This is a genomic window from Streptomyces sp. 7-21 (assembly GCF_016741785.1).
Taxonomy (GTDB): Bacteria; Actinomycetota; Actinomycetes; order Streptomycetales; family Streptomycetaceae; genus Streptomyces.
Genome location: NZ_JAERRL010000003.1, coordinates 57,402 through 115,072, shown reverse-complemented (window position 1 = coordinate 115,072; position 57,671 = coordinate 57,402). Strand labels below are relative to the sequence as shown.

The 57,671-nt window shown below is 74.3% G+C and carries 16 protein-coding genes (2 of these 16 cut by a window edge); 11 read left to right on the top strand and 5 right to left on the bottom strand.

Features of this window, described 5'->3' with window-relative positions:
- From JK356_RS04415 to fabG, 10 genes are all read left to right on the top strand, one after another.
- A protein-coding gene (locus JK356_RS04415) for a beta-ketoacyl synthase N-terminal-like domain-containing protein (protein WP_201866196.1) crosses the window boundary here: on the top strand, positions 1-5 show its 3' portion. 4,957 nt of this gene lie to the left of the window's left edge; 5 of the gene's 4,962 nt are visible here — the last part of the coding sequence; its start codon lies beyond the left edge, outside the window; it ends in the stop codon at positions 3-5.
- A gap of 46 nt (positions 6-51) precedes the next feature.
- Entirely contained in the window at positions 52-7,326 is a 7,275-nt protein-coding gene (locus tag JK356_RS04410; RefSeq protein WP_201866195.1) for an SDR family NAD(P)-dependent oxidoreductase, read from the top strand.
- Between the two features lie 15 nt (positions 7,327-7,341).
- Complete coding sequence (locus JK356_RS04405) at positions 7,342-22,638, top strand: SDR family NAD(P)-dependent oxidoreductase (RefSeq protein ID WP_201866194.1); 15,297 nt, start codon at positions 7,342-7,344, stop codon at positions 22,636-22,638.
- Positions 22,635-35,072, top strand: coding sequence for an SDR family NAD(P)-dependent oxidoreductase (locus tag JK356_RS04400; RefSeq protein ID WP_201866193.1), 12,438 nt, complete (start codon positions 22,635-22,637; stop codon positions 35,070-35,072). Before JK356_RS04405 ends, JK356_RS04400 begins: the two co-directional genes overlap by 4 nt.
- Before the next feature lie 24 nt (positions 35,073-35,096).
- Complete coding sequence (locus tag JK356_RS04395; protein ID WP_201866192.1) at positions 35,097-44,126, top strand: SDR family NAD(P)-dependent oxidoreductase; 9,030 nt, start codon at positions 35,097-35,099, stop codon at positions 44,124-44,126.
- Positions 44,123-49,069 carry a type I polyketide synthase gene (locus JK356_RS04390; protein WP_201866191.1) on the top strand — a complete coding sequence of 1,649 codons (4,947 nt, stop codon included), beginning with the start codon at positions 44,123-44,125 and terminating at the stop codon, positions 49,067-49,069. Before JK356_RS04395 ends, JK356_RS04390 begins: the two co-directional genes overlap by 4 nt.
- A 115-nt stretch (positions 49,070-49,184) precedes the next feature.
- Positions 49,185-50,450: a hydroxymethylglutaryl-CoA synthase family protein gene (locus tag JK356_RS04385; protein WP_201866190.1), complete on the top strand. Its 1,266-nt coding sequence runs from the start codon at positions 49,185-49,187 to the stop codon at positions 50,448-50,450.
- On the top strand, positions 50,441-51,247 hold the full coding sequence (locus tag JK356_RS04380; protein ID WP_201866189.1) for a polyketide synthase: 807 nt from the start codon (positions 50,441-50,443) through the stop codon (positions 51,245-51,247). Before JK356_RS04385 ends, JK356_RS04380 begins: the two co-directional genes overlap by 10 nt.
- 81 nt (positions 51,248-51,328) lie before the next feature.
- The gene (locus JK356_RS04375) at positions 51,329-51,574 is read left to right on the top strand and encodes an acyl carrier protein (RefSeq protein WP_201866188.1); all 246 of its coding nucleotides are present in this window, start codon (positions 51,329-51,331) and stop codon (positions 51,572-51,574) included.
- Positions 51,571-52,308 (top strand): 3-oxoacyl-[acyl-carrier-protein] reductase, encoded by a 738-nt coding sequence (fabG, locus tag JK356_RS04370; RefSeq protein WP_201866187.1) that lies wholly within the window; start codon positions 51,571-51,573, stop codon positions 52,306-52,308. Before JK356_RS04375 ends, fabG begins: the two co-directional genes overlap by 4 nt.
- Positions 52,309-52,407: 99 nt before the next feature.
- Here fabG and JK356_RS04365 read toward each other — a convergent pair whose 3' ends face one another.
- The 4 genes from JK356_RS04365 to JK356_RS04350 all read right to left on the bottom strand — a co-directional run bounded on the left by JK356_RS04365 (position 52,408) and on the right by JK356_RS04350 (position 55,421).
- Positions 52,408-53,340, bottom strand: coding sequence for a sulfotransferase domain-containing protein (locus JK356_RS04365; RefSeq protein WP_201866186.1), 933 nt, complete (start codon positions 53,338-53,340; stop codon positions 52,408-52,410).
- 97 nt (positions 53,341-53,437) lie between these two features.
- Positions 53,438-54,181 carry an ABC transporter permease gene (locus JK356_RS04360; RefSeq protein WP_201866185.1) on the bottom strand — a complete coding sequence of 248 codons (744 nt, stop codon included), beginning with the start codon at positions 54,179-54,181 and terminating at the stop codon, positions 53,438-53,440.
- The gene (locus tag JK356_RS04355; RefSeq protein WP_201866184.1) at positions 54,178-55,176 is read right to left on the bottom strand and encodes an ABC transporter ATP-binding protein; all 999 of its coding nucleotides are present in this window, start codon (positions 55,174-55,176) and stop codon (positions 54,178-54,180) included. Before JK356_RS04355 ends, JK356_RS04360 begins: the two co-directional genes overlap by 4 nt.
- Positions 55,173-55,421 (bottom strand): AbrB/MazE/SpoVT family DNA-binding domain-containing protein, encoded by a 249-nt coding sequence (locus tag JK356_RS04350; RefSeq protein ID WP_307815399.1) that lies wholly within the window; start codon positions 55,419-55,421, stop codon positions 55,173-55,175. Before JK356_RS04350 ends, JK356_RS04355 begins: the two co-directional genes overlap by 4 nt.
- 353 nt (positions 55,422-55,774) lie before the next feature.
- On the opposite strand from JK356_RS04350, the gene JK356_RS04345 reads away from it, so the two are divergent.
- Entirely contained in the window at positions 55,775-56,278 is a 504-nt protein-coding gene (locus JK356_RS04345; RefSeq protein ID WP_201866182.1) for an RICIN domain-containing protein, read from the top strand.
- A 111-nt stretch (positions 56,279-56,389) separates the two neighbouring features.
- Here JK356_RS04345 and JK356_RS04340 read toward each other — a convergent pair whose 3' ends face one another.
- Positions 56,390-57,671: the 3' portion of a tetratricopeptide repeat protein gene (locus JK356_RS04340; protein ID WP_201866181.1), read on the bottom strand. Its footprint extends 761 nt past the window's final position; only the last 1,282 of its 2,043 coding nucleotides appear in the window; its start codon lies off the right edge, out of view; it ends in the stop codon at positions 56,390-56,392.

Genomic DNA, 57,671 nt, shown 5'->3' with positions numbered 1-57,671 from the left:
CGTGAGCGGCACCGACCGGATTCCGTGACGAGAAGCCAGGAGTGAGGGGTCATGCTGACCAACCCGGACGTGACGACGCCGGACGACCTGCACGTCTTCACCGAGGACTGGGAAGAGCGGTCGGCGCCGCCGCTCTCGCCGCCTGACCCGGCGGATGGCTGCGCGGTGGTGTTCCTCAGCGAGCGGCGCCGTCAGGAGGAGGTCAGGCGGCAGCTCGCGCGGGCACTGCCCGGCCTCGCCGTGGTGACCGTCGCGCGGGGCGCGGGGTTCCGCCGCGTCGACGCCGGCCAGTACGAGATCGGTGACGGCGAGGCGGACGGCGCGCTGGAGGACTACGACACGCTGCTGGCCGCCGTGGCGGCGGACCACGGCCGGATCGGGGCCGTCCTCCACCTGTGGGCGACCGAGGAGAGCGGCCTGCTGTGGCGGCCGGGCGCCCTCGTGCCGCTGCTGCGCGGCCTCGTCGTCCGCGAGCTGGCCCCCGAACGGCTGCTGCTGGCGGCGGCGTTCCACGACGGGCTGGAGCGCTGCGCCGCCGAGTCGTGGCTCGGCTTCGCGCGTTCCCTGGGCATCGTGATGCCGGCGACGCGGGTGGGCGTGGTGTGCCTGGATGCCGACGCCGCCTCGCTGCCCGAGCTGCCCGGACGCGTCGCCGCGGAGGCCGCCGCGGCCGAGCCCGGCGGCGTGCTGTATCACGCCGGGCGGCGGTTCGTGCCTCAGGTGCGGCCCGCCGCGCTGCCCGCCGCGGAGCGGGACGCGCTGCGCCACGGCGGCACGTACCTCATCACCGGCGGCATGGGCGGGCTCGGCCGGATTTTTGCTCAGTGGCTGGCGCGCGGCTACGCGGCCCGGCTGGTGCTGACCGGCCGCCGCCCGGCGGACGAGGAGGTCGAGCGGCACCTCGCCGCGCTGCGGGAGGCGGGCGCCGAGGCGGCGGAGTACCGCCAGGCGGACGTGACCGATGCCGACGCGATGGCCGAGGCGGTCGCGGCCGCGGCCGCCGCCACCGGGCGCGTGGACGGCGTGCTGCACGCGGCCGGCCTGGAACGCGGCGGCAACATCGGCGGCCGGGACGCCGGCACGTTCGCCGGTATCCTCGCGCCGAAGGTCACCGGCACGCTCAGCCTGGAGCAGGCGCTCACCGGCCACGAGGTGGGCTTCGTCGTCTACTTCTCCTCCAGCGCCGCCGTCCTGGGCGACTTCGGCGGCTGCGACTACGCCTGCGCCAACCGCTTCCAGATGAGCTACGCCCGCCACATGGCGCGCGCCGGGGGGCGCGGGCCGCGGCGGCTCGCGGTCAACTGGCCGCTGTGGCACAGCCGGGGGATGGACTTCGGCGACGCCGCGTCCAGCGAGCTGTACCTGCGGTCGAGCGGGCAGCGCTACCTGGAGCCGGAGGAGGGCACGGCCCTGCTCGGCCACCTGCTCGCGGCGGGGGAGGAGCCCCAGTACCTCGCGCTCGTCGGCCAGGCCGACCGCCTGTACCGGACGCTGGGCCTGCCCGTTCCGGAGCCGCAGACCGCCGAGACCCCGGAGCCGGCGCAGGCCCCGGACAGCGCTGCGGCCCCTCAGCGCGCTGAGGTCCCGGAGCCGGCCCCGGCTCCACAGAGCGCTGAGGCCCTTGGGAGCGCCCCGGAGACCGCCGCATCCCCGCAGCCCCCCGGGAGCGCGGCGGCCGCCGCGGCGCCGCAGGACCCGGGCGCGGCCGCCGCGGCCCAGCCCGCCGGTGACGGCGACGCGGCGCGCCAGCTGATCGCCGTGCTGCGGGAGAGCGCGAGCCAGATCCTGCGCATCCCGCCGGACAAGCTCGCCGCCGACGAGAGCCTGCGGGACTACGGCTTCGACTCCATCAGCCTGGTCGAGTTCGCGGGCGTCATCTCCGAGCGCTTCGGCATTGAGTTCACGCCCGACATCTTCTTCAACTACCCCTCGCTGCACGGCGTGCAGGAGTTCCTGCGGGAGCGGCACGCGGACAAGGTCGCCGCGCTCTTCCCCGCCGCCGGCACCGCTGCCGACGCCTCCGCCGACGCCGCCGCCGACGCCGCCGGCACCGCCGGGACCACCGCTGACGGCGCCGCACCCCAGCCGCCCGCCCCGGCCCAGGAGCCGGCTCCGGCCGCCGCGCCCGCCCCGCAGCGGCCCCAGTCCGGCCAGCCCGGCCAGCAGCCCGCGCAGCCGCCCGCCGTGCCGTCCCGCCGTCCGCGCGGCAGCGGCCGGCGGCGGACGCACCGCACCGCCGGCGCCCGGTTCGCGGCCACCGCGGGCACCGGCCGCCCCGGCGCCGAGGAGCCCGTCGCCATCATCGGCATGAGCGGCCGGTTCCCGGACGCCCGCACCGTCGGCGAGCTGTGGGACATCCTGGCCGAGGGCCGCAGCGTCATCCGCCCCGCGCCCGCCGAGCGCCGCGAGTGGCGCGCCGACGGCAAGGAACGGCGCATGGGCTGGGTGCCCGGCATCGCCGAGTTCGACCCGATGTTCTTCGAGATCGCGCCCAGCGAGGCCGAGACCATGGACCCCCGGCAGCGGCTGCTGCTGGAGGAGATGTGGAAGGCCCTGGAGGACGCGGGCCTCGGCCGTGACCAGCTGGGCTCCGAGCGGGTCGGCGTGTTCGTCGGCGTCGAGGAGGGCGACTACCGCTCGATCGCCGCCGCCGAGGAGGGCATCACCTCCAACCACAACGCCGTGCTCGCCGCCCGGCTGTCGTACTTCCTCAACCTCACCGGCCCCGGCGTCGCCATCAACACCGCCTGCTCCTCGGCGCTGCTCGCCGTCCACGAGGCGTGCCTGAGCCTGCGGAACGGCGACTGCGACACCGCCGTCGTCGCCGGCGTCAACCTCATGGCCACGCCCCGCGAGTACGACGCGCTCGACGGCGCCGGCATGCTCTCCCCGCAGGGCGTCTGCCGCGCCTTCGACCGCCGCGCCGACGGCATGGTGCCCGGCGAGGCCGTCGCCGCCATCGTGCTGAAGAAACGGGACCAGGCGCGCCGCGACCGCCACCCGGTGTACGCGTCGATCATCGGCAGCGGCATCAACAACGACGGCAAGACCAACGGGATCACCGCCCCCAGCGGCCACGCCCAGACCCGGCTGCTGCGCGAGGTCTACGAGCGGGCCGGCATCTCCCCGGCGACCGTCAGCTACCTGGTCACCCACGGCACCGGCACCCGGCTGGGCGACCCGGTCGAGATCAACGCCCTGGCCGAGGCGTTCCGCGGCGCCACCGACCGCACCGGCTACTGCGCGCTGACGTCGACCAAGCCCAACGTCGGCCACACGCTGGCCGCCTCCGGCCTGGTCAGCCTCATCGCACTCACCCTGGCGATGCGGCACGAGACGATCCCGCCGAGCATCAACTGCGAGAAGATCAGCGACTTCGTCCCGTGGGCATCGAACCCGTTCTACGTCAACACGCAGCGCCGCGCCTGGCCCGAGACACCCGGCACGCCGCGCCGCGGCGGCGTGAGCGCGTTCGGGTTCAGCGGCACCAACGCGCACGTGGTGCTCCAGAGCGAGGGCACCAAGCGCGGCGACCTGGAGCGGATCGCCGCCCAGCCCGCCCGCCCCTGGCACCTGCTGGTCTGCTCCGCCAAGACCGACGAGGCGCTGTCGCGGGAGCTGACCGCGCTCGCCGACCACCTGGCCGGGCTGCCGGTTTGGGGCAACGGGGTTCTGGAGTCGGCCAGTTACACCCTCATCGCCGGGCGGCACCACTTCGCGCGCCGCTGCGCCGTCGTGGCACGCGACCGTGAGGAGGCGGTCGCCGCGCTGCGGCGGGCGGCGGCGGGCGAGCCGGGCGCCGGGGTGTTCCTGGGCGCCGTGCCGCGGGACTTCGAGCCGCCCGCCGACGAGGCCGCGACACTGGCCGCGCTGGCCGGCGAGGGCCACCCCGGCGAGCCGGACGAGCGGCTGCGGGAGCGGCTGGCGAAGCTGGCAGAGCTGTACTGCCGGGGCCACGAGCCGGCGTTCACCGGCCTGTGGGGCGCCACCCCGCCGGAGCGGATGAGCCTGCCGGCCTACGCCTTCGACCACGACGAGTACTGGGTCGCGCCGCACGTGGAGACGGCCGGCGGCGGCGCGCGGCTGCACCCGCTGGTGCACGAGAACACCTCCGACCTGTCCGGCCAACGCTTCGCCTCCGCGTTCGGCGCCGACGAGGACTGGTTCGCCCCCGCGCCCGGCGGCGTCCGCGCGCTGAGCGCCGGGACGCGGCTGGAACTGGCCCGCGCCGCCGTGGCGCTGGCGCACGGCGACGGCGACTGGGCCGTGACGCTGCGGGAGGTCAGCTGCCACGAGCAGGTCACCGCCCCGGCGGAGGGGATGCGGGCGCTGCGCACCGACCTGCGCGCCACCGACGGCGGCGTGGACTGGGCGCTGTACTTCCGCGACGACGACGGCGAGTTCTACCTGGCCGTGGACGGCGGCGCCACCGGAACGGCCGCCGGCGCGGCGGCGGGGGACGCCGCCGGGGACGAGACGGCCGGGCCGGAGCCGGTGGACCTGGCCGAGACCCGGGCGCGCTGCGCCGTGGCGCTCGACCCGGCCGCGCTCGGCGCCGACGCGGCCGGGCTGGTCCGGGTGCTGGCGGACGCCGACGCCCCGCGCGACGGGGAGGGCCTGCTGCTGCTCGAACTCCCCGACGAGCCGCAGCGGGACGCCGCCGGCCGCGCCCCGCTGGTGCTGGTGCCCGCGCAGTTCGACGCCTGCCTGGCCGCCGCCCGCGGCTACGTCGGCTGGCGCAGCGGCGACGCGGCGGTCACGGCCGTCGCCGAGGCCCGCTTCACCGCCGCGCCGGTGGCGGCGCGCTGGGCCCGGATCACGCTCACCTCCGACGGCGGGCCCGCGCCCGTCTCCTGGACGCTGGGGCTCGGCCTGCTGGCCGACGACGGCACCCCCGTGGCACACGTCGCCGGGCTGACGCTGTCGCGGGAGCGCCGTCCCGCCGCGGCCCCGGCCGCCGCTGCCGCCGCCTCGCCGGCGCGGGGCGCCGGCGAGGGCCGCCGCCCGCACATGCGGGGCTGGACCATCGAGCAGTGCGTGGCGTGGGAGCTGCGCGACGCGGCCAGCGTCGTGCTGAAGATCCCGGCCGAGAAGCTGGACGCGGACGAGAACCTCGCCAGCTACGGCTTCGACTCCATCAACCTGTCGAAGTACGCCACCGAGCTGAGCAAGCGGCTGGCGTTCACCCTCACGCCCGACCTGTTCTTCTCGCACCCCACGCTCAACCGCCTGACGTCCTACCTGCTGACCAGCCACGCGGCGCGCATGAACGAGCGCTACCGCGAGGCCGCTGACGACGCCTCGGCCGTTCTGCGCCCGGACGCCGGCCACGCCGCCGCGGCCGAACGCAAGCGCCGCTCCGACCGGTTCACCGCCAGCGCCGGCACCCGGGCCGCGCTGGCCCAGGACCCGATCGCGCTGATCGGCATGAGCGGCCGGTTCCCCGGCGCCCGCACCGTGGCCGGGCTGTGGTCGATCGTCTCGGAGGGCCGCAGCGCCGTCACCGAGGTGCCCGAGGAACGCCGCCCGTGGTGGCGCTCGCCCGGCCCCGGGGGCCAGCCGCGGAAGTTCGGCGCGGTGCCCGGCATCGACGAGTTCGACCCGCTGTTCTTCGAGATCTCGCCGCGCGAGGCCGAGCTGATGGACCCGCGGCAGCGGCTGCTGCTGATGGAGATGTGGCGGGCGCTGGAGGACGCCGGATACGGCGAACGGTCGGTCACGAAGGACCGGATCGGCGTGTTCGTCGGCGTCGAGGAGGGCGACTACCGCTACCTCGTGGACGGCGAGGCGACCGTGACGTCCAACAGCAACTCGGTGCTCGCCGCCCGCCTGGCGTACTTCCTCGACCTCAAGGGCCCCAGCATGGCCATCAACACGTCGTGCTCCTCGGGCCTGGTGGCGCTGCACGAGGCGTGCCTGGCGCTGCGCAACGGCGACTGCGACACGGCGATCGTGGCCGGCGCCAGCATCATGGCGTCCGAACACGACTACCTGGCCATGGAGAAGGCGACCATGCTGTCGCCCGACGGCACCTGCTACGCCTTCGACCAGCGGGCCAACGGCATGGTGCCGGGCGAGGCCGTCGCCGTGCTTGTGCTGAAGCGGCAGCACGCCGCCGAGCGCGACGGGCAGCGCATCCACGCCACCATCCTGGGCAGCGGCATCAACTACGACGGCCGGACCAACGGCATCACCGCCCCCAGCGGCGAGGCCCAGGCCCGCCTGCTGCGCTCGGTCTACGAGCGGCACCAGATCGCCCCCGCCACGCTCGACTACGTCGTCACGCACGGCACCGGCACCCGGCTGGGCGACCCGATCGAGATCAACGCGCTGGTCGAGGCGTTCGGCGACGCGGCCGACCGCACCGGCTACTGCGCGCTGACCTCCGTCAAGCCCAACCTGGGCCACAGCATGGCCGCTTCCGGCCTCGTCAGTCTGCTCACGCTCGTGATGGCGATGAAGAAGGAGTACATCCCGCCGTCCATCAACTGCGAGGAGCTGAGCGACTACATCCGCTGGGAGGACAGCCCGTTCTACGTCAACCGGGAGGGCCGGCCCTGGCCGGCCGAGCCGGGACGGCAGCGGCGCGGCGCCGTCAGCTCGTTCGGCGTCAGCGGCACCAACGCCCACGTCGTGCTCCAGGCGTACGGCACCGAGCGCGAGGAGGCCGAGCTGGTGGCCGCGCAGCCCGCCGCCTCCCACCACCTGCTGGTGGTGTCGGCCAAGACGGAGGACGCGCTGCGGCGGCGCCTGGAGTCGCTCGCCGGCCACCTGGAGCAGCGGCCCGACGGCGGCCCGGGGTACATGGCCTCGCTCAGCTTCACTCTGATGACCGGCCGTCACCACTTCGCGCACCGCTGCGCGGTGGTGGCGCAGGACGCGGCGGACGCGGCACGGCTGCTGCGGGAGGCCGCGGCGGGCGCGAAGATCCCCAACGTCGTGCGCGCGACGGTCAGCCGCGACTTCCGCCCCAACGCCACGATCGAGAAGGTCATCGCGGGCCTGGTGCGCTCCAGCCACCAGACCCGCAGCGTCGGCCACGCCTACCAGGACCTGCTGGCGGGCCTGGCGGAGTTCTACTGCCAGGGCTACCCCCCGGCGTTCGAGGGCCTGTGGACCAGCCGCCCCCGCCTCGTCGGCCTGCCCGGCTACCCGTTCGCCGAGGAGCGGTACTGGGCGCCCGCGGTGCCCGGCGCGGGCGAAGAGGGCGCCGCGCTGGTGCGGCAGAGCACCTCCGACCGGACCATCCAGCGTTTCAGCTCGCAGTTCACGGGCCGGGAGTCGTTCCTGAGCGACCTGCTCGTCCCCAACGAGTCAGCACAGTAAGCAGGAGGAATCGACATGTCTGACGGAATGAACGCCTCCCCGGACGCGGCGCTCGGAACCGTCAAGGTGCTGCCGGAGGCGGCCCAGCTGGAGATGGTCCGCGCTGCTGCGATGCTGGCCGCCGAGGACACCGCGCAGGTCGTGCGGGTCGCCAACGTGACGTGGCACGAGCCGGTGATCGTCGGCAAGGGCGAGCAGGTCCACGTCGACCTGTACCCGAGCGACAACGGCGAGAGCGACTGGACCGTCTACGCCGACCACGGCACGGACGACGCGGGCACGGTCTCCACCGTCACCACCGGCAGCACCGGCACCGTGTCGGTGGCCGCCACCGGCGAGCCCGAGGACGCCGACGTCGCGGCGTGGCAGCGGCAGTGCGCCCACGAACTCGCCCTGCCCGCGGGCGGCGTGGCGGCCGTGGCGCGGGCCTGGGCGGCCGCGCCGCGCCCGGCGCGCGGCACCGGCTCGCTGCTGCTGCGGCTGGCCGAGCCGCCGGCGCGCGGCCAGGACGGGGCGGGCGCCGTGCCGGTCCCCGGGCAGCTCGCCGGGTGCGTGGCGGTGCTGCGCGCCTACGCGGGGTGGGACGACGCCGAGATCAGCATGCTGGGCGTGGACGAGGCGCTGTTCGTGGCCTCGGGCAGCGAGGCGGCCTGGGCGCTGGTGTCGTTCGAGGGCGACCTGGCGGCGCGGTCGGCGACGCTGGCCGTGGACCTGGTGGACGAGCGCGGCGGCAGCCTGGTGCGGCTGCGCGGGCTGGACGTCGGCGCGGTCGAGCTGGTCCCGGAGGACGCCGGCGCGGACGACACCGCCGTGCCCGCCGGCGACCACGCGGCCGGCGCCGGGCAGCCGGCGGCCCAGGCGGTGCCGCCCGGCCCCGGGCGGCGCCCGGAGATGGCGGGCTGGCCGGTGGCGCAGTGCCTGGCGTGGGAGCTGCGGGACGCGGTCAGCCAGCTGCTGAAGCTGCCGGTGGACAAGCTGGACGACGACGCCAGCCTGACGGACTACGGCTTTGACTCCATCAGCCTGGTGGAGTTCGCGGGCGTGCTGGGGGAGCGGACCGGCATCGAGGTCACGCCGGACGTGTTCTACAGCTACCCGACCCTGGGCGCGCTCGGCGCCCACCTGCTGGAGCAGTACGCCGAGGAGCTGAACGCCCACTACCGCGAGGGCTGCGAGGCCGCCCCCGCCCCGGCCGCCGCCCCCGCCGCCCCCGCCGCTCCGGCCGCTCCGGCCAACGGGCAGCGGCGCCGCCGCGTGACGGCCCGCCCCGCCGCGCGGGAGCGGCGCCGCCGCCCCGTGACCGGCACCGTGACGCCCGGCGGGCCCACCGCCGTCGAGTCCGGCCCGGAGCCCGTCGCCATCATCGGCATGAGCGGCCGGTTCCCCGGCGCCCGTACCGTCGACGAGCTGTGGTCCGTGCTGGCCGAAGGCCGCTGCACGGTCGGTGAGATGCCGCGCGAGCGCGCCGAGTGGCACGCGCCGCACCTGCCGGCCGCCGAGCGGCGGATCGGCGCCCTGGCGGGCGTGGCCGAGTTCGACCCGATGTTCTTCGAGATGGTGCCGCGCGAGGCCGCCGCCACCGACCCGCGGCAGCGGCTGCTGCTGACGGAGATGTGGAAGGCGCTGGAGGACGCCGGCTGCGGCCCCGACCGGCTCGCCAGCGAGCGGGTCGGCGTGTTTGTCGGCGTCGAGGAGGGCGACTTCCGCGGCCTGCTGTCCGACGACGACTCCCTGACGTCCAACAGCAACGCCATCCTGGCCGCCCGGCTCGCCTACTTCCTGAACCTGACCGGGCCCAGCATGGCCATCAACACCTCGTGCTCCTCCGGCCTGGTGGCGCTGCACGAGGCCTGTCTGGCGCTGCGGTACGGCGACTGCGACACCGCCATCGTCGCGGGCGCCAACATCCTTGCTGACCCCCGCAGTTACGACGGCATGGCCCGCGCCGGCATGCTGTCGCCGGACGGCACCTGCTACGCCTTCGACCAGCGCGCCAACGGCATGGTGCCGGGCGAGGCCGTCGCCGTGCTGGTGCTGAAGAAGCGCCGGGACGCCGAGCGCGACGGGCAGCCCATCCACGCCACCATCCTGGGCAGCGGCGTCAACTACGACGGCCGGACCAACGGCATCACCGCCCCCAGCGGCCAGGCCCAGACCCGGCTGCTGCGCGACGTGTACACCCGGTCCGGCGTCGCGCCCGAGTCGGTGGACTACCTCGTCACGCACGGCACCGGCACCCGGCTGGGCGACCCGATCGAGATCAACGCCCTGGCAGAGGCGTTCCGCGGCGCCACCGACCGCACCGGCTACTGCGCGCTGACCTCTGTCAAGCCCAACATCGGCCACACCCAGGCCGCCTCGGGCCTGGTCAGCCTCATCGCCCTGGTGCGGGCGATGCGCGAGGAGACCATCCCGCCGTCGATCAACTGCGAGCAGCTCAGCGACTACATCCGCTGGGACGACAGCCCGTTCTTCGTCAACCGCGAGCCGCGCCCCTGGCCCGACACCGGCGACCGGCCCCGGCGCGGCGGCGTGTCGTCGTTCGGCTTCAGCGGCACCAACGCCCACGTCATCGTCGAGGCCCACACCACGGCCCGCGCCGACCGCGCGGCCGTCGAAGCGCAGCCGGGCCGCCCGTCGTACCTGCTGCCCGTCTCCGCCAAGACGCCCGGCGCGCTCACCGAGGCGCTGACCGCGCTCGCCGACCACCTCGACGCCCACACCGGCGCCGGCCCCGGCTACCTGGCCTCCGTCAGCCACACCCTCGCCGGGCGGCACCACTTCGCGCACCGCTGCGCCGTCGTCGCCCGCGACCTGCCGGACGCCGTCCGGCTGCTGCGCGCCGCCGCCGCGGGCGAGAAGACCCCGAAGGTCTACCAGGGCACCGTCACCCGCGACTTCACGCCCAACTCGGCGATGACCGCCGTCATGCGGGACCTGGTGGAGCAGGCCGTCGCCAGCCAGGACGACCCGGCCCCCTACCAGGAACACCTCCAGGCGCTGGCGGACCTGTACCGGCAGGGCTACGACCCGCGCTTCGCCGACCTGTGGCAGCGGCCGCCCGCCCTGGTGCCGCTGCCCGCCTACCCGTTCGCCCGCGACACCTACTGGCCGGCCGTCAACGCCGTGACCCGGCCCGCCACCGCCGCGGCCGCACCGGACCACCCGCTGGTCCACGAGAACACCTCGACCCTCAGCGAGCAGCGCTACCGGTCCGTCTTCACCGGCGCCGAGCCGTTCCTCGCCGACCACCTCATCAACGGCGTGCGGACCATGCCCGCCGCCGCGTACGTGGAGATGGCCCGCGAGGCCGCGCGCCGCGCCACCCTCGACAGCGGCGGCCAGACCGGGGTGCGGCTGAAGAACATCCGCTGGGTGCGGCCGATCACCGCCGGCGGCGACGAGCCGGTCGAGGTCACCATCGCGCTGTTCCCCGAGCGGAACGGCGAGGTCGGCTTCGAGATCTTCTCCGGTGGCGACGACGGCCCGGTCATCCACTGCCAGGGCGACGCCGTCCCCGCCGAGGAGGCCGAGAGCCCGGTCGTCGACCTGGACGCGCTGCGTGCCGCCTGCCCGCGGACCATCGACGGCGACGACTGCTATGACTTCCTCGCCTCCGGCGGCATGCGGTACGGGCCGGCGCACCGGGTCATCACCGGCCTGCACGTCGGCGACGGCCTGGTGCTGGCGCGCCTGGCCACGCCGCCGGCCCGGGACGGCGAGGACGGCTACGTGCTCCACCCGGCCCTGGTGGACGGCGCGTTCCAGGCGTCGTCCGGCTTCGGCGAGGCCGGCATCATGGAGCGCAAGCTGCCGATGGCGCTGGACGAGGCGGAGATCTTCACCGGCGCCGCCACCCCGGCCTGGGCCGTGGTGCGGTCGGTCCGCTCCTCCGCGTCCTGGGTCAACCGCTTCGACATCGAGCTGTGCGACGACGCCGGGCGCGTCCTGGCCCGCTTCAAGGGCTTCTCGACCTGCCTGAGCAGCGCCGACACCGCCGGGGCCACCGACCGCGGGCCGGTGACGGGGCTGCTGGAGCAGGTGTGGACCGACGCCCCGCTGCCGGAGGGCGGCCAGGGCAGCGGCCCGGACTGGGCGCACCGCCACGTCCTGTTCTGCGGCACGGGCGGCGCGCCCGCCCCCGACGCGCTGGCGCCGCTGCCCGGCGGCGGCGCCCCGCGCGTGGCCGCCCTCACCGGCAGCGACGGTGGTGACGGCGGTGACGGCGGTGACGGCGGCGATGACGCTGAGCGGTATACCGCCCTCGCCGAGCAGCTGTTCGCCGAGGTGCGCGACGTTCTCGCGGCACGGCCCAGCCACGACACGCTGCTCCAGGTCGTGGTGCCCGGCGGCCCCGACGACTACCTGTACGCCGGCCTCGCCGCGCTGCTGCGGACCGCCCGCCTGGAGAACCCGGGCCTGGCCGCCCAGCTCATCTGCCTGGACCAGCCGCTGACGTCGGCCGAGTCGCTGGCGCGCGTGGACGCCGAGGCACGCGCCGGCGAGCCCGTCGCGCCCGAGGTCCGCTACACCGGCGGGCGGCGCCAGGTGCCGTCCTGGCAGCCGCTGCCCGGCACCGACGGCGGCTCCCCGGACAGCTCCCAGGACGGCGAGCCGGCGCCGCTGCCGTGGCGCGCGGACGCCACCTACCTGATCACCGGCGGCGCGGGGGGCCTCGGGCGGCTGTTCGCCGAGGAGATCGCCCAGCGGCAGCCGGGCGCCACGATCGTCCTCACCGGCCGTTCCGCGCCCAGCGAGCGGACCGAGGACGTCTGCCGTGCCCTCGCCGCCACCGGCGCCCGCGTCACCTACCGCCAGCTCGACGTCACCGACCGGGCGGCCGTCGCCGCCGTCGTCGCCGGCATCGACGCTCCGGACGCGCCGCTGCGCGGTGTGCTGCACTGCGCCGGCGTCCTGCGGGACGACTACATCATCCGCAAGGACCCGGCCGACATCCGCCGCGTGCTGGCCCCGAAGGTCGCCGGCCTGGTCGCCCTGGACGAGGCGACGGCCGGCACGGACCTGGACTTCCTGGTCTGCTTCGCCTCCACCTCCGGCGCGCTCGGCAACGCCGGGCAGGCCGACTACGCCCTCGGCAACGCCTTCATGGACGGCTTCGCCGCCTACCGCGAGGACCTGGTCAAGGCCGGGCTGCGGCGCGGCAGGACGCTGTCCATCGACTGGTCGCTGTGGCGCGACGGCGGCATGGGCATGGACGACCGGCAGCTGGAGCTGCTGGAGAAGCGGACCGGCCTGGTGCCGATCCCGCGCGAGGCCGGCGTCCGGGCGTTCTACCGCGCCCTGGCGTCGGGGCGGGCCCGCACCCTGTGCCTGACCGTGCGCGGCGCGCACCAGCTGCGCACCGCCACCGACCGGCTTGCCGCCGCGCCGCGCCCGGAGAAGCGGAACGCCGCCGGCGGCGACGCCGGGCCGGGCCGGGCCAGCGTCGTGACGTACCTGACCAACGTCACGGCTGCCGTGATGGAGATGCCGGCCGACATGATCGACCCCGAGACGCCGCTGGGGCAGTACGGCATCGACTCCATCAGCGTCATCCAGCTCACCGAGGAGCTGGAGAAGGACTTCGGCTCGCTGCCCAAGACGCTGTTCTTCGAGTACCAGACGCTGGCGGAGCTGAGCGACTACTTCCTGACCGCGCACGCCGCCGAGCTGTCCCGGCTGCTGGCCTCCGGCACCGCCACCGGCAAGCCGGCCGACGGGCCCGCGCCGCAGCAGCCGGACCAGCCGGTCCCGCCGGCCGACGCCGCCGCACCGGCGACGGGCCAGGTCGTCAGCCGCCGCGGCCGGTCCCGCTACGCCGGCGCGGCCGGCGAGGGCGGCGAGCACGACTCCGCGCCGTCCCGCGACATCGCCATCATCGGCCTGGCCGGCCGGTACCCGCAGGCCCCCGACCTCGACACGTTCTGGGACAACCTGCGCAACGGCCGCGACAGCGTCACCGAGGTCCCCGCGGACCGCTGGGACTACCGCGCCTACCACTACTCCGGCGACAAGACCAAGACCGGCGTGTACGCGCGCTGGGGCGGCTTCCTGGAGGGCGTCGACAAGTTCGACCCGCTGTTCTTCAACATCTCGCCGCGCGAGGCGGAGCTGATCGACCCGCAGGAGCGGCTGTTCCTCCAGTGCGCCTACGCCACCGTGCAGGACGCCGGGTACACGCCGCAGGACCTGGACGCGGCGAGCGGCGCCACCGGCAGGGCGGGCGTGTTCGTCGGCGTGATGACCACCGAGTACCAGCTGTTCGGGCTGGAGCGGCAGCTCGCCGGCACGCCCGTGGCGACCTCGGGGAACATCGCGTCCATCGCCAACCGCGTGTCGTACCAGCTGAACTTCAGCGGCCCGTCGATGTCGGTGGACACCATGTGCTCGTCGTCGCTGACGGCGATCAGCCTGGCGTGCGAGTCGCTGCGGCTCGGCGCCTGCGACGTGGCGCTGGCGGGCGGCGTGAACCTCTCGCTCCACCCGAACAAGTACCTGCTGCTGTCGCAGGGCAAGTTCGCCTCCAGCAAGGGACGCTGCGAGTCGTTCGGCGCCGACGGCGACGGCTACGTGCCGAGCGAGGGCGTCGGCGCGGTGCTGCTCAAGCCGCTCCAGGCGGCGCTGCGCGACGGCGACCACATCTACGGCGTCATCAGGGGCACGGCCGTCAACCACGGCGGCAAGACCAACGGGTTCACGGTGCCCAGCCCCAACGCCCAGGGCAGCGTCATCAGCCGGGCGCTCCACCAGGCCGGGGTGGACCCGCGCACCGTCAGCTACGTCGAGGCGCACGGCACCGGCACCAAGCTCGGCGACCCGATAGAGATCCGGGGCCTGTGCCAGGCGTTCGAAAGCACCGGGGACCGGCAGTTCTGCGCCATCGGCTCGGTGAAGTCCAACATCGGCCACGCCGAGGGCGCGGCGGGCATCGCCGGGCTGACCAAGGTGCTGCTCCAGATGCGGCACCGCACCCTGGTGCCCTCGCTCCACTCCGAGGTCCTCAACCCGCTCATCGACTTCGAGGACACGCCGTTCACCGTGCAGCGGCAGGTCGCCGAGTGGGCCAGGCCGGTCATCGAGGCCGACGGGCGCGCCCGTGAGTACCCGCGCATCGCGGCGCTGTCGTCGTTCGGCGCGGGCGGCTCCAACGCGCACGCCATCATCGAGGAGTTCACCGCCCCCGAGCCGGCGCCCGCGCGCCCCGGGCCGGTGGCCGTCGTGCTGTCCGCCAAGGGCGCCGACCGGCTGCGCGCCTCCGCCGAACGGCTGCTGGCGGCCGTGAACAGCGGGCGGTACACCGAGCCGGACCTGCGCTCCATCGCGTTCACCCTTCAGGCCGGGCGCGAGGCCATGACGCACCGCCTGGGCTTCGTCGCCACCGACCTGGGGCAGATCGCCGCGAAGCTGACGGCGTACCTCGACGGCGACGCGGCGGCCCAAGGCGTGCGCACCGGCGCGCCGTTCGCCGACGGCGCCGAGCCGGAACGCGCCCGCGAGACCGTGACCGTGACGCCCGCGGCGGCGGACAGCGCCGAGGACCTCGACGCCCTCATCCGCGCCTGGGTCAGCGGCGCCACCGTCAACTGGCGCGGCCTGTACGAGGGCACCCGCCCGCCGCGCCGGATCAGCCTGCCCACCTACCCGTTCGCCGAGGAGTCGTACTGGCTGCCCGGCGGCGGCGAGCAGCGGGTGCGGCTGGCTCCGGCCGCCGGCGCCCAGCCGCACCCGCTGCTGCACGAGAACACCTCCGACCTCGGCAGCCAGCGCTTCACCACCCGCCTGGCCGACGGGGATGAGGCGCCGGACCCGCTGGCGCGGCTGGAGATGGCCAGGGCGGCGGCCCTGCTCGCCACGCCCGGCGCCGAACCGGCGCGCCACGCCGTGCGGCTGACCGATGTGGCCTGGTACGACTGGCCCGCGGCGCCGGTGCCGGCCGTGCACGTCGCGCTGCTGCCCGCGCGCGGCGCCGGCGTGGAGTGGTCCGTGTACGCCGGTGACGGCGACGGCGAGGAGGAGCTGGTCGCCGCCGAGGGCACCGCGGCGCTGCTGGAGCACGCCGGCGACCCGGTGGACCTGGCCGCCGCGCGGCAGCGGTGCGACCAGCCGGCCGAGTGGGACGGGCCCGCGCGGCTGTGGACCGACGCCGGCGGCACCCGGCTGTACCTCGAACTCGACCCGGCGCCGGACGGCGGCCAGCACTCCGGCATGGCGCTGCTGGCGGCGGCGCGGACCGCGCTGGACGCCGTGCTGTCCCGCCTCGGCGAGCCGGGCACGGCCGTGCCGCTCGCCGCGCAGGACGTCACCTACGCGCCCGGCGGCGCGGCGCCCGCCCGCGCCGTGGCGCAGGTGCGGCCCGCGCCGGGCGGCGGCTCCTGGCTGCTCGACGCGGACGTGTGCGGCGAGGACGGCACCGCGCTGCTGACCGTGCGAGGGCTGACGGCCGGACCCGCCGCGACGGACGACGACGCTGCCCAGCCGGCCCAGCCGGCCGGGGAGGCGGCCGGGCCGGCGGCGGCGGGCGAGGCCGCCGCGACGGCGGAGCCCGGCCCCGGGCGGCGCCCGGAGATGGCCGGGTACTCGGTCGCCGAGTGCCTGGACTGGGAGGTCCGCGACGTCATCAGCCAGGTGCTCAAGCTGCCCGTGGACAAGCTCCAGTCGGGCGCCAACCTCCAGGACTACGGCTTCGACTCCATCAGCCTGGTGGAGTTCGCCGGCGTGCTCGGCGAGCGGATCGGCGTGGAGATCACGCCGGACGTGTTCTTCAGCTACCCGACGCTGACCGCGCTCTGCGGCCACCTGCTGGAGCAGCACGCCGAGCTGCTGGCCGCGTTCTACCGGCCGGGCGGCGAGGCGCCCGCGCCCGCCACGACGGCGCCCGCCACGGCGGGCACCGCGGGCACGGTGGCCCCGGCGGCCGGGCGCGAACGCCGCCGTCGCCGCCCCGCCGCCGCACGGGTGGCGCGCGGCGCCGCCGCCGTCGGCGCAGCCGAGGGCGCGCCGGAGCCGGTCGCGATCGTCGGCATGAGCGGCCGCTTCCCCGGCGCCCGCACTGTCGAGGAGCTGTGGTCGCTGCTGGCCGAAGGCCGCTCCGCCATCGGCGAGATGCCGCGCGAGCGCGCCGAGTGGTACTCGCCGCACCTCCCGGCCGCCGACCGCCGCATCGCCGCGATCCCCGGCGTGGCCGAGTTCGACCCGCTGTTCTTCGAGATCGCGCCGCGCGAGGCCGAGCTGATGGACCCGCGGCAGCGGCTGCTGCTGATGGAGATGTGGCGCGCCCTGGAGGACGCCGGCTGCGGCCCCGACCAGCTCGCCAGCGAAAAGGTCGGCGTGTTCGTCGGCGTCGAGGAGGGCGACTACCGCCACCTGGTGGACGGCGCCTCCAGCGTCACGTCCAACCACAACTCGATCCTGGCCTCCCGGCTGGCGTACTTCCTCAACCTGTCCGGCCCGAGCATCGCGCTCAACACCTCGTGCTCCTCCGGCCTGGTGGCGCTGCACGAGGCGTGCCTGAGCCTGCGGTACGGCGACTGCGACACCGCCATCGTCGCCGGCGCCAACATCCTCACCGACCCGCGCAGTTACGACTCGATGGCGCAGGCCGGGATGCTGTCCCCGGACGGCACCTGCTACGCCTTCGACCGCCGCGCCAACGGCATGGTGCCCGGCGAGGCCGTCGCCGTGCTCGTGCTGCGCCGGCAGCGCGCCGCCGAACGGGACGGGCACCGCGTGTACGCCACGATCCTCGGCAGCGGCGTCAACTACGACGGCAAGACCAACGGCATCACCGCCCCCAGCGGCCAGGCCCAGACCCGGCTGCTGCGCGAGGTCTACACCCGCTCGCGCGTCGCGCCCGAGTCGGTGGACTACCTCGTCACGCACGGCACCGGCACCCGGCTGGGCGACCCGGTCGAGATCAACGCCCTGGTCGACGCGTTCCGTCAGACCACGGACGCGACCGGCTTCTGCGCGCTGACCTCCACCAAGCCCAACGTCGGCCACACCCAGGCCGCCTCCGGCCTGGTCAGCGTCATCAGCCTGGCCCTGGCCATGCGCGAGGAGGCCATCCCGCCGTCGATCAACTGCGAGCAGCTCAGCGACTACATCCGCTGGGAGGACAGCCCGTTCTTCGTCAACCGCGAGCTGCGCCCGTGGCCCGCGAGCGAGGACCGGCCCCGCCGCGGCGGCGTGTCGTCGTTCGGCTTCAGCGGCACCAACGCCCACGTCATCCTGGAGGCCCACGAAACGGCCCGCGCCCACCAGCGGCGGCTCGACGAGCAGCCGGCCGCGCCGGCGTACCTGCTGCCGGTCTCCGGCCGCACCGAGGAGGCGATGCGGCAGTCCGTCACCGCGCTGGCGGACTTCCTTGAGGCGCGCGCGGATACCGGCCCCGGCTACCTGGCCTCCGTCAGCCACACCCTGATGTCCGGGCGGCACCACTTCGCGCACCGCTGCGCGGTCGTGGCACAGGACGCGGCGGACGCCGTGCGGCTGCTGCGCGCCGCCGCCGCGGGCGAACGGCAGCGCAAGGTGTATCTCGGCACCGTCACCCGGGACTTCACGCCTAACAGCCTGCTGCAGGACCTCGTGGACGAGGCGCCACGCAGCCGCGGCGACGGCGCCCGCTACCAGGAGCTGCTGCTGGCGCTGGCCGACCTGTACTGCCAGGGCTACCAGCCCAGGTCGCAGGACCTGTTCGACCGGCCGCCGCTGCGCGTGTCGCTGCCGGCCTACCCGTTCGCGCCCGAGACCTACTGGCCCGCGGAGACGACGCTGACGGGCGCCGCGGCCGCGCCGGGCACCGCGCGGCTGCACCCGCTGGTGCACGAGAACACCTCGGACATGACGGGCCAGCGGTTCACCTCGCGGCTCGGCGCGGACACGCCGCCCGGCATCGCCACGCCGGACGGCGACCTGTCGCCCGGCGCGCTGCTGGAGATGGCGCGGGCCGCCGTCTGGCTGAGCACCGGCCGCGGTGACGCCGCCGTCGAACTGTCCGACGTGCTCTGGCACGAGCCGCTTGCGCTCGGCGAGACGCCCCGGCCCGTGCACACCGCGCTGTTCCCCGCCGAGCGGGACACCGTCACCTGGCTCGTCGAGACCAACGACTCCGACGGCGGTGACGGTGACGCCGGCGACGCCGGCCCGGAGACGGCCGCCAGCGGCCGGGCCCGCCGCCTCACCGCCGCGGCGGAGCCCGGCGACGTGGCGGCGCTGGCCGCCGGCGCCGACGCTCCGGTGCCCGTCGCCGGCGAGGCGGTCGCGGGCGCCAAGCGCACCCCCGACGGCCGCCTGGCGATGCGGCTGGCGGACGGGCCCGCGCTCGCGCCGCGCCAGCTCGACGCCTGCCTCGACGCGCTGCGGCACGAGCAGGGCCTGCCGCCGGACGACGCGGTGCTCACCGCCGTCGCCACCGCCGTCTTCCACGGCGCGGACGCCGCCGCCTGGGCGCTCATCGACGCCCCGGCCGGCGCCGTGCTCCTGTACGACGGCGACGGCGCGCCCGTGGCTGAGCTGCGCGGCGTGGTCTTCGAGACGCTCGGCGAGCCGGAGCCGGCGGACGCCGCGGACGCCGGCGCCGGCGAGGCGGCCGAGGCGGCCGAGGTGGTGCCGCCCGGCCCCGGGCGGCGCCCGGAGATGGCCGGCTACACCGTCGCGCAGTGCCTGGCGTGGGAGCTGCGGGACGCGGTCAGCCAGCTGCTGAAGCTGCCGGTGGACAAGCTGGACGACGAGGCGAACCTCACGGACTACGGCTTTGACTCCATCAGCCTGGTGGAGTTCGCGGGCGTGCTGGGGGAGCGGACCGGCATCGAGGTCACGCCGGACGTGTTCTTCAGCTACCCCACGCTCGGCGGCCTGGCCGGCTACCTGATGGACAACCACGCCGAGCTGCTGGCGGAGTTCTACCGCGAGGGCTCCGATGGCTCCGGGAGCGCTGCCGCCCCGGCGCCGCGCGCCAGGCGGCGCCGCGCGGACCGGCCCGCGGTTCCCGCCCCGGCCCGGCGCCGCGCCGTGACCGGCCCGGTCACGGGCACAGGCGGCGGCGCAGCCGAGGGCGCGCCGGAGCCGGTCGCGATCGTCGGCATGAGCGGCCGGTTCCCCGGCGCCCGCACCGTCGGCGAGCTGTGGTCCGTGCTGGCCGAGGGCCGCTGCGAGATCGGGGAGATGCCGCGGGAGCGCGCCGAGTGGTGGGCCCCGGAGCTGTTCCGCGAGAACCGGCGGCTCGGTGCCGTGCCGGGCGTGGCCGAGTTCGACCCGAAGTTCTTCGAGATCTCGCCGCGCGAGGCCCTGGTGATGGACCCGCGGCAGCGGCTGCTGCTGATGGAGATGTGGCGGGCGCTGGAGGACGCCGGCTGCGGCCCCGACCAGCTTGGCCGCGAGAAGGTCGGCGTGTTCGTCGGTGTCGAGGAGGGCGACTACCGCTACCTCGTCGGCCAGGAGGCCACCGTCACCTCCAACACCAACTCCATCCTGGCGTCCCGGCTGGCGTACTTCCTGAACCTGTCCGGGCCCAGCATGGCCATCAACACCTCGTGCTCCTCCGGCCTGGTGGCGCTGCACGAGGCGTGCCTGAGCCTGCGGTACGGCGACTGCGACACCGCCATCGTCGCGGGCGTCAACGTTCTGGCCGACCCCCGCAGTTATGACGCCATGGCCGACGCGGGCATGCTGTCGCCGGACGGCACCTGCTACGCCTTCGACCGCCGCGCCAACGGCATGGTGCCCGGCGAGGCCGTCGCCGTGCTGGTGCTGAAGAAGCGCCGGGACGCCGAGCGCGACGGGCACCGCGTGTACGCCACGGTGCTCGGCAGCGGCGTCAACTACGACGGCAAGACCAACGGCATCACCGCCCCCAGCGGCCAGGCGCAGGCGCGGCTGCTGCGTGACGTGTACGCGCGGGCCGAGGTGGCGCCGGAGACGGTCGAACACCTCGTCACACACGGCACCGGCACCCGGCTGGGCGACCCGGTCGAGATCAACGCGCTGGCCGAGGCGTTCCGCGGCGCCACCGACCGCACCGGCTTCTGCGCGCTGACCTCCACCAAGCCCAACATCGGCCACACCCAGGCCGCTTCGGGGCTGGTCAGCGTCGTGGCGCTGGTGCTGGCGATGCGGAACGAGACGATCCCGCCGTCGATCAACTGCGAGGAGCTCAGCGACTACATCCGCTGGGACGAGAGCCCGTTCTTCGTCAACCGCGAGCCGCGCCCGTGGCCCGCGAGCGAGGACCGGCCCCGCCGCGGCGGCGTGTCGTCGTTCGGCTACAGCGGCACCAACGCGCACGTCATCGTCGAGGCGTGCGGCACGGAGCGGGAGGAGCGAGAGGCGCTGGAGAAGCAGCCCACGGCCCCCTCGTACGTGCTGCCGCTGTCGGCGAAGTCGGAGGAGTCGCTGACGCGGGCACTCGGCGCGCTGGCGGACTTCCTCGACGAGCGCACGGACGCCGGGCCCGGCTTCCTGGCCTCGGTCAGCCACACGCTGCGGGCCGGGCGGCACCACTTCGCGCACCGCTGCGCGGTCGTGGCCCGCGACCGGGACGACGCGGTGCGGCTGCTGCGGAAGGCGGCGGCGGGCGAGCGGCCGCTGAAGGTATGCCGGGGCACGGTCGCCCGCGACTTCGCGCCGAACGCGGCGATGGCCGCCGTGATGCGCGACCTGGTGGAGCAGGCCGTCGCCAGCCGGGACGACGCGGTGCGCTACCAGGAGCTGCTCCAGGCGCTGGCGGACATGTACTGCCAGGGCTACGACCCGGAGTTCGGCGGCCTGTGGGAGGAGACGCCGGCGCTGGTCTCGCTGCCGGCGTACGCCTTCGAGCACAAGCGGTTCTGGTTCGGTGAGCACGGCGCGCCGGCGGCCGTGGCGCGCCCGGTGCCGGTGGCCGAGGCGGCCCCCGCGCCGGCGCCCGCGCCCGTGGCCGAGCCGGTGGCCGAGCCGGTGCCCGCGCCCGTTCCGGCGCCGGTGAGCGCACCGGCGGGCGCACCGGCGGACGGGGGAGACGGCCGGGTCCGGCTGCGGCCAGTCGCCGAGGTGGCCGCCGACATGCACCGGCCCGCCGCGCCGGTGACCGCCCCGCGGGTGACGCTCCGGCCGCTGTCCGGCGCCACCGCCGCGCCCGTCACGGCGCCGGTCACTGCGCCGGTCAGCGAGCCGGTCGCTGCGCCTGTCACTGAGCCGGTCAGCGAGCCGGTCAGCGAGCCGGTCAGCGAGCCGGTCAGCGAGCCGGTCGCCCAGGCGGTTCCCGAGCCGGCCAGCGATGACCTGCTCGCCGAGCTGCGGGCGTCGCTGGCGCGGGAGCTGTTCGTGGAGGAGTCGGAGATCGATGTCGAGCTGAGTTTCACGGAGCTGGGGCTGGACTCGATCGTCGGCGTCGAGTGGATCCGCGCGGTCAACAAGCGCTACGGCACGTCGGTGAGCACCACGAAGATCTACCAGTACCCGAACCTGGTGGCCTTCGCCGAGTTCCTCGCCGGCGAGCTGCCGCAGGGCAGCGGCCCGGCGGCCGCCCCGGCCGCCCCGGCCGCCCCGGCCGCGCCCGCCGTCACCGCGGCCGCACCCGCCGCCGGGCCGGCCACTGCCCCGGTCGCTGCGCCCGCCACTGCGCCCGCCACCGGGACCGCGCTGTCCGCCGAGGAGCTGCTCGCCGAGCTGCGGGCGTCGCTGGCGCGGGAGCTGTTCGTGGAGGAGTCGGAGATCGATGTCGAGCTGAGCTTCACGGAGCTGGGGCTGGACTCGATCGTCGGCGTCGAGTGGATCCGGGCCGTGAACAAGCGGTTCGGTACCTCGGTGAGCACCACGAAGATCTACCAGTACCCGGACCTCCTCCAGTTCGCCGCCTTCCTGGCGGGCGAGCTGCCGCAGGCAACCGCTCCGGCCGCCCGCCCGGCCGCCGAGCCGGAAGCCCGGCCGGAACCGGATGACCAGCCGGAACCGCAGGCCCGGCCGGAGGCCGCGCCGCCCGTGGACCTCGTCGCCGAGCTGCGGGCGTCGCTGGCGCGGGAGCTGTTCGTGGAGGAGTCGGAGATCGATGTCGAGCTGAGCTTCACGGAGCTGGGGCTGGACTCGATCGTCGGCGTCGAGTGGATCCGCGCGGTCAACAAGCGCTACGGCACGTCGGTGAGCACCACAAAGATCTACCAGTACCCCAACCTGCGCCAGTTCGCCGAGTTCCTCGCCGGCGAGCTGCCCCAGGGCACCGCCCCGGACGCCGTCGCCGGGGACGACGACCTCGACCAGGTGCTCACGCAGGTCTACGACGGCTCGATCGACATTCGGCAGGCCGAGGCTCGCCTGTCCGCACAGGCGAAGGAGGCATGACGGTGAACCTGGAAGAGATTCTCACCGCGCTGCGGGAGAAGCGGGTCACCCCCGAGGAGGCCCGCGCACTGCTGCGGGCCCGGGGCGCCAGCGTCCCCGCCACGCAGGGCGTCCCCGCGCCCGGCCGTCCCGCCGCCCGGCCCGCCCCCGCCGCCCCGGCCGAGGCCGCCGGCCGGGACGGGCGGGACGACGACGGCGGCCCGATCGCCATCGTCGGTATGTCCGGCCGCTACGCCACCGCGGCCGACCTGGAGGAGTACTGGTCGCTGCTGGCCGAGGGCCGCAGCGGCGTGCGGGAGATACCGTCCTCGCGCTGGGACATGGACCGGTACTACGACCCGGCCGTCGGCAAGGAAGGCTCCATCTACTGCCGGTGGATGGGCATGCTCGACGGCCCCGACCGGTTCGACTCGTTCTTCTTCGAGATCTCCCCCTCCGAGGCGGAGACGATGGATCCGCAGCACCGGATCTTCCTCGAAGAGGGCTACCGGGCCTTCGAGGACGCCGGATACACCCGGCAGGACCTCGACGGCGCCAACTGCGGCGTCTACCTGGGCATGGCCAACGGTGACTACCAGCACCTGGTCAACCAGCACGCCGCCGAGCACCCCTCCGTCACCAGCGTCAGCAACGCCATCGCGGCCGGGCGGCTGGCCTACTACCTCAACCTCAAGGGCCCGGCCCTGACGGTCGACACGGCCTGCTCCTCCTCGCTGGTGTGCGTCCACCTGGCCGCCCAGGCGCTGCGCAGCGGCGAGGTCGACATGGCGCTGGCCGGCGGCGTCTCGCTGTACCTGACGCCCGACGGCTACATGCACATGTGCGCGGCCGGCATGCTCTCGCCCGACGGCAGGTGCAAGTCGTTCGACAACAGCGCCGACGGCTTCGTCGCGGGCGAGGGCGCGGGCGCCGTCGTGCTCAAGCGGCTCGCCGACGCCGAACGCGACGGCGACCACATCTACGGCCTCATCACCGCCAGCGGCATCAACCAGGACGGCAAGACCAACGGCATCACCGCGCCCAACCTCGGCAGCCAGATCGAGCTGGTCAAGGCCGTCTACGGCCGCCACGGCATCGCGCCCGACACCATCAGCTACGCCGAACTCCACGGCACCGGAACCAAGCTGGGCGACCCGATCGAACTCGAGGCGCTGGCGACGGCGTTCCGCACCTGGACGGACCGCGAGAACTTCTGCGCCATCGGCTCGGTGAAGTCGAACATCGGCCACATGTCGGCCGCGGCGGGCGTCGCCGGGCTCCACAAGATCCTGCTGTCGATGCGGCACCGCACCCTGGTGCCGACGCTCCACGTCCGCACCCCTAACGAGCACTTCGACTTCGCGCGCTCGCCGTTCACCCTCAGCACCGAGACCCGCGAATGGCGTCCCGCGCCCGGCGCACCGCTGCGGGCCTGCCTCAGCTCGTTCGGCTTCAGCGGCACCAACGCCCACGTCGTCGTCGACGAGTACCAGCCCGCGGCCCGGCCGCGCCCGGCCGCCCGGCCCGCCGGCACCGAGCGGGCCTACCCGCTGTCGGCCAAGACCGAGCCGCAGCTGCGGGAGTACGCCAGGCGGCTGGCGCGCTTCCTCGCCGCGCACGAGGACACCGATCTCGCCGACGTGGCGTACACGCTGCGTACCGGCCGCGAGGCCATGCGCGAGCGGCTCGCCGTCGTCGCCACCGGCCGGGACGAACTCATCGCCGCACTGGAGGAGTTCGCGGACACCGGCGCCACCGGGCCGCGCGTCCACCGGGGCACTCTGACGGGCCGGCCGCCGCGGCGCCGCGACGACGGCCCGGCCGGGCTGCCCGCCGCGGAGTCGGCGTGCCGGTGGGTGCGGGGCGAACCGCCCGGCTGGGCCGCCGAGAGCGGCCCGGCGCCGCGCCGCGTGCCGCTGCCCACCTACCCGTTCGAGCGCAAGCGCCACTGGTACACCCCGGACGAGGGCGCCATCCCGGCCACCAGCCGGGCCCTCGCCCCGGCGGCGGGCGGCGGGCCGGCGCCGCTGCACCCCCTGGTCCACGAGAACGTCTCCGACTTCTCCCGGCAGCGGTTCCGCTCGGTCTTCACCGGCGCGGAGTTCTTCCTGGCCGACCACCGCGTCGGCGGCGAACCGGTGCTGCCCGGCGCGGCCATCGTCGAACTGGCCCGCGCGGCCGGCGAACTGTCCGCCCGGCGGCCCGTCGCCGAGGTCGCCGACGTGGTGTGGGCGCGCCCCGTGCGCCACCGCGGCGCCGCCACCACCGTGGAGATCACGCTCTACCCCGACGCCGAACCCGCGGGTGACGCCGCTGACTTCGAGGTACGCGTGCGGGAGCAGGACACCGACGACGAGGGCACGCTGTGCGCCACCGGCACGCTCCGCTACGCCGCCGAGGGCTCCGGCACCGGCGCGCCCGCGGCACCGCTGGACCTCGCCGCCGTGCGCGCCCGCTGCCAGGACCGGCTCGGCCCCGCCGAGCTGTACCCCGCCGGCGGCCGCAGCGACGAGGGCGTGCACTACGGCCCGGCGTTCCGCACCGTCAGGGAACTGGTCCACAACGGCGGCGAGGCGCTGGCCACCCTCGCCCCGGCGTCCGGCGACACCGCACCGTTCGCCCTGCACCCGGCGCTGCTGGACGGCGCCTGGCAGGCCATCCGGCCGCTGGTGGGCGACGGCGGGCCGTACCTGCCGTTCGCCGTGGACCGGGTGCGCTGCCTCGCGCCGCTGACGGCGTCCGCCAGCGCGCCTGCCCACGCGCACGTCCGGCCCGCCGCCGCGGCGTCCGGCGCGGGCGGCCGGTCGTTCGACGTGACCCTCACGGCCGGCGACGGCACCGTCGCCGCCGAGATCACCGGCTTCACCGTCGCCGCCGCGGCCGGCACCGGCGCCGGGGCCAGCGCCCCGGCCAGCGGCACGGGATCCGGCGAGGCGGCGGCCGACGAGGCGCTGTTCCTCACCCAGGAATGGCGGCCCGCGCCGCTGCCGGAGCCCGCCGCCGCGCGCGGCGCCACCCACACGCTGCTGCTGTTCGCCGACGGCTCCCCGCTCGGCGAGGCGGCCCGCGCCGCCGCCGCGTCCGCCGGCACGGTCGTCGAGGCCGCCGCGGGCGGCGAGTTCAGCGGCGCCGGCGACAGCGCCAGCTTCACCGTCCGGCCCGGCGAGGAGGACGACTACGCCCGGATGCTGGCCGCGCTGCGCGGCGCCGGCCGCCAGCCCGACCGGATCGTCGTCCTCGCGCCCGGCGCCGGGGAAACCCCGGGCGACGGCCTGCCGCCCGTGCACGCGCTGGCCCGCGCCCTGGTGGCCAGCTCCCCGCGCCGCCACACCGAGCTGCTGTACGTCTACGCCGCCGGCCCCGAGCCGGAGCCCGGGCACCGCGCCATGGCCGGCTACCTGCGGGCGCTCGCCAAGGAGGACTCCCGGCTGGCCGCCCGGACCGTCGGCGTCACCGGCCCGGACGCGGCCGCCGCGCTGCGCCGCGAGTTCGCGGCGGGCACCGGCGCCACCGACGCCTGGTGGGACGGGGACACCCGCCGCGAACTGACCACCACCGAGGTGACCGCGCCCGCGTCCGGCGGCGCCGGCGGCCCCGCGCCCGCGTTCCGCGAGGGCGGCGTGTACCTCATCACCGGCGGCCTCGGCGGCCTCGGCCTGGTCTTCGCCCGCTACCTCGGCGCCCGGTACCGCGCCCGGCTGGTCCTGGCCGGCCGCCGCGAGCTGGACGAGACGATGCGCGCCGCCCTGCGCACGGTCACCGAGGCCGGGGCCGAGGCCGAGTACGTCGCGGCCGACGTCGCCCGCCGCGAGGACGTGGCGCGGCTCGTTGCCCGGGCCCGCGAGCGGTTCGGCCGCGTGGACGGCGTGCTGCACGCGGCGGGCACGCTGCGCGACGCATTCGTCCGCAACAAGTCCGCCGCCGACGCTGCCGCCGTCCTCGCCCCGAAGGTCGCCGGCACGCACCACCTCGACGAGGAGCTGCGCGGCGAACAGCTCGACGTCTTCGTGCTGTTCTCGTCCACCTCCGCGATGCTCGGCAACGTCGGCCAGACCGACTACTGCTACGCCAGCGCCTACCAGGACGGCTTCGCGCACGCCCGGGAGCGCCTGCGCGCCGCGGGCGAGCGCAGCGGGCGGACCCTGTCGGTCGGCTGGCCGTACTGGGCCGACGGCGGCATGGCGATCGGCGCTGACGCGGCCCGGCAGATGCGGGAGCGGCTGGGCCTGGCGGCGCTGGGCGCCGAGGAAGGCTGCCGCGCCCTGGAGGCCGCGCTGGCGCTGCCCGCGCCGCACCTGGCGTACGTCACCGGCGACGCGGCGGCCATCCGCCGCACCTTCCGCGTCCCCGGCGCCGCGCCGGAGCCCGCGGCCCCCGCGGCGTCCCCGGCCCCGGCGGCGTCCCCGGCCCCGGCGGCGGACGCGGCCGGCCAGGCCGCGCTGCGCGAGCGGCTGGTCGCCTACCTCTCCGGCGTGCTGACCGAGGTCACCAAGACCGACGCCGAAAAGATCGACGCGGCCGACTCGTTCGACGTGTTCGGCATCGACTCGATCATCATGATGAGCCTGACGCGGCGCCTGGAGGAGGACTTCGGGGAGCTGCCCAAGACGCTGTTCTTCGAGTACAACTCCCTTGCCGAGCTGGCCGGTTACTTCCTCGACCAGCGGGCCGGCGACGTGCGGCGGCTCTTCGGCACCCCCGCGCCGGCCGCCGCGCCCGCCGCCGCACCGGCCGCGCCCGCCGCGGGTGAGCGTGCCCCGGTGGCCCGCCGTGCCCGGTTCGCCGCCTCCCGCCCGGCGCGCGGCGGCGGCCGCGGGCGGCGCGACGGCACGCACGACATCGCCATCATCGGCATCAGCGGCCGGTACCCGGACGCCGACGACCTCGACGAGTTCTGGGCCAACCTGCGCTCGGGAACCGACTCCATCCGCGAGGTGCCCGCCGACCGCTGGGACCACTCCCGGTACACCTCCAGCGACGGCACGCCCGGCACCGCGTACGCCCGCTGGGGCGGATTCCTGCGCGACGTCGACCGGTTCGACCCGCTGTTCTTCCAGATCATGCCGGGCGAGGCGGACTTCCTCGACCCGCAGGCGCGGCTGTTCCTCCAGGCCGCGTGGCACGCCATCGAGGACGCCGGGTACACCCGGCAGTCGCTGGCCGGCCAGACGGTGGGCGTGTACGTCGGCGTGATGTACGGCATGTACGAGCTGTTCCACGGCGAGATCAAGGGCCACACGGTCCCGGTGTCCTCGTCGTTCTCGGCGATCGCCAACCGCGTGTCGTACTTCATGGACTTCAACGGCCCCAGCATGGCCGTCGACACCATGTGCTCGTCCTCGCTGACGACGATCCACCTGGGCTGCGAGTCGATCCGCCGGGGCGAGAGCGACGTCGTCATCGCCGGCGGCGTCAACGTCACCATCCACCCGCACAAGCTGATCCTGCTCAGCCAGGGCAAGTTCGCCGCCACCGACGGGCGGTGCCGCAGCTTCGGCGAGGGCGGCGACGGCTACGTGCCGGGCGAGGGCGTCGGCGCGGTCGTGCTGAAGTCGCTGGACCGGGCCATCGCCGACGGCGACCACATCCACGCCGTCATCAAGGGCAGCGCCATCAACGCCGGCGGCAAGACCTCCGGGTTCACCGTGCCCAACCCCACGGCCCAGGCCGAGCTGATCCAGGCAGGGCTCGCCGACGCGGGCGTCGACCCGGCCACCATCAGCTACCTGGAGGCGCACGGCACCGGCACCGCGCTCGGCGACCCCATCGAGATCACCGCGCTCACCAAGGCGTTCGGCGGGCGGCGCCCGGACGGCGACCGCTGCGCGATCGGCTCGGTGAAGTCGAACATCGGGCACCTGGAGTCCGCCGCCGGGATCGCGGCGCTCAGCAAGGTCGTGCTCCAGATGCGGCACCGGCAGCTCGTGCCGTCGCTGCACTCTGCCCGGCTCAACCCGTACATCGACTTCGCCGCCAGCCCGTTCACCGTCCAGCAGGAGCTCCAGCCGTGGGAGCCGGGGCCGCACCCGCGCCGCGCCGGGATCAGCTCCTTCGGCGCGGGCGGCGCCAACGCCCACCTCGTCGTCGAGGAGTACCAGGCGCCGCCCGAGCCCGAGGCGCCCGCCGAGCCGCGGCTGTTTGTGTTCTCGGCGCGCGACGCCGACCGGCTGCGCGAGCTGGCCGCCCGCTTCCTCGCCGCCGCCGAGGGCAGCCCCGCCGGGGGCAGCCCCGCCGAGAGCGGCGCGAGCAGCGGCGCCGGTCACGCCGCCGCCCGCCGGCCGGAAGTGCTGCGCGCGCTGCGGGCCCGCCTGGCCGGGCAGCTCGGCGTCGCCGAGGACGACATCGAGCCGGACGTGCCGCTGGCCGAGCTGGGCCTGGACCTGGTCGGCCAGGAGCTGTTCCGCGACTGGGTCGCCGCCGAGTACGGCACGGACGCGGTCGCGGACAGCGCGCCGCGCGACCTGGCCGCGTGGGCCGACGCCGTCGCCCGCGCCACCGCCACCGAAGTCGGCGACGCCGAAGAGCCGCCCGCGCCACGGCCGTTCGGCGGCGCCTCGCTCGCCTCCGTCGCCTACACCCTCCAGGCCGGCCGGGAGGCGATGGAGGAGCGGCTGGCGATCGTCGCCGACGGCATCGGCGAACTGCGGGACCTGCTGCGCCGGTTCCTGGCCGGCGAGGACGCGCCCGGCCTGTTCACCGGCAACAGCCGCGACGCCCGGCGCGGCCAGTCCAAGCAGCTGCTGGAGCTGGTCAGCGACTCCGCCCTCACCGGGCAGCTGCTGCGCGACCGCGAGCTGCACAAGGCCGCCCAGCTGTGGGTCGCGGGCGTCGCCCTGGACTGGGCGCAGCTGTACGACGGGCGCCCGCCGCGCCGCGTGCCGCTGCCCGGCTACCCGTTCGCCCGCGAACGCTGCTGGGTGGACGGCATGCTGGTGGCCGGCGAGTCCCAGGCGGCCGCCCCAGGCGGTGAGCGGCTCCACCCGCTGCTGCACCGCAACAGCTCCACGCTCGAAGGGCTGCGCTTCACCACCGAGTTCACCGGCGAGGAGTCCGTCCTCACCGACCACCGCGTCGGCGGCCGCAAGCTGCTGCCCGCCGTCGCCTACCTGGAGATGGCGCTGGCCGCCGTCCGCGAGGCACTGCCGGAGCGGGCCCGCGGCGCCGGGCTGCGGCTGAGCGACGTGGTGTGGCTGCGGCCGTTCACCGTCGAGGACGGCGGGCGGGCGCTGCACGTGTCGCTGACGCCGGGCCAGGAGGGCGCCGTCTCCTTCCGCGTCCACAGCACCGGCCCCGGCGGCGAGGAGGTGCCGCACTGCCAGGGCACGGTGGTGGTGCAGGCGGCCGGTGCCGGGCAGCCGCCCGCGCTGGACCTGGCCGCGCTGCGCGCCGCCGGGCGGCGCCGCGTGGACGGCGACTGGTGCTACGAGGCGTTCCGCCGCATGGGCATCGACTACGGGCCGGCGCACCGCGCCATCGAGGCCGTGTACCGGGGCGAGGACGACGTGCTCGTCGCGCTGCGCCTCGGCGGCCAGACGGCGGACACCGGCGGCTACACGCTGCACCCCGGGCTGCTGGACTCGGCGCTCCAGGCGACGCTGGCCCTCGGGCTGCCCGCCGACCCCGACACCCCGCTGCCCGGCGGTGACGACCGCGAATCCGGCGGCGGCTCGGCCGAACTGCCCTTCGCCGTCGGCGAGGTGACCGTTACCGGCGCGATGACACCGGTGATGTGGGCCCACCTGCGGCCCGCCGACGGCGGGGAGGCCAACCGCGTCACGAAGGTGGACATCACGCTGTCCGACGAGGCCGGCCGCGTCGCGGCGCGGCTGCGGGACGTCGCGTTCACCACCTACACCTTCGAGGACGCCCCCGCCCCGGAGCGTGAACCGGCCGCGGACCGGCTGCTGTTCGCGCCGCGCTGGCAGGAGCGCGCCCTCGCGCCCGGCGGCCCGGACACCGCCGTCGACGCCTGGTTCGTGCTGGTGTGCGACGCCGCCGGCAACCGGCTCGACGGCCTCGCAGAGCTGCTGCCCGGCGCGGAGGTGACCGTTCTGGCCAGCGACGCGCCGGAGCCGGCCGCCCGCTACCAGGACCACGCGCTGCGGCTGCTGGAGCGGACCCGGGAGATCCTGGCCGCCCACCGCAGGGACCGGCTGCTGGTGCAGGTCGTCGTCCCCGGTGGCGAGGAGCACGCGGCGTGGGCGGGGCTTGGCGGCTTCCTCCAGACCCTCCACAGCGAGCACCCGGCCGTGCTGGCCCAGCTGGTGCGGGTCCCGGACGCCTGGGATGCGGCCGAGGCGGCGCGGCGGCTGAGCGAGGAGCGCCGCGCGCCGGCTGACCAGCTCGTCCGCTACGCGCCCGACGGCACCCGCGCCGTCCGCGCCTGGGAGGAGCTGCCCTGGCCCGCCGGCGAGCCGGCCGGGGCGCGCCCGTGGCGCGACGGCGGCGCCTACCTCATCACGGGCGGTGCCGGCGGTCTCGGCGCGCTGATGGCCCGCCAGATCGCGCGCGAGGCGCGCGGCGTGCGGCTGGTGCTCACCGGCCGGTCCGAGGAGACCGAGGCGGTGCGGGCGCTGCTGGGCGCCCTGCGCGCCGACGGCGCCACCGCCGAGTACGTGCGCGCCGACGTCACCGACGCCGACGCGATGCGCGACCTGGCCGCCCGGCTCGGGGAGCACGACGGCCCGCTCGGCGTGCTGCACTGCGCGGGCGTCACGCGGGACCGGCTGATCACCGGCAAGGAGCCGGCCGAGGCGCGTGCCGTGCTGGCGCCGAAGACCGCCGGGCTCGTCGCCCTCGACGAGGCCACGGCCCGGCTGCCGCTCGACGTCTTCCTGGTGTTCTCCTCCCTGGCGGGAGCGGCCGGCAACGTCGGGCAGGCCGACTACGCCGCCGGCAACGCCTTCATGGACCACTACGCGGCGCACCGGGCCGCCCTGGCCGCCCGGGGCGAGCGGCACGGCCGGACGCTGTCGGTCAACTGGCAGCTGTGGCGCGACGGCGGCATGGGCATCAGCGAGGAGCAGGCCCGCGCCGCGGCGGCCACGGCCGGACTGGCCGTGCTCGACCGGGACACCGGCCTGGCCGTGCTGCGCGGCTGCCTGGCCACCGGCGAGAGCCAGCTGCTGCCGCTCGTCGGCGACGCGGCCCGGCTGCGCGCCTACCTGGCCGCCCAGACCCGCAACGCGCTGCCGGAGCCGGCGGCCCCCGCGGCGCCCGGGACGGCCGGCACCGGGCCGGCGTCCGCTGGGCCCGGGGAGCAGCCGCGTGCCGACCGCGCCGAGGCGCTGGCCGGGGCGCTGAAGGAGATCGTCTCCGAAGAGATCAGGCTCGATGCCGCCCGCATCGACGCCCACCTGCCGTGGGAGAGCTACGGCATCGACTCGGTCATGATCATCAACCTGACGCAGCGCCTGGAGGAGCACTTCGGTGCGCTGCCGAAGACCGTGTTCTTCGAGAACCAGACGCTCGGCGAGCTGGCGCAGGCCCTCAGCGAGAGCCACCCGCGTGAGACGGCTGCGCTGCTGGGCGACGGCGCCGGGGAGCCCGGGCCGGACCGCGCGGACGCCCCCGGGACGGCGACGGCTCCCGTGGCCGGTCCCCAGGCCGCTGCCGTGACGGCGGACGCCTGGCGCACCGGCTGGAGCCCGGCCGCCGCTCCCGCCCCGGCACCGGAGCCGGCGCCGGCACCTGCCCCGGCCGCCGCGGCGGCGCCCGCCCCGGCGGACGGCAGCCTGGACATCGCGATCGTCGGCCTCGCCGGCCGCTACCCCGGCGCCCCCGACATCGCCTCCTACTGGGACAACCTGCGCGAGGGCCGGGACTGCGTCACGGAGATCCCCGCCGACCGGTGGGACAACTCCCCGTACTACAGCCCGGAACCCGGCCGCCAGGACCGCAGCTACGCCAAGTGGGGCGGATTCCTCGACGACGCCGCCTGCTTCGACTCGCTGTTCTTCAACATCTCGCCCAGCGAGGCGGAGATCATCGACCCGCAGGAGCGCGTCTTCCTGGAGTGCGTCCACCACGCCCTGGAGGACGCCGGCTACACCCGCGCCTCGCTCGCCCGCGCCGCCTCCGGCGACGGACTGCCGGGCCAGGTCGGCGTGTTCGTCGGCGTGATGTACGAGGAGTACCAGCTGTACGCGGCGCAGGAGCAGCTGCGCGGCCGCATGATCACCCTCAACGGCAGCGCCGCCTCCATCGCCAACCGGGTCTCCTACCACTACGGCTTCCACGGCCCGTCGCTGGCGACCGACACCATGTGCTCCTCGTCGCTCGTCGCAGTCCACCTGGCCTGCCAGGCGCTGCGCTCCGGCGAGTGCGAGGCCGCGATCGCGGGCGGCGTCAACCTCAGCCTGCACCCCAGCAAGTTCCTGATGCTGGGCAAGAACCGCTTCGCCTCCACGCGCGGCCGGTGCGAGTCGTTCGGCGCGCACGGCGACGGCTACGTGCCGGGCGAGGGCGTCGGCGCCGTGCTGCTGAAGCCGCTGGCGAAGGCCGAGGCCGACGGCGACCACATCTACGGCGTCATCAAGGGCACCGCCGTCACCCACGACGGCAAGACCAACGGCTACACCGTGCCCAACCCGCACGCCCAGACCGACGCCATCCGCCGCGCCGTGCGCCAGTCCGGCGTGGACCCGCGGGCCATCACCTACATCGAGGCGCACGGCACCGGCACCCGGCTCGGTGACCCGATCGAGATGGCCAGCCTCGTCAAAGCCCTGGGCACCGGCGGCGGTCACGGCGAGCGCTACATCGGCTCCGCCAAGTCGAACATCGGCCACTGCGAGAGCGCGGCTGGCATCGCGGGCATCAGCAAGGTGCTGCTCCAGCTGCGGCACGGCGAGATCGCGCCGTCGCTGCACTCCGCCGAGCTGAACCCCGAAATCGACTTCGAGGCCGCCGCATTCACCGTGCCGCAGCGGCTGACCGAGTGGCGCCGCCCGGTGGTGGACGTCGACGGCGTCCCGGTGGAACGGCCGCGCGTCGCGGGCGTCTCCAGCTTCGGCGCGGGCGGCACCAACGCCCACGTCGTCATCGAGGAGTACCGGGGCGCCACCGCCCGCCGCGCCGAGCCGGACGGCCCGGCCCGGCCCGTGACGCCCGTGATGATCCCGCTGTCCGCGCGCCGCGAGGACCAGCTGCGGGACGTCGCCGCCCGGCTCCACGCCTGGCTGCGGGAACGCGAGCTGACGGCGGCCGGGCTGGCCGACGTCGCCTACACCCTCCAGACCGGCCGCGAGGCGTTCGAGGAGCGCATCGGCTTCGTCGCCGCCTCCCAGGCCGAACTGGAGCGGGCGCTCGCCGCCTACCTCGACGGCGGCGAGGCGCCGCACCGCGGCCAGGCCGAGTGGCGCCACCCCGGCGCGCCCGCGCTGCCGCCTGACCCCGGCGTGATGGCCGAGGCCAGGGCCCGCTGCGAGGCGGGGGAGTGGGGCGCCGTCCTCGACCTGTGGACCGGCGGCCACGACCTGGACTGGGACGCGCTCGGCGTGACCGAGGGCCGCACCCGCGTTAGCCTGCCGGGCTACCCGTTCGCCCGGGTGCGGCACTGGCTGCCGTCGCCGGAGGCCACCCGGCCGCTGCCGGACCGGCCGCGGCTGCACCCGCTGGTGCACGAGAACCGGTCGTCGTTCTTCGAGCAGCGGTTCACCACCGTGCTCGGCGGCGACGACCCCGTCCTGGCCGACCACGTCGTCGGCGGGCGGCGGGTGCTGCCGGGCGCCGCCACGCTGGAGATGGCGCGCCTGGCCGGCGCGCTCAGCCTGGACCACCAGGTGGTGGCGGTGCGGGACGTGCTGTGGCTGCGGCAGATCGAGGCGGCGGGCGACGACCCCGTCGAGGTCACGGTGCGGCTCTTCCCCGAGGAGTCGTCCGTGCTGGTGCGGGTGAGCCTGGACGACGAGCCGGTGCCCGAGCGCCGCGTCTGCATGGAGGCGCGCATCGACATCGGCGCCGGTCTCCCGCCGGCCGAGACCCTCGACCTGCCCGCCCTCGTCGCCGCCTGCGACCACAAGCTCCCGGGCGCCGACGGCTACGCCGCCATGGCGGCGGCCGGGCTCGTCAACGGGCCCTCGTTCCAGGTCATCGACGAGATCCGGTTCGGCCAGGACGAGGCGGTGGCGCTGCTGTCGCTGCCGCCGGCCGCCCGGCCGGGCCACCCCGACGACGTGCTCCGGCCCGAACTCGTCAACGGCGTCTTCCAGTCCGTCATCGCCCTGATGGGGGGCGACGGCGACGGGCGGCTGTTCCTGCCGTTCGCCGTGGGAGCCGTCACCATCGCCGGGCCGCTGCCCCACGACTGCGTCGCCCACATCCGCCGCGCCGGGCACCGGCCTCAGGGGCGCGACGCCATCCACCGTTTCGACATCACCGTGACCGACCAAGCTGGCACGGCGCTCGTCACCGTGCGCGACTACGCCCTGAAGTCGACGCCGGCCGAGGGCTGAGAACAGGTGAACGTGAAGAAGGACATGACCGAGCCACACCCCGACACCACAACGCCGGAGGTCAGGTACTGGACCCCGGCGTGGCACCCCGCCGGCACCGCACGGCCCGGCACCACGCCGTCCGGCGGCCGGGTGCTGCTCCTCGCCGCGGCGGACGGCGTCGAGCGCGCCGTCCGCGAGGCGCTGGCCGAGCGGGACCCCGCCGCCACGCTCGTCGTGGCCCGCCCCGGCGACCGGTTCACGCGGCTGGGGGACGGCGAGTTCGCCCTCGACCCGGCCGAACCCTCCGACATCGCCGCCCTCGTCACGGCGCTGCACGAGGGCGGCCTGCCGGAGCGGATCCTGCTGCACCGCGGCGCCGTTGCGGCCGATCCGGGTGAACCGGACGCCGCCGAGCGGGAGTTCTTCCTGCTCTTCCACCTGACGCGGGAGCTGCTGCACTGCAAGCCGGAGCACCCGGTGCGGCTGCTGCACGCCCACGCGCCCGCCGGCGGCGGCGTCAGCCCCGCTCACGCGGCGGCCGGCGCGTTCGCGCGCGTGGTGCGCCAGGAGAAGCCGTCGTTCCGCTACCGGGCCGTGACGCTGGTCCGCTCCGGCGAGGGGCCGGACGCGCTGCGCGCCGAAGCCGACGCGCTGCTGGCGGAGTTCGGGCACGACGACGACGCGGCCGAGGTGCGGCTGGACGGCTCCGGCCGCGCGGTGCGGCGCCTTCAGCCGCTGCCCCGGCCCGGCGCCGGGCAGCCGCGCGTCACCGCGCGCGAGGGCGGCACGTACCTGATCACCGGCGGCCTCGGCGGGCTCGGCCTGATCTTCGCGCGCGCCCTCGCGGCCCAGGCCCACGTCAACCTGGTGCTGTCCGGCCGCAGCGAGCCGGACGAGCGGCAGGCGGCGGCCCTGGCCGAGCTGGAGGCGTCCGGCTCCCGCGTCCGGTTCGTGCGGGCCGACGTCAGCACGGCTGAGGGCGTGGAGACCGTCGTGCGGCAGGCCCGGGACCTGTTCGGCCCGCTGACCGGTGTCATCCACTCGGCCGGCGTGCTGCGCGACTCGTTCCTGCTGAAGAAGACCCCCGAGGAGGCGCAGGCGGTCCTGGCCGCCAAGGTCGCCGGCACGCGGCTGCTCGACACCGCGCTGCGGGCGGCGCGGCTCGACTTCTTCGTGCTGTTCTCCTCGCTCGCCGGCGCGCTCGGCAACCTCGGCCAGGCCGACTACGCCTTCGCCAACAGCTATCTGGACCACTACGCGGCCTGGCGAGAGGAGGAGCGGCGGCAGGGCCGGCGCCACGGCTCGACCGTCGCGGTGGCCTGGCCGCTGTGGGAAGAGGGGGCGATGCGCGGCGGCGACGGCGAGGCGCTGGGGCTGAGCCCGCTGGCGACCGGCGAGGGCGTCGCCGCCCTGCCCGCCGCCCTGGCCGCGGGCACCCCGCACGTCGTTGTCGTCAAGGGCACCGCCCGCACCTGGGAGATCCTCGCCGCCGGCCCGGGCCACGAGGCCCCGGCGGCCGCCGGCGAGGACGCCCCGGCCGCGCCCCGCGCGGAGGCTCCCCGGCAGGCCGCCGAGGCCGCCCCGGCCGCCCCGGCACCGTCGGGGCCGTCCTCCGGCGGCGGCACCGACCCGGTGCTGCGCCGGCGCACCCGCGGCTATCTCATCGACCTGGTCGCCCGGTTCACGAAGCTGCCCGCCGCGGAGATCAGGACCAACGTCTCCTTCGGCCGCTACGGCGTCGAGTCGATCATGATCATCGCGATGACGCAGGAGATGGAGGGGCATCTCGGGCCGCTGGCGAAGACGCTGTTCTTTGAGTACGACAGCATCGACGAGCTGACCGACCACCTGGTCCGCGTCAAGGAGCGCGAGCTGCGTGCCCGGTTCGGCCTCGCCGAGCCGTCCGCCGCCCCGGCGGCCCTCTCCGCCGCTCCGGCCGCCCAGGCCCCCCAGGCCGTCCCGGCGGCGCGCGCGGCCGAACCCGCCGCCCCGGCCGCCTCCGGCCTGCCAGGCAAGTGGGCGCTGCTGCACGCCCGCAGCCAGTCCGCCGCCGGCCCGGCCGCCGCGCCGGCCCCGGCCGCCGCGCCCGCGCCCGCCCCCGCCCCCGCCCCGGCGCGCGAGGACGAGCAGCCGTCGGAGCAGGACATCGCGATCATCGGCCTCGCCGGGCGCTACCCGAAGTCGCCCGACGTCAACGCCTTCTGGGAGAACCTCCGCAGCGGCACGGACTGCGTCACCGAGATCCCCGCCCGCCGCTGGGACCACGAGCCGTACTACCACCCCGAAAAGGGCGTCCCCGGCAAGACCTACAGCAAGTGGGGCGGCTTCGTGGACGGCGTCGAGCTGTTCGACCCGCTGTTCTTCAGCATCGCGCCGGTCGAGGCCGAATACCTCGACCCGCAGGAACGCCTGTACCTGGAGACCGCCTGGCAGGTCATCGAGGACGCCGGCTACGCGCCCCGCTCGCTGGCCGGGAAGAAGGTCGGCGTCTTCACAGGCGTGATGTTCGGCCTGTACCAGATGCTCGCCACCGACAAGCACGGCGGCTGGCTGAACGGCAACTCCTCCTACGCCTCGGTCTCCAACCGCGTCTCGTACTTCTTCGACTTCCACGGCCCGTCGATGACCGTGGACACGATGTGCTCCTCGTCGCTCGTCGCGCTCCACCAGGCGTGCGGCTCGCTGCGCAGCGGCGAGTCCGAACTGGCCATCGCGGGCGGCGTGAACCTGATGGTCCACCCGTCGAAGTACGTGCAGCTCAGCCAGGGCACGTTCCTCTCCAGCGACGGCCGCTGCCGCAGCTTCGGCGAGGGCGGCGACGGCTACGTGCCCGGCGAGGGCGTCGGCGCCGTGCTGCTCAAGCCGCTCCAGGCGGCGCTGCGCGACGGCGACCACGTCTACGGCGTCATCAAGGCCAGCACCGTCAACGCCGGCGGACGGACCAGCGGTTACTCCGTGCCCAACCCGCAGGCGCAGGCCGAGCTGATCTCCGAGGCGCTCAACCAGGCCGCGATCGACCCGCGCACCATCTCCTATGTCGAGGCCCACGGCACCGGGACCGCGCTGGGCGACCCCATCGAGATCGCGGGCCTGACCAAGGCGTACCGGCAGGCCACCCAGGACCGGCAGTACTGCGCGATCGGCTCGGTGAAGTCGAACGTCGGCCACCTGGAGTCCGCCGCCGGCATCGCCGCGCTCACCAAGGTGCTGCTCCAGATGCGGCACCGGCAGCTGGTGCCGTCGCTCCACGCCGACCCGCTCAACCCGCTGATCGACTTCGAGGACACGCCGTTCTACGTGCAGCGGGAGCTGTCGGCGTGGGAGACCGGCACCGGCGAGGACGGCCGCGAGCTGCCGCGCCGCGCCGCCATCAGCGCGTTCGGCGCGGGCGGCACCAACGCCCACGTCATCGTCGAGGAGCCGCCCGCCCAGGCGCGGCGCCCCGAGGAGACCGGCCAGGACGGCGGCGGTGAGCACCTGTTCGTGCTCTCCGCGCGCGACGAGGACGGCCTCGTCGCCACCGCCCGGCAGCTGCTGGAGTTCCTCGGCGGCGGCACCGGCGCGGGCGACGCCGCGGCGGCCGGGCACGCCGCCGCCGAGGACGTGCGGGCAGAGGTCAGGGCCGCCGTCGCCGCCGCGCTCGGGCTGCCCGAGGCCGAGATCGACGACGACGAGCCCTACGCCGACCAGGGCCTGGACGCCTACGCGCTGGCCGCCTGCCACGAGCGGCTCGGCGAGCGGTTCGGCGAACGGCTCGGCGGCGCACTGCCGTTCGAGCTGCTGCGCGACGAGCCGACCGTTGCCCGCACGGCCGCGCGGCTCACCGCCATGCTGGGCATCGACGTCCCCGCCAGCGGCGGGGCCGCCACGCAGCGGCCGCTGCCCGCCGGGCTGCGCGCCGAGGACGTGGCGTTCACCCTCCAGACCGGGCGCGACGCCATGGCGGAGCGGCTGACCATCATCGCCCCGGACCTGGCCGGGCTGCGGGAGGCGCTGGCCGCGTTCACCGAGGGCCGCACCGACGTGCCCGGCATGCGGCGCGGCTCGGCCGAGGTGTACGACGAGAAGCTGCACACCCTGCTCACCCACGATGTGACGCGGGAGTACTCGCGGCGCCTGCTCACCGAGGCGCGGCTGGACGAGGCGGCCGAGCTGTGGGTGATGGGCGCCGACGTCGACTGGTCGGACTTCTGGGAGAACCGGCAGCCCCGGCGCGTGCCGCTGCCGACGTACCCGTTCGCCCGCGAGGTGCACTGGATCGTGCCGGTCGGGCCCGGCGACCCGCTGGTGCCCGCGCCCGACGCCGCGCCCGCGGCAGCACCGGCCCCCGCCCCCGCTCCGGCCAGCGAGGCCCCGGCTCCGGCGCCCGGTGTGCCTGCCGCCGGCGCCGGTGCGGAGCGCGGCGGTGTCAGCGACGAGGAGCTGACCGGGGCCGTCATGGCCGACCTCAAGCGGGTCTTCTCCGACGTGCTGGGCATCCCGGAGGCACGGCTGAAGGGCCGCACCGCCTTCGAGAACTACGGCATCGACTCCGTCCGCATCACCCAGCTCAACCGTGTCCTGGAGCGGACCTACGGCTCGCTGCCGACGTCGCTGCTGTTCACCTACAAGGACCTGGACGCGCTGGCGCGTTACCTGGTCACCGAGCACCGCGAGGACGCGCTGCGCGGCCTGGGGCTCGACCGCCCGGCGGCGGCGCCAGCCCCGGCCGCGGCGGCACCGGCGCCTGCCCGGGTGCCGGCCCCGGCCAGCGGCGGCGCGGGCGGCGCCGGGGACGCCGCGGACACCGGCGACATCGCCATCATCGGCATCAGCGGCCGCTACCCCCGCGCCGCTACCCTCGCCGAGTACGCCGAGAACCTGGCCGCCGGGCGCGACTGCATCACCGAGATCCCGGCCGAGCGCTGGGACCACCGGGACTACCCCGACATCGCCTGCCGCTGGGGCGGTTTCCTCGACGACGCGCTCACCTTCGACCCGTCCTTCTTCAACCTCTCGCCCAACAGCGCCGCCTACATGGACCCGCAGGAGCGGCTGTTCGTGCAGAGCGTGTGGCACTGCCTGGAGGACGCCGGGTACACGCCGGAGACGCTCGCCGACGAGACCGCCGGCGACCGGCGCGGCAACGTCGCGGTCTACGCGGGCGTGTCGTTCAACGAGTACGGGCTGTACGGCGCGGCCGACCTCGCCAGCGGGCAGGACGTGCCGATCGACACGCAGCTGTACTCCGTCGCCAACCGCATCTCGTACCTGCTGAACCTGCGCGGCCCCAGCCTGATCGTGGACACGGCGTGCTCCTCGTCGCTGTACGCCATCCACCTGGGCTGCCAGGCGCTGCGGAACGGGGAGACCGACCTCGCGATCGCAGGCGGCGTCAACCTCAGCCTGCACCCCAGCAAGTACCTGACGCTGAATATGTTCAGCTTCCTGGCGCCCGACGGGCACTGCAAGAGCTTCGGCGAGGGCGGCAACGGCTACGTGCCCGGCGAGGGCACCGGCGCCGTGCTGCTCAAGCCGCTGGCGAAGGCGGAGGCCGACGGCGACCACATCTACGGCGTCATCAAGGGCTCGGCCGTCAACCACGGCGGCAAGACCAACGGTTACACCGTGCCCAACCCGGTCGCCCAGGCCGAGGTGGTACGCGCCGCCCTCAACGACGCCGGGGTCACGCCCGACTCCATCAGCTACCTGGAGGCCCACGGCACCGGCACCTCGCTCGGCGACACCATCGAGATCGAGGCGCTCACCACGGCGTTCACCGGCTACCCGGGCGACGGCCGCTACTGCGCCATCGGCTCGGTGAAGTCCAACATCGGCCACCTGGAGGCCGCCGCGGGCATCTCCCAGGTCACCAAGGTGCTGCTCCAGATGCGCGACGGGCAGCTCTACCCGAGCCGGCTGAACTCCGAACGGCTCAACCCGGAAATCGACTTCGCGCGCACCCCGTTCCGCGTGCAGCTCGCCACCGAGCCGTGGCGGCCGCCGCTGGGCCCGGACGGGCAGCGGTACCCGCGCCGCGCGGGCATCAGCTCGTTCGGCGTCGGCGGCGTCAACGTCCACATGGTGCTGGAGGAGTACACCGGCAGCGCCCGCCGCGCCGTGCCGGCCGCCGGCGACGGGCCGTGGCTGGTGCCGCTGTCGGCCCGCACGCCGGAGGCGCTGGTCACCCTGGCGGGTGAGCTGCGCGCCCGGCTGACCGGCACGGGCGAGCGGCCCGCGCTGGCGGACGTGGCGTTCACCCTCCAGACCGGGCGCCGCGCCCTGCCGCACCGCGCCGCGTTTGTCGCCGGCAGCCTCGACGAACTGGCCAGCCAGCTCGCCGCGTTCACCGCCGCTGACGGCAAGCCGACGGGCACAGACGGGGTGTTCACCGGTCAGGCCGGGCCCGACCCCGAGCAGCCGGAGGGCTTCGCCGCCCGCCCGGCGGACCGGGAGCGGCTCGCCGAGGCGGCACGGCTGTGGGCGGGCGGCGCCGACCTGCCGTTCACCGGCTGGTACCGCCGGGGCGAGCGGCGGCGCCTGCCGCTGCCGGGCTACCCGTTCGCCAAGGAGACGTACTGGCTGTACCAGGCCCCGGTCCGCGCCCGCGCCGCCGTCCCGGCGCAGGACGCGCCCGCGCCGCAGGACGCGCCGGCCCCGCAGGCCGGGGCGGAGGAACCGGCCGGGTCCGCGCCCGCGCCCGAGTCCGCCTCCGGTGACGAGGCGCAGCAGCTGTTCGCCCGGCTGGCCGAGGCGTTCCCCAACGAGCGCCTGGCGGTGATGACCGAGTGCATCCAGGGCGTCTTCGCCGGGCTGCTGGGCTACACCGACGGCCGCCTGCCGGAGACCGACCGCGGCTTCTTCGAGCTGGGCATGGACTCCCTCACCTCCACGCAGGCCCACAACAAGCTGGAGCAGCTGTTCGGGACCGAGCTGGACCTCCAGCTGTTCTTCAACTACCCGACCATCGCTGATGTCTCCGAGTACATCCTCGGCCTGATCGACGTCGACAGCCTCGCCGCCGCCCCGCCCGCCGCGGCGGCGCCGGCCGCCGCTGCCGCGGCACCGGCAACGGCGGACCCGGCCGGCCCGGCGGACCCGGCGGACCCGGCGGACCCGGCGGACAACGACGCCCCGGTGTGGCTGTTCACCCGCGACTGGACCGAGCGTGACGGTGCCGCGGACGACGGGGACACCGCGGGGGCGGGCGGCGGCACTGTCGTGCTGCTGGACCACGACGATGAGCTGAAGGGCGCGCTCGCTTCGCTGCCCGCCGGCCAGCGCCCCGAGCGGGTCATCCTGGTCCGCCCCGGCGACGGCTTCCGCGCCCTGGGCGATGACGAGTTCGAGGTGGAGCCGGGCTCCCGCGGCGATTACGAGGCGCTGCTCGACGCCCTCGCCGCCGCGGACGTCACCGCCGACCGGTTCATCCACTTCTGGTCGGCCAGCGGCTCCGGGACCGATCGCATCGCCACCGGCCTCAGCCGCGGCGTGTACGCGCTGACGGCGCTCAGCCAGGCCGTGCTCGCCAAGCTGCCGGGCCGCACCGTCAGGCTGCTGTACGCGTTCGCCGGCGAGGGCGGCGTGGCGGCCCCGGAGAACCGCGGCATCGGCGGCTTCATGCGGGCCGCCCGCATGGAGACCCCGCTGCTGGCGTACCGCACCGTGGAGTTCGCCGGCGCCGGCCTCAGCCGTGGCCGCGTGGCCGAGGCGCTGATGGCGGAGTTCGGCGACACCGGACCCGACGTGGAGGTGCGGCACGACGGCGAGCGGCGCCTGGTGCGCTCCTTCCGTGCCGTGCCCGCCGGCGAGATACGCGGCGCCGCGCCCCGGTTCGCGCGGCACGGCGTGTACCTCATCACCGGCGGACCGGCCGGCCTGGCGGGCCTGTTCGGCGAGTACCTGTGCCGGGAGTACCAGGCGACGGTCGTGCTGGTCGGCCGGCGCGAGGCGGCGCCGGAGAAGCTCGCCGAGCTGGAGAGCTGGAACCGCGACGGCGGGCGCGCCGTCTACCTCCGGGCCGACGTCGGCGACCGCGAGGCCGTCGCCGCGCTGGTGAGCGAGGTGAAGTCCCGCTACGGGCACGTCACCGGCGTGATCCACGCCGCCGGTGCGCTGCGGGACAGCTCGATCCAGAACAAGCGGCCCGAGGAGATGGCGGAGGTGTTCCGGGCGAAGGTGTTCGGCACCCGGTACCTCGACGAGGCGCTGCGCGGTGAACCGCTCCAGTGCTTCGTGGTGTTCTCCTCGCTCGCGGCCGTCATGGGCAACTTCGGCCAGAGCGACTACTGCTTCGCCAACGGCTACGCGGACGCCTTCGCGGAGTACCGCGAGCAGCTGCGGCAGCGCGGCGAGCGGTCCGGGCACACGCTGTCGGTGAACTGGTCGTTCTGGCGCACCGGCGGCATGAAGACCAGCGAGGCGATCCAGACCTGGATGCGCAACCGCCTGGGCACCGTGGTGCTCGAAGGGCCCGAGGGCTGGTCGGCGCTGCGCAGCGCGCTGGGCCTGGCGTACCCGCAGGTGGTCACCATCAAAGGCGAGATCACCAAGATCCGCGGGATGCTGGGCCTGACCGAGGCGGAGACGGACGCGAGCCTGCCGCTGGGCCCGGAGCCCGTCGGGGAGGTCGCGCGGCCGGTGCCGCTGCCGGAGCTTCCCGCGCCCGGGCCGGAAGACGAGCCCGGCGCGGCGGCAAAGGCCGCTGCGGAGCCCGCGACCGCACCGGAAGCCGTATCCGGGGCCGCACCGGAGACCGCACCCGAGCCCGCACCCGAGCCCGCACCTGAGCCTGAGGCCGTCACCGGGACCGAGGCAAAGCCCGGAACCGAGCCCGAGCCCGAGCCTGGGCCCGAGCCTGGGCCCGGGGGCGGTGCCGTCCCGGCGGCCACCGGGGCCGCCCCCGCTGAGCGGCCCGAGGAGGAGCCGTTCGACCTCCAGGAGTACCAGCGCTTCCTGGACGCCAACCGACCTGCCGGCCCTGACGCAGACGTCACGCTGCCGGACTTGGACGCCATGGGCGAGGAGGAACTCGTCGCCCTGCTGCAGAAGGAAATCGACGACGCTATGAACGACGGGGCTGATGTGGCATGAGCGAACGGCCGCAGAGCAAGACCACTGAGGTGCTGAAGCAGTCGGTCCGCACCATCAAGAGCCTGCGCCGCCAGCTGGACCAGGCGACCAGCGCGAGCCGGGAGCCGATCGCCGTGGTCGGGCTCGCCTGCCGCTTCCCCGGCGGCTGCGACACGCCGGAGCGCTTCTGGTCGTTCCTGCGCGAGGGCGGCATCGGCCTGCGGGACGTCCCCGAGGACCGCTGGCCGATCCAGGACTACTACGACCCGCAGCCCGGCAAGCCCGGAAAGATGTACGTCCGGCAGAGCAACTTCATGGAGTGCGACGTCACCGCATTCGACGCGCGCTTCTTCAAGATCTCCGGCGTCGAGGCCAACGCCATGGACCCGCAGCAGCGGCAGCTGCTGGAGGTCACCTGGCAGGCGCTGGAGAACGCCGGGCAGAACCCGGAGGAGCTGCGCGGCAGCCTGACCGGCGTCTACATCGGCATCTCCAGCAACTCCGAGTACGCGCAGCTGGTCAAGAAGGTCGGTGACATCAACGAGTACATCGGCACCGGCAACACCTCCTCGATCGCCTCCGGGCGCGTCGCCTACGCTTTCGGCTGGACCGGCCCCGCGCTGTCCGTCGACACCGCCTGCTCCTCCTCCCTGGTCAGCACCCACCTGGCGGTGGAGGCGCTGCGCCGCGGCGAGTGTGAGATGGCGGTGGCAGGCGGCGTCAACATGATGCTGGCGCCGGGCGTCATGGCGTCGCTGTGCTCGATGAACGCCCTGGCCAAGGACGGCCGTTCCAAGCCGTTCGACGCCTCCGCCGACGGCTACGGCCGCGGTGAGGGCTGCGGCATCGTCGTCCTCAAGCGGCTGTCGGACGCCCAGCGCGACGGCGACACCGTCTACGCCGTCATCCGCGGCGGCGCCGTCAACAACGACGGCGAGAGCAGCGGCCTGACCACCCCCAACGGCCGTGCCCAGAAGGCCGTGCTGGCCCGCGCGCTGGCCAACACCGGCCTGACGCCCCACGACATCGACTACGTCGAGACCCACGGCACCGGCACCCTGCTCGGCGACCCGATCGAGATCGACGCCATCCACCAGGTCTACGGCAAGGACCGCGATGCCTCCCGCCCGCTGGTGCTCGGCGCGGTCAAGGGCAACATCGGCCACCTGGAGAGCGCCGCGGGCATCGCCAGCCTCATCAAGACGGTGCTGTGCCTGTACCACGGCGAGGTCCCGCCCGTGACCGGGCTGACCGAGCTGAACCCGCGCATCAAGCCGGTCGCCGGCGCGTTCTCCTTCCCCGCCGCCGCCGAGCCGTGGCCCGAGACCGGGGACCGGCCGCGCTTCGCCGCCATCAGCTCGTTCGGCTTCAGCGGCACCAACGCCCACCTGATCCTCTCCGACCGGCCGGACCCGGCCCACGGCCAGCCCGCGAACGCGCTGCCGGCGGCCGACCGCGTCCCGCTGACGGCCTCGCTGCTGACGCTGAGCGCCATGGACGAGGAGAAGCTGGTGCGGCAGATCCGCGCCTTCGACGAGCACCTCGCCAGCCACCCGGACCTGCCGCCCGAGGACGTGTGCTTCACGGCCAACGCCACCCGCGCCTCGTTCGACCACCGGGCGGTGTTCCTCGGCCGCACCCTCACCGACCTGCGGCGGGGCCTGCGGGCCGCGCTGCGGGCCTATGAGGACAACAAGACGCTGTACTCGGAGTCCCAGGTCATCCTCGGCTCCAGCCACGGCTCCGACCGGTACAACGCCAAGCGCACCCTGTTCACGACCATCGACGAGGGCCACGCCTACACCGCGCTGACCGACGAGAAGATCCGCCCCAAGCTGGTGTTCCTCTTCAGCGGCGAACCGGGCGACACCTTCACCACGGCGCGCGGCCTGTGGGAGCTGTTCCCCGCCTTCCGCGAGGCCATGACCGAGGCGCTGGCGGTCTTCGAGGACGACCTCGGCCCGCAGGCCGAGGCGTTCGCCCAGGAGAACGGCACGCCCGCCGGGCCGGCCGAGGAGCAGGCGTGGCTGTTCGCCGCCGAGTACGCCCTCAGCAAGCTTCTCGCCAGCTACGGCATCACCCCCGAGATCACCTTCGGCGAGCGCACCGGCACCCTGGCCGCCGCCGTGATATCCGGCGTGCTGACGCTTGATGCCGCGGCCCGCCACCTGGCCGCGCTGCGCCGGGCCCAGCAGGCGGCGGACGCCGTCGGCTTCGCCCGCGTCGTCCTGGACGGCGCCGACCCGGAGGCGCTGGCGGACGAGTTCCCCGGCGTGCACCTGTCGGCCGTGTACTCCTCGTCGGACTTCGTGCTCTCCGGCGCGCCCGAGGAGCTGGCGCGCGCCACCGACGCGCTGTCCGCCCGGGGGGCCACGGTCACCGAGGAGCCGGGCAGCTTCCCCTCCGCCGGCTACGAGCCGCGCGCCGCCGCCTGGCGTGAGGCCGTCGGCGGCGAGACGTACCAGCAGCCCGGCAGCCGCTTCCAGTCGCCGTTCACCCTGCGCACCAGCCACCACCCGGAGGTGCTGCGGGAGGACTTCCACGACTACGCGCTGACCGCGCCGATCCGCTTCGCGCAGGGCCTCGAGGAGCTGTACAACCAGGGCTACCGCTTCTTCGTCGAGATCGGCGCCGGCCGTCCCCGCGAGGGCACCACGGTGCTGGACCGCGACGACGTCGTCACGCTGCCGCTGGTGGAGAACGGCACCGCCCTGGAGACGCTGCTGGAGACGCTCGCCAAGCTGATCTGCCTGGGCTCCACCCCGACCTGGGACCGTCACTACGAAGGGCTCGGGCGCCGCAAGCTGATGCTGCCGAACTACCCGTTCGAGCAGTCGAGTTACTGGCTGGTGGAGTCCCGCGAGGAGGAGGTCACGGGGCTCCAGGCACGGCTGGCCGGGCGGCTGACCCGCGACGGCCTGATGGGCGAGCCGCTCAACCTGCCGATGCGGCAGAAGCAGTGGGTGTACACCTTCGCGCACCAGAACTTCCCGGAGCTGCTGGACAACTCCGGCGTGGTGCACGTCGGCTACTACCTGGAGATGCTGCGCGGCGTCATGGCCGAGATGTACGGCGACCAGCCGTGCCGCGTCACCGGCATGCGGTTCCTCAGCCCGATCATGGTGTTCGCCGAGGACACCAAGGAGGTGCTGCTGGCGCTCGACCCGCGCGACGACGGCGGCTTCGACTTCGCGTTCCACAGCAAGAACGCCGCGTCCACCAGCTGGGACCTCAACGTCCAGGGCACCATCGCCGCCGTCACCGGCGAGGAGGACGAGGAGCTGCTGCCGCTCGCCGAGCTGCGCGAGCAGCGCGAACGCCACGAGAAGACCGAGGACTTCTACTACCCGCTGGAGAAGGAGCGCGGCTTCTACTTCGGCCCGGCCGTCCGCTGGGTCGAGGAGGCGTGGCACAACGGCACGGAGGGCCTCATCGGCTTCCGCATGCCGCAGGGCCCGGCCGCCAAGCGCGGCTACGCGCTCGGCTTCCACCCCGGCGTGCTGGACAGCTGCGCCCAGTCCTGCAACTACCTGGCGCTGGAGCGCACTCCGGCCGGCAAGAAGTACATGGTCGCCGAGCTGGACGACGTGCTGATCACGCCGGGCGAGGACGTGACGGGGCTGTTCGCCGACATCCGGATGCCCGAGTACGACAGCGAAACCGAGGAGCTGGGCGGCACCATCCGGCTCACCGACGAGTCCGGCGCCACGCTGGTGCGCATCGGCCGCATCAGGCTCAAGGAGTTCGACGAGGAGAAGCTCGGCGAGCTGCGGGCGATGCTGGACGCCGACGGCCTGGAGAAGGACGGCGAGGACCGCGACTTCCTGATGCGGTACATCCACGCCGACGTCGAGCAGAAGCCCGCCATGGCGCTGGAGTACCTGCGCACCATGCTGGCGCTGATCCTGGAGATGGACCTGTCCGAGGTCGACCCCGACGAGCACATGCGCACGTTCGGTCTCGACTCCATGACCGGCCTGCGGTTCTTCAACAAGATCGGCCAGCTGCTGGACGTGGACATCTCCTTCGCCGACGTGGTCAAGAGCCGCAACCTGCGGGAGCTGTCGCTGAAGCTGGTCGACATGCTGCCGGGCGGCGCCGGCGTGCTGCGGGACGCGCAGCGCAAGGCGTACGACCTGGACCTGTCGCCCGCGCACTGGATCTACCGCTACGAGGAGAAGCCCGAGGCGCGGATCAGGCTGTTCTGCTTCCCCAACGGCTACCGCAACGCCGACCTGTTCGACGACTGGCAGGACCAGCTCGGCCCCGAGGTGGACGTCTGCCCGATCATGCTGCCCGGCATGGACGCCAAGCGGCTGGACGAGCGGGCGCCGGAGGACATCAACGAGTTCATGGCCACCATGGAGAAGGTCGTGGACCCGGACCTGTTCGACATCCCGTGCGCCTCGTTCGGGCACAGCTGGGGCGCGCTGTTCTCGTTCCGGCTGGCGGCCCGCCTGGGCGCCAACCCGCGGGCGCGGTTCCTCAAGGCGTTCGTCTCCGGCTTCGCCGCGCCGAACGGCCCCAACCCGAACATCGCGAAGATCCTCGACGAGATCGGCAAGCACGGCCTGACGCGGATCCCGGCCTACGAGGAGATCCGCCACGACCAGGAGACCGTCAACGCCGTCATCCGCGCCTACATGAACGGCTGGGGCTACGGCGAGGCCGAGACCCGGGCGACGCTGCCGCAGCTGCTGGCGGCGTGCCGCCTGATCGAGAGCTTCACCTACGACCCGGAGGAGAAGTTCGAGGTGCCGCTGACGGCGTTCCACGGCGTCGACGACTGGGTGGCGTCGAAGGAGACCAAGCTGTGGGAGCAGCTGACGACGGGCTCCTTCCGGATGCACACCATGGCCGGTGACCACCAGTTCATCAACAAGGAGCAGTCCGAGGGCCGGCTGCTGGCGCTGATCCGCGAGGAGCTGATGGAGGCCCTGGAGGAGGCCGAGGCCGCCGAGTGAGCGGCGGCACCCGCGTCACCTGACGCACCCCGCCGGCCGCGCGGCCGCCACAGCCGCGCGGCCGGCCCCACACGCGAAGACGCGCGAGAGCGCGAGAAATGGGCGAGGACAGGCAATGGAACGGCGCCAGGCGGGCATTGAGGCGATCAACTTCTACGGCGGCTCCGCCTACATCGATGTGACGACGCTGGCGAGGTACCGGCAGCTCGACAACGAGCGGTTCGAGAACCTGCTCATGCGGGAGAAGTCGGTGGCCCTGCCCTTCGAGGACCCCGTGTCGTTCGCGGTCAACGCCGCGAAGCCGGTCACGGACGCGATGCCGCCGGAGGACCGGGACCGGATCGAAATGCTGATCACCTGCACCGAGTCCGGCATCGACTTCGGCAAGTCGCTGAGCACGTACGTCCACGACTACCTCGGGCTCAGCCGCCGCTGCCGCCTCTTCGAGGTGAAGAACGCCTGTTTCTCCGGCACCGCCGGGTTCCAGTCGGCGGTCAACTTCATCCTGTCGCAGGTCTCCCCGGGCGCGAAGGCGCTCGTGGTGACCACGGACATGGCGAAGTTCAAGGCCGCGGACGGCGGCGAGGCGCTGTCGGAGGACTGGTCGTTCGCCGAGCCGAGCGGCGGCGCGGGCGCGGTCGCCATGCTGATCAGCGACACCCCGCACGTGTACAGCGTGGACATCGGGGCCAACGGCCAGCACGGCTACGAGGTGATGGACACCTGCCGGCCCATCCCCGACAGCGAGGCGGGCAACGCCGACCTGTCGCTGATGTCGTACCTGGACTGCTGCGAGGCGGCCTACCGCGACTACGAGCGGCGGGTGGCGGACGTCGACTACGGCACCACGTTCGACTACCTGTCGTTCCACACGCCGTTCGGCGGCATGGTCAAGGGCGCGCACCGCACGATGATGCGGCGCATGTGCAAGGCCAGGGGCCAGGCCATCGAGGACGACTTCCAGCGGCGCGTCATGCCGGGCCTGACCTACTGCCAGCGCGTCGGCAACATCATGGGAGGATCCGTCTTCCTGAACATCCTCTCCACCATCTGGCACGGTGACTTCGCCGACCCCAAGCGCCTGGGCGTGTTCTCCTACGGCTCGGGCTGCTGCTCGGAGTTCTACAGCGGCGTGGTCACCCGCGAGGGGCAGGAGCGGGTGCGGGCGATGAACATCGACGCCGTGCTGGACAACCGGTACGAGCTGAGCGTCGAGGAGTACCTGCTGCTGATGAAGGAGAACGACGTGACGGCGTTCGGCACCCGGAACGTCGAGCCCAGGCTCGACGTGATCCCCGAGGTGCTTGAGAGCATCAAGGGCAGCGGGCGGCTGGTGCTCAGCCGCATCAACGAGTTCCACCGGGAATACACATGGATCTGAGCGGCACCCCGGGCGGCGCCTCGCAGCAGGCCCCCGCGGGCACGGGCGTCGTCAGGGTCGAGGAGCCCCACCCGGGCGTGGCCCTGGTGACGATGGAGGACCGGGAGCACAAGAACACCTTCACCGAGGAGCTGCTGACCGGCCTCGGCGACGCGTTCCAGCGTGTCCAGGCCGACGAGCGGTTCAAGGTGCTGGTGCTCACCGGCTACGGCAACTACTTCTCCTCCGGCGGCACCAGGGAGGCCCTGCTCGACATCCAGGCGGGCAAGTCGACGTTCATGAGCGCCGAGGGCAAGCCCAACGTGTACTCCATGCCGCTGGACTGCCCCATCCCGGTGATCTCCGCGATGCAGGGGCACGCCATCGGCGGCGGCCTGGCCATGGGCCTGTTCGCCGACTTCGTGCTGCTGGCCCGGGAAGGGGTCTACGCGGCGAACTTCATGAAGTACGGCTTCACGCCGGGCTTCGGCGCCACCTGCGTCTTCCCGGCCAAGCTGGGGCTGCCGCTGGCGCAGGACTTCCTGCTGACCGCGCGGTCGTTCCGCGGCGCCGAACTGGCGGCGCGGGGCATCCCGTTCGAGGTGCGGCCGCGCGCCGAGGTGGTGCCCGCCGCGCTTGACCTGGCGCAGAACCTCGCGGAGAAGCCCCGCACCTCCCTGGTCACCCTGAAGGAGCACCTCGTGCGGGACCTGCGGCGCGAGCTGCCGGGAGTCATCGAGAAGGAGCTGGCCATGCACCAGGTCACCTTCCACCAGCCCGAGGTGAAGGAACTGCTGATGAGCCGCTACGGCGCGTAGCGGGGGTGGGAGCAGCCAGGCCAAAAGGCACCCAAGGAAACAACAACCGAGTACGAACGAGAAAGCCGAGAACAGCACGCCATGAGCCAGCAGGAGATACTCGACACCCTGGCGTCGGTCTTCGTCGACATCCTCCCGGAGGTCGACAAGAGCGCCATCACCCGTGAGGCCAGCATGCGCGACCTCGGGGCCAACTCCATCGACCGGGCCGACATCATCACCGAGACGATGGAGAAGCTCGGCATCACCGTGCCGATGGTGAACTTCGGCAACGCCAAGAACATCGGCGACGTCGTCGACATCATGGCGCGGGAGGCCAAGCCGTGAAGCTGTCCGGCAAGGTCGCCATCGTCACCGGCGGTTCGCGCGGGCTGGGCAGGGCCATGGTGCTGCGGCTGGCCCAGGAGGGCGCCGCCGTCGCCATCGTCTACGCCAGCGACAAGGACAGCGCCGAGGACACCAGGAGCCAGGCCGAGGCACTGGGCGCCACTGCCCGGACCTACCGCTGCGACGTGTCCGATGCCGAGCAGACCGCCGCCACCGTCAAGGCGGTCACCAGCGAACTCGGGCCCGTGGACGTGCTGGTGAACAACGCCGGCATCATCCGGGACGGCGTCGCCGCCTCGCTGCGCGAGGAGGACTACGACGCGGTCCTCGACACCAACCTCAAGGGCGCCTTCCTGATGATCAAGGCGTGCTACTTCGGGTTCATCCGGCGCCGCACCGGCTCGATCATCAACGTCTCGTCCGTCTCCGGCCTGTTCGGCAACCCCGGGCAGGCCAACTACGCGGCGGCCAAGGCCGGCATGATCGGCCTGACGAAGTCGATCGCCCGCGAGCTGGCCGAGCGGAACGTCCGGTGCAACGCCATCGCTCCCGGCCTGATCGCCACCGACATGACGGACACCATGGCCGAGGATCCCAAGCGGCTGGAGAACGTGCCGATGCGGCGCTCCGGCACCCCGGAGGAGGTCGCGGGCCTGGTGGCGTTCCTGGCCAGCGACGACAGCGCCTACATCACCGGCGAGGTCATCCGCGTCGACGGCGGCATGGCCATGTGAGCCGGGCCGGCCGCCGCTGACGCCGGCCAGCGCCGCACAGCGAGGGGGCCGCCGCGACACCGGTCGCGGCGGCCCCCTGACGCGTGGCGCGGCGCCCCGTTACTGCGGGCCGCCGTTCTCCAGCCAGTGCCGCAGGTCGGCGGGGAGGTGCGCCACGGCCTTCTCGTACACGGCTGTCTCCTCCTTGCTGAGCACGTCCTGCCACTGGCCGCTGCTGCCTTTGTGGAAGAACTCAAAGGACGTCAGGGAGTTGGCGAGCGCCCCCGTCCACAGCTCGTCCTTGCGGGACTTCATCTCCTTGAAGGTGCAGGCCCGCACCAGATCGGGCCAGACCGCCTCGTCGACGGGGATGTCGAGGAAGGCGCTGACGCGGCGCATCTGCCCGTCCAGGTCGTTGAGCATGTCCTGGTAGTGCAGCAGCAGGATGTTGGGCTCATGCCGGTGCTCCCACCACGACGCCAGGTGGTGGCTGGGGGAGTTGTACGGCCAGCCGTCCGACTCCCACGGGAACGCGCTGCGGGTGAAGTACTCCTTCCAGTACTCCCGCACGTCCGCGGGGACGGACGGCAGCTCGGGAGTGTGCACGTCGTCCCCGGTCGCCGGGTCGGACGGGCCGGGGTCGGTCTCCTGTACGCCCCGCGTGTGGTTGTGCGTGGAGATCGCCACGTCCCGCAGGTCGCGGCCCACGACCAGGTAGGAGACCTCGTCGTAGATGGGCAGCGCGTCCATCGGCAGGTGCGTCTTGATGAACCGCCGGTGCTCCTGGAACTCCAGGTTGGCCAGCAGCAGCGGCAGCGGCGCGAACGTGCAGTCCAGCCAGGGGCTGACGGTCATCAGCGGGCCCGGCAGCTTGTCGCTCTGGAAGATCAGCGCGGCGGTGATGCGCTGCGCCCACGTCGTGCCCGTCTTCAGCGGGGTGGAGATGACGATGTCACCGGGGCGCGGCTCGTACTCGTTCCACTTCGTGCTGTCCGTGAAGTGGCTCTTGTAGACGCGCTGCGGCTTGTGACGGAGGGTCACGTTGGCTGGCATGTGGGGTGCTGGCCCTCTCTTGGCTCGGGTCTGCTCGTGAGGTGCGTGCGTGGGGGTGGGGGAGAGGGAAGGACGACGGGGGCGGGGAGCCCGCGGGTCACTCCCAGCGGAAGACGCGCTGCGCCAGGCCGGCGGCCACGACGAGCAGCCCGCCCAGGACGGCGACGGACACCCAGTTGTCGGACCAGGACTCGCCCTCCCACAGCCCCTGGAGGAACTCCACCAGCTGCGTCAGCGGCGAGAACTGCGCGACGTCCCGCACGCCGTCGGGCATCACGTCCAGCGGCACCGCGCCGCCGGACAGCACGATCAGCGGGTAGGTGATGGAGTTGCCCAGCGCCTGCGCGGCCTGCGGCGAGGGCAGCAGGGCGGCGAGCAGGTAGCCGACCGCGAGGAAGGCGAAGACGCCGAGGACCAGCGCGCCCAGCACGGACAGGAAGTTGCCCTGGAGTTCGGCGTCGAACAGCGTCATGCCGAGCACCAGCATCAGCGACACGCTGATCATCAGGATGACGAACCGCACGACGACGTCGGCCGCGATGTAGGCGCTGGGCCGCAGCGGTGTCGCGCGGAAGCGGCGCAGCGCCCCGGTCTCGCGCTGGGAGATGATGTCGGTCGGGATCATCAGGAAGCTGGTGATCGCGATCACGATGGACGTGAACGCCACCAGGTTGGCCTCGATGAAGCCCTTGCCGTCGAACTCCGGCCGCGGGTCGCTGCCGAAGATCGCCCCCATGATGAGGACGAACATCGGGGCGAAGGCGAGCATGAAGAACACCGACGCCGGATCCCGGAGCGTCCGCTTGGTCTGGACGTTGAGAAGCTTGCTGACGGCGCTCACCTGGCCCCTCCCTTCCTGGCCTTCCTGGCCCTCCTGCCGCCCCGCCCGCGGGCGTGCGGCGCGTCGTCGTCGTCCTGCTGCGGCTCCGGCATGTGACGTCCCGTCAGCGCCAGGAACACGTCCTCCAGGCTGGCGCGCTGCGACTGGAAGTCGCCCACGGACAGGTCGGCGTCCGCCAGCACGCCCATCACCCGCTGCGCGAACCGGTCGCCGCCGCCGTGCACGACGACGCGGTCGCCCGTGACCTGCACCCGGGTGACGCCCTCCACGCTCTCCAGCAGCTGGACGGGCGGCTGCCGGTCCACCGTGAAGCTGACGCTGTTCTCGGCGCCGAGCTTGGCGATGAGGTTGGGCACGGTGTCCACGGCGACGATCCGGCCCCGGTCCACGATGGCGACGCGGTCGCAGAGGCGCTCGGCCTCCTCCATGAAGTGCGTGGTGAGCACGACGGTGGTGCCGGCGTCGCGGATGGAGCGGATGACGTCCCACACCCGGTGGCGGGTCTGCGGGTCCAGGCCGGTGGTGATCTCGTCGACGAACAGGATCTCCGGGTTGTTCACCAGCGCCAGCGCGATGAACACGCGCTGCCGCTGCCCGCCGGAGAGCTTCTCGACGTACGCCCCCTCCTTCTCCGACAGCTCCAGGCTCGCCAGGATCCGCCGCCAGTCGGCCGGGTTGCGGTAGAAGGAGGAGAACAGCTCCAGCGCCTCGCCGACCTTGATCCGCGAGGGCAGGGCGGAGGTCTGGAGCTGGAGGCCGGTGCGCTCGCGGACCTCGGTGACGTCCTTCTCAGGGTCGAGGCCCAGCACCTCGATCGTGCCGCCGTCGCGGGACCGCAGGCCCTCGATGCACTCCAGCAGCGAGGTCTTGCCAGCGCCGTTCGGCCCGATCATGCCGAAGATCTCGCCCTGGCGGACCTCGAGGGAGACCCCGTCGACGGCACGCAGATCTCCATAGCTCTTCGTGACGTTTTCACATCGTATGACGGTGTTCATCCCTCGTCCGTGTCCTCCTTGTCCGCCGTCTCGCTAGCCTCGCCCCGGGCTTCCGCGTCCTGCTCGAACTGCTCGAACAGGCCCGTCGCGCCCTGCTGCGACATCCGCATCAGGACGTCGATCTTCATCAGCGCGAGCCCGCTCTCCGGGTCGCCGAGCACAAGGAGTTTGTCGCCCACGCCGATCCCGAGGTCACGGCGGGCCTGCGCCGGGATCACGACCTGGCCGCGCTCGCTGACAGTCACGGCGCCGTAGAAGCCTCTGCCTTTGGGGCCGTATGACGCCTTGTTCTCAGAGCCGTTCTCGGAGTCCTCGCCGTGGGCCATCGAACCCCCTCGTGTGCTATCCAAAGGATGCAAGTTTTGACATGTATATCATGCGCGCCCGCTCGGGCCGGTCACGGTGAAGAGACGGTGGGTAAACGGGCAACGGGCCGTGATGTCACGTCAGTTGTGTGAAAGAGCTGTGGCCGGCCGACGCGGAGCCTCCCGTCACCGGCATCGCGCCACCATTCCCCCTTCGGGTGACATCACGGATCATTCGGGCCAATGGTGGGGATCAACCTGCGTAAGACGCACGACGACAGCGCGAGGTGAGGATGCCCATCGAGTCCCCGTCCGCGCCCGGGACCACCGACGAGCTGGTCCAGGGCGAAAAGATGATCGTGAGCGCTCACACGGGGGGCGTGCTGCTGCCGGACTCCTACATCAACAAGCGCCAGCACATGAAGGCGTTCCGCGAAGACGTCGACGAGCTGCGGGGCCACCACAGATGGTCGTTCACGCGCCTGAGCGACGGCGTCTACGCGATCCAGCACGTCGTCAGCGGCCGGTACGTCGAGCCGCTGCGCAAGAGCGAGGACAGCGCGGTCTACGAGAACGTCCGCTACCAGGGCCCGATCCTGCTGGAGACCGGCCCGATCGCCGAGGCCCGCAACGCCTGGGAGATCCGCCGCCGCGGCGACTACTTCCAGATCGGGCTGCGCGGCACCCGCTACGTCATCGGCCTCACGCACCCGGACCACGCCGACAGCTGGGTCACGCTGCTCGACCCCTGGTGGAGCACCGACCGGCTCTGGCTCATCCACGACGCCACCGGCTGACACCCTGATTCCCTTGTCCCCCTGACCCGCCCGCCGCCCCTGCCGCGCGGCCCCGGCGTCTGGTGCTCACGCCGGGGCCGCGCACCCCCCCGCACTCCGCGTCGCCCCGGCTCAGGATGCGCCGAGCCGCCACAGCCGCTTGCGGTACCGCGCGGGCAGCCGCATGACCTCCAGCCGCGCCCGCGTGTGGTGCCGATCCAGCCGCAGCGCCTGCTCCAGGTCCGCCGCCGCCCCCTTCACGTCCCCGGCGAGCCGCAGCGTCGCGGCCCGGACCGCCAAGGCGCGGACGCAGCCGGGACTGATCGACAGCGCGGTGTTCAGATCGACCAGCGCCGGCTCGATCTGCCCGAGGGAACGGTAGAGGTCACCCCGGCTGGTGAGCGCGGCCTCGTTGCGCGGGTTGAGTTCCAGAGCGCGGTGCAGGTCGGCCTGGGCGGCGGCGGTGTCGCCCAGGGTCAGCAAGGCGTCGCCCCGCCGGGCCAGCACCCAGTCGTAGCGGGGGTTGAGGTCAAGGGCGTGGCGGAAGGCGTCGATGGCCATGCGGTAATCGCCGGTGACGCGGTACACCTCGCCGCGCAGCGCGTGGGCGTAGTCGTTGTGGGGGTTGAGGGAGACCGCGCGGTCCAGGTCGGCCAGCGCCGCCTGGTTCTCGCCGCGCCCCAGGCTCAGATCGCCCCGGCAGGCGAGGGCGTAGTCGTTGTCCGGGTTGAGCGACAGGGCGGCCTGCACGTCCGCCCGCGCCGCGTCGGGCTGGGCCATGGCCACATGCACCATGGCGCGGCGGGCCAGCGCCCAGTCATTGCGGGGGTTGAGACCGAGGGCGTGGGTAAAGGCACCGACCGCCTCGCGGTATCGGCCGGTGACGCGGTACACCTCGCCGCGCAGCGCGTGGGCGTAGTCGCTGCCAGGGTCGAGCGCGACCGCGCGGTCCAGGTCGGCCAGGGCGAGCTCGTGCTCCCCGCGCATCAGGCGGGCGTCGCCCCGCAAGGCGTGCGCCCAGGCGTACCCGGGGTCCAGCTCGATCGCGCGGTCCAGGTCGGCCAGCGCCGCATCGGGGTGGCGGGCGACCAGGCGCAGGTGGCCTCGGCTGGCACAGGCGTAGCCCAGGCTGGCATCGAGGGCGAGCGCGCGGTCCAGGTCGGCGAGCGCACGCTCGTTCTCCCCCCTCACCTTCCACACCTCGGCGCGGAGCGCGAGCGCGGGGGCGTGGTCCGGGCGGAGTGACAGCGAGCGGTTGAGGTCGGCGAGCGCCTCCGCGTAGCGCTGGGCCTCCACATGCGCGATCGCCCGCTTCAGAAAGGAGCCCGCGTCCTCCTGCGGGGCCTCGCCGGCGCCCTTTCCGCCGGCCGCGGCGGCGGGCACGGGCCGCCGGGGGCTGCGGGCCAGCCAGATG

Bases quoted from the DNA above. Each gene is read 5' to 3' on its own strand.
- JK356_RS04345 (WP_201866182.1), top strand. From the start codon at position 55,775: ATGCCCATCGAGTCCCCGTCCGCGCCCGGGACCACCGACGAGCTGGTC.
- JK356_RS04390 (WP_201866191.1), top strand. From the start codon at position 44,123: ATGAGCGAACGGCCGCAGAGCAAGACCACTGAGGTGCTGAAGCAGTCG.
- JK356_RS04400 (WP_201866193.1), top strand. From the start codon at position 22,635: ATGACGGTGAACCTGGAAGAGATTCTCACCGCGCTGCGGGAGAAGCGG.
- JK356_RS04385 (WP_201866190.1), top strand. From the start codon at position 49,185: ATGGAACGGCGCCAGGCGGGCATTGAGGCGATCAACTTCTACGGCGGC.
- JK356_RS04395 (WP_201866192.1), top strand. From the start codon at position 35,097: ATGACCGAGCCACACCCCGACACCACAACGCCGGAGGTCAGGTACTGG.
- JK356_RS04380 (WP_201866189.1), top strand. From the start codon at position 50,441: ATGGATCTGAGCGGCACCCCGGGCGGCGCCTCGCAGCAGGCCCCCGCG.
- JK356_RS04355 (WP_201866184.1), bottom strand. From the start codon at position 55,176: ATGAACACCGTCATACGATGTGAAAACGTCACGAAGAGCTATGGAGAT.
- JK356_RS04405 (WP_201866194.1), top strand. From the start codon at position 7,342: ATGTCTGACGGAATGAACGCCTCCCCGGACGCGGCGCTCGGAACCGTC.
- JK356_RS04375 (WP_201866188.1), top strand. From the start codon at position 51,329: ATGAGCCAGCAGGAGATACTCGACACCCTGGCGTCGGTCTTCGTCGAC.
- JK356_RS04410 (WP_201866195.1), top strand. From the start codon at position 52: ATGCTGACCAACCCGGACGTGACGACGCCGGACGACCTGCACGTCTTC.
- JK356_RS04365 (WP_201866186.1), bottom strand. From the start codon at position 53,340: ATGCCAGCCAACGTGACCCTCCGTCACAAGCCGCAGCGCGTCTACAAG.